At 67.3% G+C, this 56,622-nt stretch carries 56 protein-coding genes and 3 tRNA genes (2 of these 59 cut by a window edge); 42 read left to right on the forward strand and 17 right to left on the reverse strand.

Annotation, left to right across the window (positions count from 1 at the left end):
• The 3 genes from GO591_RS00565 to GO591_RS00575 form a co-directional block, all read right to left on the reverse strand.
• Positions 1-167: the start of a toxin-antitoxin system YwqK family antitoxin gene (locus GO591_RS00565; protein ID WP_157155029.1), read on the reverse strand. It extends 223 nt beyond the left edge of the window; 167 of the gene's 390 nt are visible here — the first part of the coding sequence; the start codon lies at positions 165-167; the stop codon falls past the left edge of the window.
• A 17-nt stretch (positions 168-184) separates the two neighbouring features.
• Complete coding sequence (locus GO591_RS00570; RefSeq protein WP_157157703.1) at positions 185-856, reverse strand: GTP pyrophosphokinase; 672 nt, start codon at positions 854-856, stop codon at positions 185-187.
• 96 nt (positions 857-952) lie between these two features.
• Complete coding sequence (locus GO591_RS00575) at positions 953-2,425, reverse strand: helix-turn-helix transcriptional regulator (RefSeq protein WP_157155030.1); 1,473 nt, start codon at positions 2,423-2,425, stop codon at positions 953-955.
• Between the two features lie 131 nt (positions 2,426-2,556).
• On the opposite strand from GO591_RS00575, the gene aceA reads away from it, so the two are divergent.
• Together aceA and aceB are read left to right on the forward strand one after the other, a co-directional pair.
• A complete protein-coding gene (gene aceA, locus GO591_RS00580; protein ID WP_157155031.1) occupies positions 2,557-3,852 on the forward strand; it encodes an isocitrate lyase in 1,296 nt (431 codons plus the stop codon).
• Between the two features lie 76 nt (positions 3,853-3,928).
• Complete coding sequence (gene aceB / locus GO591_RS00585) at positions 3,929-5,551, forward strand: malate synthase A (protein WP_157155032.1); 1,623 nt, start codon at positions 3,929-3,931, stop codon at positions 5,549-5,551.
• An 86-nt stretch (positions 5,552-5,637) separates the two neighbouring features.
• On the opposite strand, the gene GO591_RS00590 is transcribed toward aceB, so the two are convergent.
• The gene (locus GO591_RS00590) at positions 5,638-6,075 is read right to left on the reverse strand and encodes an Lrp/AsnC family transcriptional regulator (RefSeq protein ID WP_157155033.1); all 438 of its coding nucleotides are present in this window, start codon (positions 6,073-6,075) and stop codon (positions 5,638-5,640) included.
• A gap of 103 nt (positions 6,076-6,178) precedes the next feature.
• On the opposite strand from GO591_RS00590, the gene ddaH reads away from it, so the two are divergent.
• From ddaH to GO591_RS00625, 7 genes are all read left to right on the forward strand, one after another.
• Positions 6,179-7,015 (forward strand): dimethylargininase, encoded by an 837-nt coding sequence (ddaH, locus tag GO591_RS00595; protein ID WP_157155034.1) that lies wholly within the window; start codon positions 6,179-6,181, stop codon positions 7,013-7,015.
• On the forward strand, positions 7,012-8,289 hold the full coding sequence (gene rocD / locus GO591_RS00600) for an ornithine--oxo-acid transaminase (protein WP_157155035.1): 1,278 nt from the start codon (positions 7,012-7,014) through the stop codon (positions 8,287-8,289). The genes ddaH and rocD overlap by 4 nt, the downstream gene beginning before the upstream one ends.
• A gap of 87 nt (positions 8,290-8,376) precedes the next feature.
• Positions 8,377-9,420 carry an iron ABC transporter substrate-binding protein gene (locus tag GO591_RS00605; protein ID WP_157155036.1) on the forward strand — a complete coding sequence of 348 codons (1,044 nt, stop codon included), beginning with the start codon at positions 8,377-8,379 and terminating at the stop codon, positions 9,418-9,420.
• 8 nt (positions 9,421-9,428) lie between these two features.
• Complete coding sequence (locus GO591_RS00610; protein ID WP_198295509.1) at positions 9,429-10,988, forward strand: ABC transporter permease; 1,560 nt, start codon at positions 9,429-9,431, stop codon at positions 10,986-10,988.
• Positions 10,985-12,043 (forward strand): ABC transporter ATP-binding protein, encoded by a 1,059-nt coding sequence (locus tag GO591_RS00615; protein WP_157155037.1) that lies wholly within the window; start codon positions 10,985-10,987, stop codon positions 12,041-12,043. The genes GO591_RS00610 and GO591_RS00615 overlap by 4 nt, the downstream gene beginning before the upstream one ends.
• A gap of 36 nt (positions 12,044-12,079) precedes the next feature.
• Positions 12,080-13,195, forward strand: a complete 1,116-nt coding sequence (locus tag GO591_RS00620; RefSeq protein ID WP_157155038.1) for an acyl-CoA dehydrogenase family protein — start codon at positions 12,080-12,082, stop codon at positions 13,193-13,195.
• A gap of 91 nt (positions 13,196-13,286) precedes the next feature.
• Positions 13,287-13,961, forward strand: a complete 675-nt coding sequence (locus GO591_RS00625) for a methyltransferase domain-containing protein (protein WP_157155039.1) — start codon at positions 13,287-13,289, stop codon at positions 13,959-13,961.
• Between the two features lie 33 nt (positions 13,962-13,994).
• Here the strand turns inward: GO591_RS00625 and GO591_RS00630 are convergent, their stop codons facing one another.
• Both GO591_RS00630 and GO591_RS00635 read right to left on the reverse strand, forming a co-directional pair.
• Complete coding sequence (locus GO591_RS00630; RefSeq protein ID WP_198295510.1) at positions 13,995-15,314, reverse strand: MFS transporter; 1,320 nt, start codon at positions 15,312-15,314, stop codon at positions 13,995-13,997.
• On the reverse strand, positions 15,311-15,730 hold the full coding sequence (locus GO591_RS00635) for a MarR family winged helix-turn-helix transcriptional regulator (protein WP_157155041.1): 420 nt from the start codon (positions 15,728-15,730) through the stop codon (positions 15,311-15,313). The genes GO591_RS00630 and GO591_RS00635 overlap by 4 nt, the downstream gene beginning before the upstream one ends.
• 61 nt (positions 15,731-15,791) lie before the next feature.
• On the opposite strand from GO591_RS00635, the gene GO591_RS16005 reads away from it, so the two are divergent.
• From GO591_RS16005 to GO591_RS00660, 6 genes are read left to right on the forward strand one after another with little or no spacing between them, the layout of a single operon-like run.
• A complete protein-coding gene (locus tag GO591_RS16005; RefSeq protein ID WP_255446916.1) occupies positions 15,792-16,313 on the forward strand; it encodes an alpha/beta hydrolase in 522 nt (173 codons plus the stop codon).
• A gap of 49 nt (positions 16,314-16,362) precedes the next feature.
• Positions 16,363-16,713, forward strand: a complete 351-nt coding sequence (locus tag GO591_RS16010) for an alpha/beta hydrolase (protein WP_255446946.1) — start codon at positions 16,363-16,365, stop codon at positions 16,711-16,713.
• A gap of 9 nt (positions 16,714-16,722) precedes the next feature.
• Complete coding sequence (locus GO591_RS00645) at positions 16,723-17,772, forward strand: lipoate-protein ligase LplAB (RefSeq protein WP_157155042.1); 1,050 nt, start codon at positions 16,723-16,725, stop codon at positions 17,770-17,772.
• On the forward strand, positions 17,751-18,809 hold the full coding sequence (locus GO591_RS00650; protein WP_157155043.1) for a FecCD family ABC transporter permease: 1,059 nt from the start codon (positions 17,751-17,753) through the stop codon (positions 18,807-18,809). Before GO591_RS00645 ends, GO591_RS00650 begins: the two co-directional genes overlap by 22 nt.
• Complete coding sequence (locus GO591_RS00655) at positions 18,806-19,570, forward strand: heme ABC transporter ATP-binding protein (RefSeq protein ID WP_157155044.1); 765 nt, start codon at positions 18,806-18,808, stop codon at positions 19,568-19,570. The genes GO591_RS00650 and GO591_RS00655 overlap by 4 nt, the downstream gene beginning before the upstream one ends.
• A gap of 32 nt (positions 19,571-19,602) precedes the next feature.
• Positions 19,603-19,899 (forward strand): hypothetical protein, encoded by a 297-nt coding sequence (locus tag GO591_RS00660; protein ID WP_157155045.1) that lies wholly within the window; start codon positions 19,603-19,605, stop codon positions 19,897-19,899.
• Between the two features lie 385 nt (positions 19,900-20,284).
• Here GO591_RS00660 and GO591_RS00665 read toward each other — a convergent pair whose 3' ends face one another.
• Positions 20,285-22,285, reverse strand: a complete 2,001-nt coding sequence (locus tag GO591_RS00665; RefSeq protein WP_157157705.1) for an MFS transporter — start codon at positions 22,283-22,285, stop codon at positions 20,285-20,287.
• Positions 22,286-22,539: 254 nt separating this feature from the next.
• On the opposite strand from GO591_RS00665, the gene GO591_RS00670 reads away from it, so the two are divergent.
• Positions 22,540-23,436: an amidase domain-containing protein gene (locus GO591_RS00670; protein WP_232466221.1), complete on the forward strand. Its 897-nt coding sequence runs from the start codon at positions 22,540-22,542 to the stop codon at positions 23,434-23,436.
• 84 nt (positions 23,437-23,520) lie between these two features.
• On the opposite strand, the gene pgm is transcribed toward GO591_RS00670, so the two are convergent.
• On the reverse strand, positions 23,521-25,185 hold the full coding sequence (gene pgm, locus GO591_RS00675) for a phosphoglucomutase (alpha-D-glucose-1,6-bisphosphate-dependent) (RefSeq protein WP_157155046.1): 1,665 nt from the start codon (positions 25,183-25,185) through the stop codon (positions 23,521-23,523).
• Positions 25,186-25,231: 46 nt separating this feature from the next.
• Between pgm and pheA the strand changes: the two genes are divergently transcribed.
• Positions 25,232-26,170, forward strand: coding sequence for a prephenate dehydratase (pheA, locus tag GO591_RS00680; RefSeq protein WP_232466222.1), 939 nt, complete (start codon positions 25,232-25,234; stop codon positions 26,168-26,170).
• A 4-nt stretch (positions 26,171-26,174) separates the two neighbouring features.
• Here the strand turns inward: pheA and GO591_RS00685 are convergent, their stop codons facing one another.
• Positions 26,175-27,212, reverse strand: coding sequence for a diacylglycerol/lipid kinase family protein (locus GO591_RS00685; protein WP_157155048.1), 1,038 nt, complete (start codon positions 27,210-27,212; stop codon positions 26,175-26,177).
• A 36-nt stretch (positions 27,213-27,248) separates the two neighbouring features.
• Here GO591_RS00685 and serS point away from each other — a divergent pair, with 36 nt between their 5' ends.
• The 6 genes from serS (at position 27,249) to GO591_RS00715 (ending at position 32,245) form a co-directional block, all read left to right on the forward strand.
• Complete coding sequence (gene serS / locus GO591_RS00690) at positions 27,249-28,514, forward strand: serine--tRNA ligase (protein ID WP_157155049.1); 1,266 nt, start codon at positions 27,249-27,251, stop codon at positions 28,512-28,514.
• On the forward strand, positions 28,511-29,317 hold the full coding sequence (locus GO591_RS00695; RefSeq protein WP_157155050.1) for an HAD family hydrolase: 807 nt from the start codon (positions 28,511-28,513) through the stop codon (positions 29,315-29,317). The genes serS and GO591_RS00695 overlap by 4 nt, the downstream gene beginning before the upstream one ends.
• Complete coding sequence (locus tag GO591_RS00700) at positions 29,314-30,597, forward strand: LCP family protein (protein WP_157155051.1); 1,284 nt, start codon at positions 29,314-29,316, stop codon at positions 30,595-30,597. The genes GO591_RS00695 and GO591_RS00700 overlap by 4 nt, the downstream gene beginning before the upstream one ends.
• 68 nt (positions 30,598-30,665) lie before the next feature.
• A tRNA-Ser gene (locus tag GO591_RS00705) sits at positions 30,666-30,750 on the forward strand.
• A gap of 47 nt (positions 30,751-30,797) precedes the next feature.
• Positions 30,798-32,102 carry an LCP family protein gene (locus GO591_RS00710; RefSeq protein WP_157155052.1) on the forward strand — a complete coding sequence of 435 codons (1,305 nt, stop codon included), beginning with the start codon at positions 30,798-30,800 and terminating at the stop codon, positions 32,100-32,102.
• Positions 32,103-32,152: 50 nt separating this feature from the next.
• A tRNA-Ser gene (locus tag GO591_RS00715) sits at positions 32,153-32,245 on the forward strand.
• A gap of 159 nt (positions 32,246-32,404) precedes the next feature.
• On the opposite strand, the gene GO591_RS00720 is transcribed toward GO591_RS00715, so the two are convergent.
• Entirely contained in the window at positions 32,405-32,989 is a 585-nt protein-coding gene (locus tag GO591_RS00720; protein ID WP_157155053.1) for a helix-turn-helix domain-containing protein, read from the reverse strand.
• Between the two features lie 125 nt (positions 32,990-33,114).
• Here GO591_RS00720 and speB point away from each other — a divergent pair, with 125 nt between their 5' ends.
• The 4 genes from speB to GO591_RS00740 are packed head-to-tail and all read left to right on the forward strand — an operon-like array spanning position 33,115 to position 36,549.
• Positions 33,115-34,056, forward strand: a complete 942-nt coding sequence (gene speB / locus GO591_RS00725) for an agmatinase (RefSeq protein ID WP_157155054.1) — start codon at positions 33,115-33,117, stop codon at positions 34,054-34,056.
• Between the two features lie 26 nt (positions 34,057-34,082).
• Positions 34,083-34,478, forward strand: a complete 396-nt coding sequence (locus GO591_RS00730; protein ID WP_157155055.1) for a YybH family protein — start codon at positions 34,083-34,085, stop codon at positions 34,476-34,478.
• 26 nt (positions 34,479-34,504) lie between these two features.
• Positions 34,505-35,905: a purine-cytosine permease family protein gene (locus GO591_RS00735; RefSeq protein ID WP_157155056.1), complete on the forward strand. Its 1,401-nt coding sequence runs from the start codon at positions 34,505-34,507 to the stop codon at positions 35,903-35,905.
• On the forward strand, positions 35,902-36,549 hold the full coding sequence (locus tag GO591_RS00740; protein WP_232466223.1) for a cyclase family protein: 648 nt from the start codon (positions 35,902-35,904) through the stop codon (positions 36,547-36,549). The genes GO591_RS00735 and GO591_RS00740 overlap by 4 nt, the downstream gene beginning before the upstream one ends.
• 3 nt (positions 36,550-36,552) lie before the next feature.
• On the opposite strand, the gene GO591_RS00745 is transcribed toward GO591_RS00740, so the two are convergent.
• Both GO591_RS00745 and GO591_RS00750 read right to left on the reverse strand, forming a co-directional pair.
• The gene (locus tag GO591_RS00745; protein WP_198295511.1) at positions 36,553-37,383 is read right to left on the reverse strand and encodes an aminoglycoside phosphotransferase/kinase family protein; all 831 of its coding nucleotides are present in this window, start codon (positions 37,381-37,383) and stop codon (positions 36,553-36,555) included.
• A gap of 19 nt (positions 37,384-37,402) precedes the next feature.
• Positions 37,403-38,035, reverse strand: coding sequence for a hypothetical protein (locus GO591_RS00750; protein ID WP_157155057.1), 633 nt, complete (start codon positions 38,033-38,035; stop codon positions 37,403-37,405).
• A 288-nt stretch (positions 38,036-38,323) separates the two neighbouring features.
• Between GO591_RS00750 and GO591_RS00755 the strand changes: the two genes are divergently transcribed.
• From GO591_RS00755 to GO591_RS00770, 4 genes are all read left to right on the forward strand, one after another.
• A complete protein-coding gene (locus GO591_RS00755) occupies positions 38,324-38,824 on the forward strand; it encodes a CarD family transcriptional regulator (protein ID WP_157155058.1) in 501 nt (166 codons plus the stop codon).
• Positions 38,825-38,866: 42 nt separating this feature from the next.
• Positions 38,867-39,691, forward strand: a complete 825-nt coding sequence (gene nadE, locus GO591_RS00760; RefSeq protein ID WP_157155059.1) for an ammonia-dependent NAD(+) synthetase — start codon at positions 38,867-38,869, stop codon at positions 39,689-39,691.
• Between the two features lie 126 nt (positions 39,692-39,817).
• Positions 39,818-41,551 (forward strand): ABC transporter ATP-binding protein, encoded by a 1,734-nt coding sequence (locus GO591_RS00765; protein ID WP_157155060.1) that lies wholly within the window; start codon positions 39,818-39,820, stop codon positions 41,549-41,551.
• Positions 41,551-43,593, forward strand: a complete 2,043-nt coding sequence (locus GO591_RS00770) for an ABC transporter ATP-binding protein (RefSeq protein ID WP_157155061.1) — start codon at positions 41,551-41,553, stop codon at positions 43,591-43,593. Before GO591_RS00765 ends, GO591_RS00770 begins: the two co-directional genes overlap by 1 nt.
• Positions 43,594-43,661: 68 nt before the next feature.
• Here GO591_RS00770 and GO591_RS00775 read toward each other — a convergent pair whose 3' ends face one another.
• From GO591_RS00775 to GO591_RS00785, 3 genes are read right to left on the reverse strand one after another with little or no spacing between them, the layout of a single operon-like run.
• Positions 43,662-44,477, reverse strand: a complete 816-nt coding sequence (locus GO591_RS00775) for an EI24 domain-containing protein (protein WP_157155062.1) — start codon at positions 44,475-44,477, stop codon at positions 43,662-43,664.
• 4 nt (positions 44,478-44,481) lie between these two features.
• Positions 44,482-45,474, reverse strand: coding sequence for an alcohol dehydrogenase catalytic domain-containing protein (locus GO591_RS00780; RefSeq protein ID WP_157155063.1), 993 nt, complete (start codon positions 45,472-45,474; stop codon positions 44,482-44,484).
• Positions 45,471-46,856, reverse strand: coding sequence for an MFS transporter (locus GO591_RS00785; protein WP_157155064.1), 1,386 nt, complete (start codon positions 46,854-46,856; stop codon positions 45,471-45,473). The genes GO591_RS00780 and GO591_RS00785 overlap by 4 nt, the downstream gene beginning before the upstream one ends.
• 62 nt (positions 46,857-46,918) lie before the next feature.
• Between GO591_RS00785 and soxR the strand changes: the two genes are divergently transcribed.
• The 5 genes from soxR to GO591_RS00810 all read left to right on the forward strand — a co-directional run bounded on the left by soxR (position 46,919) and on the right by GO591_RS00810 (position 49,359).
• A complete protein-coding gene (gene soxR / locus GO591_RS00790; protein ID WP_157155065.1) occupies positions 46,919-47,374 on the forward strand; it encodes a redox-sensitive transcriptional activator SoxR in 456 nt (151 codons plus the stop codon).
• 73 nt (positions 47,375-47,447) lie between these two features.
• Complete coding sequence (locus tag GO591_RS00795) at positions 47,448-47,774, forward strand: hypothetical protein (RefSeq protein ID WP_157155066.1); 327 nt, start codon at positions 47,448-47,450, stop codon at positions 47,772-47,774.
• 100 nt (positions 47,775-47,874) lie between these two features.
• A tRNA-Arg gene (locus GO591_RS00800) sits at positions 47,875-47,950 on the forward strand.
• Positions 47,951-48,000: 50 nt separating this feature from the next.
• The gene (locus tag GO591_RS00805) at positions 48,001-48,441 is read left to right on the forward strand and encodes a nitroreductase family deazaflavin-dependent oxidoreductase (protein WP_157155067.1); all 441 of its coding nucleotides are present in this window, start codon (positions 48,001-48,003) and stop codon (positions 48,439-48,441) included.
• Between the two features lie 177 nt (positions 48,442-48,618).
• Positions 48,619-49,359, forward strand: coding sequence for an avidin-fold protein (locus GO591_RS00810; protein WP_198295512.1), 741 nt, complete (start codon positions 48,619-48,621; stop codon positions 49,357-49,359).
• A 12-nt stretch (positions 49,360-49,371) separates the two neighbouring features.
• Here GO591_RS00810 and GO591_RS00815 read toward each other — a convergent pair whose 3' ends face one another.
• Positions 49,372-49,959: an Lrp/AsnC family transcriptional regulator gene (locus GO591_RS00815; protein ID WP_157155068.1), complete on the reverse strand. Its 588-nt coding sequence runs from the start codon at positions 49,957-49,959 to the stop codon at positions 49,372-49,374.
• Positions 49,960-50,163: 204 nt separating this feature from the next.
• Between GO591_RS00815 and GO591_RS00820 the strand changes: the two genes are divergently transcribed.
• Genes GO591_RS00820 through GO591_RS00845 form a run of 6 tightly spaced genes read left to right on the forward strand, consistent with a single transcriptional unit; the run spans position 50,164 to position 55,823 of the window.
• On the forward strand, positions 50,164-51,741 hold the full coding sequence (locus GO591_RS00820; protein WP_157155069.1) for an ABC transporter substrate-binding protein: 1,578 nt from the start codon (positions 50,164-50,166) through the stop codon (positions 51,739-51,741).
• 14 nt (positions 51,742-51,755) lie between these two features.
• A complete protein-coding gene (locus GO591_RS00825; protein ID WP_157155070.1) occupies positions 51,756-52,817 on the forward strand; it encodes an ABC transporter permease in 1,062 nt (353 codons plus the stop codon).
• Positions 52,814-53,668 (forward strand): ABC transporter permease, encoded by an 855-nt coding sequence (locus tag GO591_RS00830; RefSeq protein WP_157155071.1) that lies wholly within the window; start codon positions 52,814-52,816, stop codon positions 53,666-53,668. Before GO591_RS00825 ends, GO591_RS00830 begins: the two co-directional genes overlap by 4 nt.
• A gap of 5 nt (positions 53,669-53,673) precedes the next feature.
• Positions 53,674-54,582: an ABC transporter ATP-binding protein gene (locus tag GO591_RS00835; RefSeq protein WP_198295513.1), complete on the forward strand. Its 909-nt coding sequence runs from the start codon at positions 53,674-53,676 to the stop codon at positions 54,580-54,582.
• Complete coding sequence (locus GO591_RS00840; RefSeq protein WP_157155073.1) at positions 54,579-55,421, forward strand: ABC transporter ATP-binding protein; 843 nt, start codon at positions 54,579-54,581, stop codon at positions 55,419-55,421. The genes GO591_RS00835 and GO591_RS00840 overlap by 4 nt, the downstream gene beginning before the upstream one ends.
• 33 nt (positions 55,422-55,454) lie before the next feature.
• Positions 55,455-55,823 carry a hypothetical protein gene (locus GO591_RS00845; protein ID WP_157155074.1) on the forward strand — a complete coding sequence of 123 codons (369 nt, stop codon included), beginning with the start codon at positions 55,455-55,457 and terminating at the stop codon, positions 55,821-55,823.
• Positions 55,824-55,841: 18 nt separating this feature from the next.
• On the opposite strand, the gene GO591_RS00850 is transcribed toward GO591_RS00845, so the two are convergent.
• A protein-coding gene (locus tag GO591_RS00850; protein ID WP_157155075.1) for a hypothetical protein crosses the window boundary here: on the reverse strand, positions 55,842-56,622 show its 3' portion. Its footprint extends 56 nt past the window's final position; only the last 781 of its 837 coding nucleotides appear in the window; its start codon lies off the right edge, out of view; it ends in the stop codon at positions 55,842-55,844.

Below are 56,622 nucleotides of genomic sequence, written 5' to 3' on the forward strand. Positions count from 1 at the left end.
TTGCCCTCGGCCCGCAACTGGCCGTTACGGAAGAAGTACCGCCAATATCCGGACTTCTCGCCATTCACGTAATAGCCCCGGCCGGCGAGAGCGCCGTCCTTGAAGTACTCCTCCCAGACGCCGATCTTGCGGCCCTTGGCATCCGTCTGGTTGATCGGCCCGGTCATCCCTCTACTCTGACAGGTCAGACGGCCATCGGGGGCTGCGGCGGCAGAGTGAGCAACAGGTTCTCGGGCAAGCGCACGTCGGAGCCCGGGAGTGCGATCGCGGGCGTCTCGTCGGTCAGTCCCTGCACCTCTTCGTGCAGGCGCTCCATGCTGCGGTCGAGTGTGCTGGCGACATCCGCTGCGAGCTTGAGGTCCGTCAGCAGCGCCGCGGGCACGGTGCGGTTGTACTTGTAGTAGATCTTGTGCTCGAGGCTGGCCCAGAAGTCCATGGCGATGGTGCGGATCTGCACCTCGACCTTGACGTTCTCGACCCCACTCGACAAGAACACGGGGATCTCGACGATCAGGTGCAGGCTCTTGTAGCCATTCGCCTTCGGCTTGGCGATGTAGTCCTTGACCTCGAGCACGGTGACATCCGGCTGCCCCGAGAGCAGTTCGAGCACCCGGTAGGTGTCGCTGATGAAGCTGCAGGTGACCCGGACACCGGCGATGTCAGCGATCTCACGGCGGATCGCCTCGAACGAGAGCTCCACCCCTTTGCGTTGCGCCTTCTCGATGATGCTCTCCGGTGTCTTCAGCCGGGAACTCACGTGTTCGATCGGGCTGGAGGCGGCGGTTTGGGTGAACTCCTCCTTGAGAATGTTGATCTTCGTCATCAGTTCGTCGATGCCGAATTTGTAGCCGAGCATGAAGCTGGTGAACTCGGCCCGGAGGTTCTGCAACTGGAGGAGTTCTTCGGGACTGTCGATGTGCACCGGGTAAGTCTGCCAACTCCAGCTTGACGTTTACCTCGGCGAGGTCGGTGCGTGCGCCTCAAGAAAGCGGTACACCTCGGTCTCGTCCACTCCGGTGAAGGTGCCTGCCGGCAGCGCCGCGAGCAGCGAGGACTGCATCCGGGCGTTCGGGAAGGAGCGATCCGCCCAGCGGTCGGCGAGGGCCGCCGGGGCCTGCCGGCAGCATGCCGGATCCGGGCAGGAGGACACCTGACGGTTGGTCGTGTCGCGGCCGCGGAACCATTTGGCGTGCGCAAATGGGGTGCCAAGGCTCACCGAGAAGGCGCCCTGCGCCGTTGACTGGATGCTCGAGGTGCACCAGTAGGTACCAGCAGGCTTGTCGGTGTACTGGTGGTACGGACTGAACCGGTCCTCGACCGCGAACACCTGTCTGGCGCTCCACTTGCGGCAGACGATCTGCCCCTCCACCGCGCCGAGGGCATCAGTCGGAAACGCGGCATTGTCGTTCTCGTACGCCTTTGAAATGGTGCCGGACTCATGCACCTTCAAGAAGTGCACCGGGATGCCGAGGTGCGAAGTGGCCAGGTTGGTGAACCGGTGCGCGGCGGTCTCGTACGGCACCGCGAACGCGTCGCGCAGGTCCTCGACCGAGAGCTGCTTGAGCTGTTTGGCGTCGCGCAGGAAGTCGACGGCGCTCTGCTCGGGAATGAGCAGCGCAGCGGACAGGTAGTTGGTTTCCACGCGCTGTCGCAGAAACTCGGCGTAGTCCCGGGGCTCCCGCAGGCCGAGCACGTGGCTGGCGAGCGCCTGCAGCAGGGTGCTGCGCGGGTCGCCGCCGCTGGCGCGCACCGGCAGGTAGATGCGACCGTTCTCCAGGTCGGTGACCGAACGGGTGGATGCGGGCAGGTCGGCGACGTAGTGCAGCGAGAAGCCGAGGTGCGCCGCGAGTTCGGCGGCAAGCCGTTGCGACAGGGGGCCGCCGGAGTGACCGACGGCGGCCAACAGGCTGCGCGCCTGGGCCTCCAGTTCGGGGAAGTAGTTGCCCCTCTGGCGCATCTGCTGGCGCAGTTCGGTGTTCGCCCGGCGCGCCTCCTCCGGAGTCGCCGCGCGTTCGCGGTGCAGCCGGTCGAGCTCGGCGTGCAGGGCGAGGATGGTCTCGATTGCCTCGTCGGACAGGCTCTTCCGCACCGGCAGCGGCGGCAGCCCGAGCGAGTTGAACAGCGGACCGCGCTGGGCGCGCTCCAGGGCGATCTCGAGCGCGGCGCGCTTCGACGGCGCCTCGGTGGTGAGCAGCTGGTCGAGGGTCACCTCGAGTGCCCGGGCGATCGCCTGCAGATCGGTCAGGCGCGGCTCGCGCTTGCCGTTCTCGAGCACGCTCACCTGCGACGCCGCGCGGCCGATGGCCTGCCCGACATCGTCCAGGGTCAGTCCGCGCTCGGTGCGCAGTTGACGGATGCGGCGGCCGATGGTCAGCGAGTCGAGCATGGGTTCATCGTGGTTGGCGTCGACGACTGTGTCGGTCATGGCACCAAGCTGCCAGACATCCTTCTTCTATGGAATAGAAGAATGCGTGAAATTCTGCCGGTTATTTCGGGAAGGTCGGGTCAAATCTCGCGGACAGTGGGTTTACGCACCGCTTCGAAGGAGAAAACGCGATGAACAGCACACCCCGTCCCGGCGACCAGACCCAGACCGCTGCCGAGCTTGAGACCCAGTGGAAGACCGATGCCCGCTGGAACGGCATCACCCGCAACTACTCGGCGGAAGATGTCATCGCCCTCCGCGGGACGGTCCGCGAGGACCGCACGCTCGCCCGCCGCGGCGCTGAGAACCTGTGGAAGTACATCCAGGAAGAGCCGTTCGTGAACGCCCTCGGCGCGCTCACCGGCAACCAGGCGGTGCAGCAGGTGCGCGCCGGGCTCAAGGCCATCTACCTCTCCGGCTGGCAGGTCGCCGCCGACGCCAACCTCTCCGGCCAGACCTACCCCGACCAGAGCCTGTACCCGGCGAACTCGGTGCCAGCGGTCGTCCGCCGCATCAACAACGCCCTGCTGCGTGCCGACCAGATCGAGGCTGCGGAGGGCGGCGAGGTCCGTGACTGGCTGCAGCCGATCGTCGCCGATGCCGAGGCCGGCTTCGGTGGCCCGCTGAACGCCTATGAGCTGATGAGCTCGATGATCGAGGCCGGAGCCGCCGGCGTGCACTGGGAAGACCAGCTCGCCAGCGAGAAGAAGTGCGGGCACATGGGCGGCAAGGTGCTGATCCCGACCAGCCAGCACATCCGCACCCTGAACGCCGCGCGTCTGGCGGCGGATGTCGCGGGAGTGCCGAGCATCATCATCGCCCGCACCGACTCGCTCGCCGCGAACCTGATCACCTCAGACGTCGATGACCGCGACAAGCCGTTCCTCACCGGGGAGCGCACCGCCGAAGGCTTCTACGAGACCAATCCGGGCATCGACACCGTGATGAGCCGCGGACTGGCGTACGCGCCGTACGCCGACCTGATCTGGGTCGAGAGCGCCGAGCCCGACATCGAGCTCGCCCGTACCTTCGCCGAGGCCATCCACAAGGAGTTCCCCGGCAAGAAGCTCGCCTACAACTGCTCGCCGTCGTTCAATTGGAAGCGTCACCTCGACGACGACCAGATCGCCCGCTTCCAGAAGGAGCTTGCGGCGATGGGCTATGCCTTCCAGTTCATCACCCTGGCCGGCTTCCACGCCCTGAACCACTCGATGTACACGCTGGCGCGTGACTACAAGGAGCGCCAGATGAGCGCGTACGTCGAGCTGCAGGAGGCCGAGTTCGCCTCCGAGGCCGACGGCTACACCGCCACCAAGCACCAGCGGGAGGTGGGCACCGGCTACTTCGACCGGATCGCCACCGCTCTCAACCCTGAGAGCAAGACCCTCGCCCTCGTCGGCTCCACCGAGTCCGAGCAATTCCACTAAGCCACACCCGTTGGCCCGGGAGCGCGCGACGCAGTCGCCCGCCCCCGGGCCACCGAAACTTTGAAAGGCCACGATCATGACCATCCGCATCGACGGACCCCTGCGGGACCGTTACGACGAAATCCTCACTCCCGAAGCGCTCGAGTTCATCGCCGAACTGCACCACCGCTTCGCCGGCCCGCGGCACGAACGCCTCGCCGAGCGCATGCAAGTGCGGTACGACCTCGGCAACGGCCGCAACCTGCGCTTCCTGCCCGAGACCGAGCACATCCGGGCGGATGCCACGTGGCAGGTCGCCGGCGCCGGCCCCGGCCTGCACGACCGCCGGGTTGAGATCACCGGACCCACCGACCGCAAGATGGCGATCAACGCGCTGAACAGCGGCGCGAACGTGTGGCTTGCCGACCAGGAGGATGCCACCAGCCCCACCTGGCAGAACGTCATCGAGGGCCAGCTGTCCCTCTTCGATGCGATCCGCGGCCAGCTCGAGTTCACCAGCCCGGAAGGCAAGCAGTACGCGGTCACCGCCGAGCGCACGCCCACGATCGTGATGCGCCCACGGGGCTGGCACCTGGTCGAGAAGCACCTCAGCTACACCGACCGCACCGGTGCCCGGATGGCCGCAAGCGGCAGCCTGGTCGACTTCGGGCTGTACTTCTTCCACAACGCGAAGCAGCTGATCGAGACCGGCTCCGGCCCGTACTTCTACCTGCCGAAACTCGAGAACCACCTCGAGGCACGCCTGTGGAACGACGTCTTCAGCTTCGCGGAGTCCTATGTCGGCATCCGGCACGGAACCATCCGCGCCACGGTGCTGATCGAGACCATCTCTGCGGCGTTCGAGATGGACGAGATCCTCTACGAGCTGCGCGACCACTGCGCCGGACTGAACGCCGGACGCTGGGATTACGTCTTCTCGATCATCAAGAACTACCGCGGCCGCGGCCAGTGGTTCGTGCTGCCCGACCGTGACCAGATCCTGATGACGCTGCCGTTCATGCGCGCCTACACCGAGCTGCTCGTGAAGACCTGCCACCAGCGCGGCGCTCACGCGATCGGCGGCATGAGCGCGTTCATCCCGAACCGCCGTGACCCGGAAGTCACCGAGCGCGCCCTCGAGAAGGTCAGCGCCGACAAGCGTCGCGAGGCCACCGACGGCTTCGACGGCACCTGGGTGGCCCACCCGGACCTGATTGCCACCGCCCGCGCCGAGTTCGACGCGGTACTCGGCGACAAGGCGAACCAGGTCGACCGCCGCCGTGACGACGTCGAAGTCACGCCGGCTGACCTGCTGGACATCCGCTCGGCCGGCGGCCGGGTGACCGAGGCGGGCGTGCGCGGCAACATCGCGATCACCATCCGCTACGTCGACTCGTGGCTGCGCGGCATCGGTGCCGCCGCGATCGACAACCTGATGGAGGATGCCGCGACCGCCGAGATCAGCCGGTCACAGATCTGGCAGTGGATCCACCAGGACACGGTGACCACGGATGGCACGACGATCAGCCGCGAGTACGTCGAACGGCTGCTCGCTGAGGTCGTCGACGGCCTGCCGCGCTCGGCCGGTGACCGCATCGACGACGCGGTCGAGGTGTTCCGCGAGGTCGCCCTGCGCGAGGAGTTCCCGACTTTCCTCACGCTCTGCGCCTACAGCCGCTTCCTGATCGAGCAGCCGGAGGTTGCGGAGGCCGCGGCGTAACCATCGCCCCATCCCTGAGTTAGCCGAAAATGCTAGTCCTGCCACCGCGGGACTAGCATTTTCGGCTAACTCACGCGGAATAAGAGTCAGTCGTGCACGCGCTGCACCAGCCGCGACAGCACGATCGCGCTGCGGGTGTGATCAACGTTCGGAGCATTGCGCACGCGCTCCAGGGCATCTTCGAGGCTCGGGATGTCGCGGCTCCTGATGTGCACGATGGCGTCGGCCGACCCGGTGACCGTGCCCGCGTCGACGACCTCCGGCACTCCGCTCAGGATCCGCTTCAACTCCTCCGGCGCCACGGTGCCGCGGCAGAACAGTTCGACGTAAGCCTCAACCTGTAATCCCTCGACCGCCGGGTCCACCTGAATCGTGAACGCACGGATCACCCCGTCAGCCACCAAGCGGTCCACCCGGCGTTTCACTGCAGAGGCCGACAGCCCGACGGCATCCCCGATATCGCCGTAGCCGGCACGGGAGTTCTGGCGGAGCAGAGCGATGATGCCGTGATCGAGGTTGTCCATCCGCACAGCATATGGAGATTTATTGCACTGAGGGAAGTGAATGCAGCGATTTCGTGCGCAAACTCGGCGAAAACTTGCGAGATCTGCGTGTGAGGATGTACGCATGACCATCACTCGCCCGGCTGCGTCTGTGCCCGAACGCGCCGCCACGAAGCGCACTGTGCTGATGTGCCGACCAACCTACTTCACGGTCGTCTACAGCATCAACCCGTGGATGTTCCCGCAGAACCCGACCAATACCGAGCGGGCCGTCGAGCAGTGGCAGTCGCTCTATGACACCTACATCGGCCTCGGCTACGACGTGCACCTGATCGACCCGATCAAGGGGCTGCCCGACATGGTCTACGCCGCCAACGGTGGCTTCGTGATCGACAACATCGCCTACGGCGCGAGCTTCACCTACCCGGAGCGCCAGCCCGAGGGTCCCGCCTACATGGACTGGTTCCGCGCCAACGACTTCGATGTGCGCGAGCCCGAGAACGTCAACGAGGGCGAGGGCGACTTCCTGCTGGTCGGTGACACGATCCTCGCCGGCACCGGCTTCCGCAGCGCCTCGAACAGCCACGAGGAGATCGCCGAGATCTTCGGCCGCGAGGTCCTCACCCTGAAGCTGATCAACCCGAGCTTCTACCACCTGGACACCGCCATCGCCGTGCTGGATGACACCAACATCGCCTACCTGGAGAGCGCGTTCGACGAGGCATCCCTCGCCATCCTGCGCGAGCGCTACCCGGAGGCCGTCCTCGTCAGCGAGGAAGACGCCACCGTGCTCGGCCTGAACAGCTTCAGCGACGGCTACAACGTCGTGATCGCCTCACGGGCCACCGGCTTTGAACGACAGCTGCGGGAGCGCGGCTACAACCCCATCGGCGTCGACCTGTCCGAGCTGCTGCTCGGCGGCGGCGGCGTCAAGTGCTGCACCCTGGAGCTGAGACGATGACGAACGCCAACTCCCCGTTGATCGACCAAGTGGCTGCGCACACCCCGCAGGTCGAGCCTGTCGAGACCATCACCACCGACGCGATCGCCCGCGAAGAGGCGCACACCGCGCACAACTACCACCCGCTGCCGGTGGTGGTTGCCAGCGGTGAGGGCGCCTGGGTGACGGATGTCGAGGGCAAGCGTTACCTCGACTGCCTCGCCGCGTACTCGGCGGTCAACTTCGGTCACGGGCATCCGGTGCTGGTGGATGCCGCCAAACGGCAGCTCGAGCGGATCACGCTGACCAGCCGGGCCTTCCACAACGACCAGCTCGGCCCGTTCGTGACCGCGCTTGCCGCGCTCGCCGGCAAGGACATGGTGCTGCCGATGAACACCGGCGCAGAGGCGGTCGAATCGGCCATCAAGGTGGCGCGCGCCTGGGGCTACCGGGTCAAGAGCGTCGAGCACGACAAGGCCTCGATCATCGTCGCCAACGGCAACTTCCACGGCCGCACCACGACGATCATCAGCTTCTCCGACGACGCCGACGCGCGGGGTGACTTCGGTCCGTACACGCCGGGCTTCATCAACGTCCCGTATGGGGATCTCGCCGCCATCGAGGCCGCGATCGACGAGAACACCGTCGCGGTGCTGCTCGAACCGATCCAGGGTGAGGCGGGCGTCCTGATTCCGCCGGCCGACTACCTGCCTGCGGTGCGTGAGCTGACCACCCGCAACAATGTGCTGTTCATCGCCGATGAGATCCAGTCCGGACTCGGTCGCACCGGCGCCACCTTCCAGTGCGACAACGTCGGTGTCGTGCCAGATCTGTACCTGCTCGGCAAGGCGCTGGGCGGCGGCATCGTCCCGGTCTCCGCGGTTGTCGGCAACAAGGACGTGCTCGGCGTGCTCCGCCCTGGCGAGCATGGCTCCACCTTCGGCGGCAACCCGCTGGCGGCCGCGGTCGGCCTCGCGGTCGTGAAGCTGCTGGAAACCGGCGAGTACCAGACGCGGGCCAAGACGCTCGAACGGCAGCTCGCCGAAGGGCTGCAGCGACTCGTCGGCCGCGGCGTGCTCGACGTGCGGGTGATCGGACTGTGGGCCGGAATCGACATCGACCCGAAGCTTGCCACCGGCCGGAAGGTCGCCGAATTGCTCATGCAGCGCGGGGTGCTCGCCAAGGACACGCACGGCTCCACCGTGCGGCTGGCGCCGCCGCTCGTAGTGACCGCGGACGACCTCGAGTTCGCGCTCGAGCAGCTGGAGGCGGTGCTCACGGAGCTGGGCGTCTGACTCCAGTTCAGAGAAAGTGTTGGTGCGGCGGGGAAAGTTAGCCTAACCTAACTTCGGTCCTGTTAGTCGAACCCCCCCCGGAGTCCCATGCGCACCATCGCTCGCCTTGCCGTCGTCGTCGCCGGCACCCTCGTCCTCGCCGGCTGCGCAAGCGGCCAGGCATCCGGGACCTCCGACGACACCGAGACGGCCACCAGCGACGGAGCGTTCACTCTGTACTCGGGTCGGGATGAGGCCCTGATCCAGCCGTTGATCGACAAGTTCGAGCAGCAGAGCGGGATCGAGGTCGAGGTCCGCTACGGCAACACCGCCGAGCTCGGTGCACTGCTGCTGGAAGAGGGCGACCGCACGCCTGCCCACGTCTTCCTTTCGCAGGATGCCGGCGCACTCGGTGCGCTCAGCGAGGCGGGCCTGTTCACCACCCTGCCGGCCGAGATCGCCGACGCGGTACCCGCCGGGTTCACGTCGACTGACGACAGCTGGGTCGGAGTCACCGGCCGTGCCCGAGTGATCGTCTACGACGGTCAGAAGCTCACGGCCGACGATGTTCCCTCGAGCGTGGACGCCTTCACCGACCCGGAATGGTCGGGCCGGTTCGGCATTGCCCCGAGCAACGCCAGCTTCCAGGCCTTCGTCACCGCCTATCGTGTGCTCAATGGCGAGGAGGCAGCCGACGCCTGGGTTGAGGGCGTCGCCGCGAACAACCCACAGATCTTCGACAACAACCGCGCCGTGCTCGCCGCCGTCGATGAGGGCGTCGTCGAAGCCGGCTTGCTCAACCACTACTACTGGTTCGCCCAGGCCGCCGAGACCGGCGCCGACAACATGCGCGCCCAGCTGTCCTACCCTGAGGCCGGAGACCCGGGCTCGATCGTGAATGTCACCGGTGCGGGGATCCTCAGCACTGGGGCTGTGGATGCTGACGCGCTGGAGTTCGTGCAGTACCTGGTGTCCGAGGAAGCCCAGCAGTACTTCGTGGACGAGACTTTCGAGTACCCGCTGGTCGAGGGCGTTGACGCACCCGATGGGCTGCCCGCCCTCGACTCCCTCGTGAACCCCGAGCTCGACCTGTCTGACCTCGAGTCGCTGTCAGTGACCCAGGAGCTGCTGGCCAAGCACGGCCTCATCTGAGGCCGGCCGTGACGGTCGCCCGAACCGGACACGCCCGCCCAAGGCGGGCGCGTCCGTTCGGCGCGCCCGGCTGGCTGCTCGCGCTCGCCGCGGTCAGTGCCGCCGCCGCCGCGATTCCGCTGGTCTACCTGGTGGTCCGAACCACGGATGCTGGAATCCCCGAGCTGCTCGCCACGCTGCTGCGCGGCCGCGTTCTGCAGCTGACCATCAACTCGGTGCTGCTCGCCCTCGCGGTGACTGCTGCCTGCCTGGTGCTCGGCACCATCGTGGCCTGGGTGCTCACCCGGGTGCGGATGCCGTCGCCGAAGTTCTGGCTGCTGGTCGCGGCGCTGCCGCTTGCGGTGCCCTCCTACCTGGCCGCGTACGGTTGGCTGGTTGCCATCCCGTCGATGAACGGATTCTTCGCCAGTTGGCTGGTGATGACCGCGGTGTGCACGCCGTACGTGATCCTTCCGGTCGCCGCAGCGCTCCGCGGGGCATCCGGCGATCTGGAGGCCGTCGCCCGAACCCTGGGTCGCTCACCACTGTCGGCGTTCTGGGCGGCAACCTGGCCGCAGGTGCGTCCCGCTGCGATCGCCGGCGCACTGCTGGTGTGCCTGTACACGCTGTCCGACTTCGGGGCGGTGTCCATGCTGCGCTTCCAGACGCTGACCTGGGGCATCAACGCCGCCTACAACGCGAGTTTCGACCGCAACCAGGCGGCGCAGCTGGCACTCGTGCTGGTGGTGCTTGCGCTCGTCGTGGTGACCGGCGAACGACGGGCACGCGGCCACGTTCCGCGCCCGGCGGCACACACCGTGCCTCCGCGCCGAGCCGCCCGGCGCTGGTTTGCGCCGCTTGCCGCCCTCGTGCTCGCGTCGCCCGTTGCCGGTGTGCTGGTGCCGGTCGCCGGGCTGCTCAGCAGGCTCGTCGAGGCGGAAACCATTCGCGACATCGATGTACCCCGGCTTCTCGCCGCCATCGGGGCGACCCTCGGGCTCGCGCTCGCCGGGGCGCTCGCCGCGGTCGTACTGGCCCTGCCGATCGCCGCTCTCGCCGCCCGCTACCGCGGCCGACTGGTGAACCTGATCGAGTCGGTCGGCTTCCTCGGCAACGCATTGCCCGGGATCGTCGTCGGGCTTTCACTGGTCTTCTTCGCACTCGCGGCGGTGCCCGTGCTCTACCAAACCGTGGTGGTGCTGGTGTTCGCCTACGCAGTGCTGTTCATGCCGAAGGCGATCGGATCGGCCAGGAGCGGCATTGCCTCGGTACCGGCCGGCCTGATCGATGTCTCGCGGTCGCTCGGGCTGTCCCCGTTGGCTACCTGGTGGAAGGTGACCGCGCGGCTGGCGTTGCCGAGCATCGGGGTCGGCGCCCTGCTGGTGGCCATCTCGGTCATGAAAGAATTGCCCGCGACGCTGCTGCTGCGGCCGACCGGGATTTCGACGCTCGCCACCGAACTCTGGAACCGCACCGCGGTCTTCGAGTACGGCGCTGCAGCACCCTATGCCGCCGCACTCGTGCTGCTGGCTGCGGTTCCCGCGGTGGTGCTGTCGGGCATCCGCGGTGTCGCGAAGGAGGAGCTGTGAGCTGGGTCACGATCGACGGCCTGCGCGTCGGCTACGGCAGCGCCCCGGTGCTCGTCGATGTCGGTCTGCAGATTCCGCGCGGCTCCCTCGTCGCGGTGCTCGGCCCGAGCGGCTGCGGCAAGACCACCATGCTGCGCGCGATCGCGGGCCTGCTGCCGACCACCGGCGGAAGCATCCGCGTCGGTGACAAACTGCTCTCCGGCCCCGGCAAGCAACTCGCCCCGGAGAAGCGCGGCATCGGCTGGGTGCCACAGGATGCCTCATTGTTCCCGCACCTGACCGTCGGCGAGAACATCGGCTTCGGGCTTGCCCGCGGGGGCGGACGCTCCGCCCGCATCACGGAACTCGCCGCGCTCGTCGGCCTCGGCGACTACCTCGACCGGGCTCCATCGCAGCTCTCCGGCGGACAGGCGCAGCGCGTCTCGCTCGCCCGGGCGCTCGCTCCGCGCCCGGATCTGGTGCTGCTCGACGAACCGTTCGCCGCGCTCGACCCGCTGTTGCGCACCTCGCTGCGCGCCGAGGTCGCCGAACTGTTGCGCCTTCAACAGTCGACCAGCCTGCTGGTGACCCATGACCAGGAAGAGGCGCTCTCCCTCGCCGACCATGTCGCCGTGATGATGGCCGGTCGGATCGTCCAGTGGGGGACACCGGTCGAGGTGTACGAGCGGCCGGCGACCACCTGGGTGGCGCGCTTCGTCGGCGACACCGTCGAACTGGACGGACGCTGGTCGGCCGGGTCCGTTGACACGGCACTCGGACTTCTCGAGGCCGACCCTGTTGGGGGCGTGGTGCCCGGCGAGGGAGACTCGGTGCGCGTGGTGCTCCGTCCGGAGTGGCTCGAGCTGGCGGCATCCGGAACCGATGCGGTCGTCTCGGCGATCGCCTATGCGGGCCATGACGCGCTCGTCAGCCTTGTCCTCGACTCCGGGGTGATGGTTCGGGCGCGGATCGCGGCGCCGAAGCTGCCCGAGCGCAGCGACCGGGTACGGGTCGCGGTTTCGCATCGGGCGCTGGTATACCCGCACGCGTCCGCCGTGGTGCCGACGGCCGTCTGATCGACCCGCGGATCGACGCCGCGATACGCTGAATCCGTGCCCCAGCTCCCAGATGACCTGCTCAATCGCCTGCGCGAGCGGGCCCCCGGCTACGACCGCGACAACCGATTCTTCGACGAGGACCTCGCCGAGCTGAAGGACGCCGGATACCTCGAGCCGCAGAGCCTGCTCGAGGGGGTTCGCAACCAGCGGCTGCTGGCCAGGTACGCCCCGGCAACCGCGCTGGCGATCAATATGCACCACGTCGTCGTCGGCGTCGCCCGGGTGCTGCACGACCGCGGCGACACGAGCCTGGACTGGGTGCTCGAGGATGCCAGGAACGGGGAACTGTTCGCTTTCGGCAACAGCGAGGCGGGCAACGACCAGGTCATGTTCGACTCGCGCACCGCGGCGGTTCCGCAGGCGGACGGCTCGTATGCGTTCACCGGCACCAAGATCTTCACGTCGCTCGCTCCCGCCTGGACCCGGCTGGGCATCTTCGGCCGGGACGACAGCGATCCCGAGAACCCGAAGCTCGTGCACGGCTATCTCACCCGCGAGACACCCGGGCACGGCACCCTCGGCGACTGGGACACCCTCGGCATGCGTGCCACGCAGAGCTTCACCACGAAGCTTGAGAACGCCGTGGTGCCCGCCGAGCGAATCTCGCGCACCCTGCCGGTCGGGCCGAGCGCCGACCCGTACATCTTCGGCATCTTCACGAACTTCCTGCTGCTGATCAGCGCGGTCTACGCCGGCATCGCCGACCGCGCACTCGAACTCGGCGTCGAGGCGGCCCAGCAGCGCACCTCACTGAAGAACGACGGCCGGGCGTACGCGCAGGATCCCGACATCCGCTGGCAGCTGGCGGATGCCGCCATCGCGCTGGATTCCCTGGCGCCACAGATCGAGTCCTTCGCCCGCGATGTCGACGAGCTCGTCGACCATGGCAGCGCGTGGTTCCGGCTGCTCGTCGGCTCGAAGACCCGCGCGGTGGATGTCGCCCGCGACGTCGTCGACAAGGCGATCCGGGTATCCGGCGGCGGCTCGTACGGCAACTCGGCCGAACTGTCCCGGCTGTACCGCGATGTGCTCGCGGGGCTGTTCCACCCGAGCGACCCGGAGTCGGCGCACTCGACGGTCGCGCAGCACCTGCTCGGCCCCCTCGAGTAACCCCCTTCGTGAGTTAGCCGAAAATGCTAGTGTTTCGCGGTCGCGACTAGCATTTTCGGCTAACACAGGACGTCGCAGGGATACTGAGGGCATGGACGACTGCTGCGGGCCTGAGGGCTCCGCCGAGTACGCCGAGGTGTTCGACGAGCGGTTCGCGCGCGGCGTCGCCCGCCGCTACCGCCGCCGCGGTCTCACCCGCACCGCACGCCTCATCGTCGACTATGCGGAGTCGGCGGACCCAGCCGGAGTCAGCGGCGCGTCCGTGCTCGAGGTCGGCGGGGGAGTCGGCGAGATCCAGCTGGAGTTGCTGTCTCGTGGCGCCGGCCACGCGGTGAACCTGGAGCTTTCGCCCGGCTACGAATCCGAGGCCGCCCGGCTCATTGCTGAAGCGGATGTCGCCGACCAAGTCACTCGCCGCATAGGGGTTGACATCGCCCGCGAGCCCGCGCGAGTCGAGCCCGCCGACATCGTCGTGCTGCACCGTGTCGTCTGCTGCTACCCGAATGTCGATCAGCTGCTGGCGGCGGCCGCGAACCACGCCAAGCGGCTGGTGGTGTTCAGTTATCCGGCGGCGACCTGGTTCGCGCGCATGTCGGTTGGGATGAGCAACTTCTTCATCCGGCGCTCGGGGCGGACTTATCAGGGCTACGTGCACTCGCCCGAGCACATGCTGCGCATCCTTCGCAGGCAGGGGTTCGAGCTGCGCAAGCGCCAGCGAGGGCTGGTCTGGTCCGTGGTCGCCGCCGCCCGCACGGCGACCAGCTGACCAGCGGCGCGCGGCTGACCAGCGGCGCGCGGCTCAGGCCTTGCGCGCGACCGACTCGTCCAGGGCGAGATCCTCTTCCGCCTGCTTGCGGCCGTCGCCGTGGTAACTGAGGTACAACCGCTGCCGCAGCGACGAGTCGTAACGGATGCGCAGATTCTTCGACACCACCATCCACACGATGCCCACGCCCATCGCGATGAACCCGGACGCCGAGCCGACGCCGAGCGCCCAGCGTGGGCCGAATTCGTCAGCCACCCATCCCACGATCGGCGCGCCAAGCGGTGTGCCGCCGACGAAGATCGCCAGGTAGAGCGCCATCACGCGGCCGCGCATGCTCGGCGCGGTCGTGGTCTGGATGGTTCCGTTCGCCGTGGTCATCAGGGTGATCGAGGTGAATCCGACGAGCACCAGGGATGCCGCGTACGTCCAGTAAGTCGGCATCAGTGCGGCCAGCAGCAGGCTCGCACCGAACGCCCCAGCCGCGGCAAAGACGATTCGCAGTCGCGGTCGCTCCCGACGGGCGGCGAGCAGGGCACCTGCGACTGAGCCGATGGCGAGGATCGACGAGAGGATGCCGTACTCGCCAGCCCCGAGGCCGAACTCAATGCTCGCCATGGTCGATGAGTAGATCGGGAAGTTCAGGCCGAATGTTCCCAGCAGGAACACGATGACCATGATCACCATGATGTCTGGGCGCCGTCGCACGTATCGGAAGCCTTGCAGCAGCTGGCCGGGCGAGCGGGGGGCGCGTTTCTGAGGCCGAAGCGCTTCGCGGTTGAGCAGCAGCAAGGCGGCGATGGTCGCCGCGTAGGTGCCGCCGTTGATCATCATCACCCAGCCTGCGCCGATCAGTACCGTCAGGCCGCCGGCGACGGCGGGACCGATCAGCCGAGCGGTGTTGAACGATGCCGAGTTCAGCGAGACCGCGTTCGGCAAGTCCTTTTCGCTGACCAGGTCGGAGACGAATGCCTGGCGGGCGGGAGCATCGATCGCGGCGACGATTCCGAGCAGGAACGAGAACCCGTAAACATGCCACAATTCCGCGACGCCGGTGACTACGACCAGGCCGAGCGCGAAGCCCAGCACGGCCATGGTGATCTGGGTGATCATGAGCAGCTTGCGGCGGTCGAACCGGTCGGCGAACAGGCCTGCCCAGGGCACGAGCAGCAGTTGCGGCGCGAACTGCAGACCCATGTTGATGCCGAGCGCGGTGGCGTCGTTATCGGTCAGTTCGGTGAGAACAATCCAGTCCTGGGCGGTGCGCTGCATCCACATGCCGATGTTCGAGATCAGCGCACCGGCGAACCACAGGCGGAAGTTCGCAATGCTCAAGGATCGGAACATGGCGCTCAACTTTCGGCAAGCTCCTTAATGACTGGTGCGGCAGCCTCTAGGGCAGCGCGCTGGGCGGGATCGAGGGCACGAAGTCGTTCGACGAACCAGGCGTCCCGCTGCAGCGCGGTCTGCTGGACCAGATCGCGACCGGCCGCGGTCAACGAGACGACGACTTTACGGCCGTCGTCGGGGGCGGAGGCGCGCGCGACGTAGCCGGCCGCTTCCAGCGCGTTGACGGTGCGATTCATCGACGGCGGCGTCACCTTCTCGCTCTCGCTGAGGCTGCCGATCGTGCAGTCGCCGTGCCACTGCAAGCTGGCCAGCACCGAGAACTGGCTGTCAGAGATCGAGTCATCGGCCTTCTGTGCACGCAGACGGCGTGCCAGGCGACCGATGGAGAGGCGCAGGTCGTGGGGCAGGGTGTCGTCAGTCATGGATTATTTAGTTTAGCAAATTAGCGGCGCTAAATAAACCGCAGAGGCCTACCATGTGGACGTGCCCACCTTCACGGCGATCCGCGATGATCGAAGCTTCGACGACGCGCACGGCGTCACGGTGCATTACTACGTCTGGGCGCCCAAGGTGCCGAAGGCGGTGCTGCACCTGGTTCACGGGCTCGGCGAGTATGCGACCCGGTACGAAACCCTCGCCCAGGAGCTGGTGAACGCCGGCTTCGCGGTGTACGCCTCCGACCTGCGTGGGCACGGTCGCACCGGCCTCGGCCAGTGGGACCGCGACACCAGCAAGCTCGGCCGACTCGGCCCGGGCGGGCTCCGCGCCACCATCGAGGACGTGCGCCAACTGACCGGCATCATCCGCGCCGAGCACGCCGACCTGCCGATCGTGCTGCTCGGGCACAGCCTCGGCTCGCTGATCGCCCAGAAGATCCTGAACACCGATGCCCGTCTGTACGCGGCGGCCGTGCTCACCGGCACGGCATACCGGATGCCGGGATCGATGAACGGCGGCGACCTGAACGCCAAGCACAAATCCCTCGGCGATACCGGCCGGATATGAGTGGCTAAGCCGCGACGCGGCGATCTCCAAGGCCTTCCTCGATGACGAGCTGACCTTCACCGCCAACGTGCTGAGGCTGTTCGGCCTGCGCGACGGGCTGCGCCTCTACGGCCGTCCCGCGAAACGCTTGCAGGACATCCCGGTGCTCATCATGATCGGCGGCGACGACACCCTCGGCGGCGAGAAGAGCGTGCACCGGCTGGCGGATGCCTACACCCGCCGGTCGGGAATCAGCGACATCGAGGTGGTGGTCTACACCGACGCGCGGCACGAGGTGTTCAACGAGCTGAATCAGGACGATGTCCGTGCCGACCTGCTCACCTGGCTGCGCGCACGAATCCCCGAGCTGACCGCCCGCGCGCGCGCCACCAAAAACAAGGACGACGTTCCCTCGGATTAGGCTGGATGCATGCACGGTGAGTACAAGGTTCCGGGCGGAAAACTCGTCGTGGTCGACCTCGATGTGGTTGATGGCCGGTTCGCGAACTTCCGCCTCGCGGGTGACTTCTTCCTCGAGCCCGATGACGCCCTGGAGGCGATCAACGCGGCGGTGAACGGCCTGCCGGCCGAGACCGAGTCGAAGTCGATCGCCGATGCCATCCAGCACGCGCTGCCCGACGGCGCCCAGCTGCTCGGCTTCTCGCCGGATGCCGTGGCCACCACCATCCGCCGGGCGCTGAAGCGCGCGACGACGTGGAAGGACTACGACTGGCAGCTGCTGCACCCCGGCCCGCTCGCGCCGCGCACCCACCTCGCGCTTGACCAGGTGCTCACCGAGGAAGTCGGCGAGGGCCGCCGCAAGCCCACCCTGCGCATCTGGGAGTGGGAGCAGCCGGCCGTCGTGATCGGAAGCTTCCAGTCGGTGAAGAACGAGGTCGACCTCGAGAACGCCGCCAAGCACGGCTTCGAGGTGGTGCGCCGCATCTCCGGCGGCGGAGCGATGTTCATGGATGCCGGATCGATCATCACCTACTCGCTGTACGTGCCGAGCGACCTGGTGCAGGGCATGACCTTCGCCGACTCCTACGCGTTCCTCGACGAGTGGGTGATCGTCGCGCTCAAGTCGCTCGGCATCGACGCGACCTACCAGCCGCTCAATGACATCGCCAGCCCGACCGGCAAGATCGGCGGGGCCGCCCAGAAGCGCCTGGGCAGTGGTGCTGTGCTGCACCACGCCACCCTCAGTTACGACATGGACGGCGACAAGATGGTGCAGGTCCTGCGCATCGGCCGCGAGAAGATGAGCGACAAGGGCACCAAGAGCGCCGCGAAACGCGTCGACCCGCTGCGCAGCCAGACCGGGCTCAGCCGCACCGAGATCATCGAGCGGATGCTGCAGACCTTCCGCGACCTGCACGGGCTCAGCCTGAGCACCCTGGAACCGGCCGAACTCGCCCGGGCCGAGCAGCTCGTGACCGAAAAGTTCGCGACGGACGAGTGGCTGCACCGCGTTCCGTGAGGCACCGCGGCCGCAGCCTCACCCTCGTCGCGATACTCGCGCTGGCCCTTCTCGTCGGCGTCGTGGCGTCGGCGATGGTCGGCCAGCTGCCGATCAGCCCGAGTGAGGTGCTCGGTTCGGTGCTCCGCGCGCTGGGAATCGACACCGCCCTCGCGCCGGGTGACCCGATCGTCGAGTCCACGCTCTGGGTGGTGCGCTTCCCGCGGATCGCGCTCGGGCTCGGCGTAGGCGCCGCGCTCGCCGTGGCCGGTGCCGTGATGCAGGCGATCTTCGGCAACCCTCTCGCGGAGCCGGGCGTGGTCGGGGTGTCCTCGGGCGCCGCGCTCGGGGCCGCGATCGCCATCGCCGCCGGAGTCACCGTGCTCGGCAACTGGAGCATCGCGGTGTTCGCCTTCGCCGGAAGCCTCCTGGCCACCCTGCTGGTCTACTTCGTGTCCCGCTCCAACGGCCGGACCGAGGTGGTCACGCTGCTGCTCACCGGCATTGCGGTGAATGCCTTCGCCGGTGCCGGGCTCGCCCTCGTGCAGTTCCTCGCCGACACCTCCAGCCGTGAGCAGATCGTGTTCTGGCAGCTCGGCTCGCTCGCCGGGGCGCGGTGGCCGGAGGTAGCGATCGTCGCGGTGGTCTGCGTCGCCGGACTGGTCGCCGCGGCATCCCTCGGCCACCGCTACGACCTGCTCTCGCTCGGTGAGCGCAACGCCCGGCACCTCGGGGTCAACGTCGAGGCGCTGCGGATGGGCTCAATCGTGCTGGTCGCGCTGCTCACCGGGGTCGCGGTGGCCTTCTGCGGGATCATCGCCTTCGTCGGGCTCGTCGTGCCCCACATCATCCGCATGGCGATCGGCCCCCGGCACCGCGGCCTGATCATCGCCAGCGCGTTCGGCGGCGGCACCCTGCTGATCTACGCCGACCTGCTCGCCCGCACCATCATCCCCGGCGCCGACCTGCCGATCGGCATCCTCACCTCGCTCGTCGGCGGACCGTTCTTCTTCTTCCTGCTCGCTCGCCAGCGCCGCCGGAGCGGAGGCTGGGCATGACCGCGATCACGGCAACGGATGTCTCGGTGCTCATCGACGAGAAGGCGATCCTCGATCAGGTGAGCCTCGACATCCGACCCGGAGAGCTGCTCGCCCTGGTCGGTCCGAACGGTGCCGGCAAGTCGACCACGCTGGCCGTGCTGAGCGGCGACCGGGTGCCGACGAGCGGCAGTGTCACGCTGGATGGCCGCCCGGTGTCGACCTACCGGCCGCTCGAACTCGCCCGGCGCCGGGCGGTGCTCACGCAAGAGAACCAGGTCAGCTTTCCGTTCCGGGTGCTCGAAGTGATCCAGATGGGCCGGGCGCCGTGGGCGAAGGCACGCGAGTACGACCAGGACACTGCCGCGGTGTCCGAGGCGATCGCCGCGACCGATGTCGGGCACCTGCTCGGCCGCCGGTACACGTCGCTGTCCGGCGGCGAGAAGGCCCGCGTCTCGCTGGCCCGGGTGCTCGCGCAGCGCACCCCGGTGGTGTTCCTCGACGAGCCGACCGCGGCGCTCGACCTGCGCCACCAGGAAGACACCATGCGTACCGCCAGGGCGCTCACCGAACGCGGCTGCGCGGTCGTCGTCGTGCTGCACGACCTGTCGCTCGCCGGGGCGTACGCCGACCGGGTCGCCCTCATCGCCGGGGGCAGGCTCGAGGCATCCGGGACCCCGCTCGAGGTGCTGACCGCTGAACGGGTGAGCGCCATCTACGGTCTGAAGGTGCAGGTGCTGGAGCAGGACGGGCGACCGGTCGTGCTGCCGATTCGCCACTGATCCATCACCGGCGCTCCCGTACACTGGCACCCGTGGATTGGTGGGTAGTTCCGAGCATCGTCGTCGCGATCACCGCGATCGGCATCATTGCGCACCACTTCGGCTGGATCGATCTGACCGGTAAGCACCGCACCGGAGGCGTGGGATCCGCCGCGTTCGGCGGCGTGGACGAGGTGTTCTTCCCCACCCGGCACGAGGCCCAGGTCGAGAAAGACCGGCAGAGCTCGCTGCCCGCGCCCGCTCCGGTGGCCGGCGATGGCGACAAGGGAATCTACGACGGCCGGGTGAAGATCGACCTCCCGGCCGACGACCCGACCCCCGAGCGCTGAGCGGCGAGGTCGATGCTGACGCTGGCATAGCACCCGCCCCCGCCGCACCTCATCCGCTCGCGAGACCGCACGACCGCGCTCCACCCGCCTCTGCACAAATGCTCGCGAGCCTGCACAATTGGGGGTTATCCGGGGTGATAAGCCCCATTTGCGTAGGCTCGGCGAGCCGCCGAGTCGATGCTCCACCGCTGTCGGCATCGACTCGCCAATAGATGCCCATGTTCTTACTCCGGATGGGCCATATTTGGCGAGTCGATCGAGGCAGCGGCGCAATGAGAATCTGAGCATCACGCGACTCGCCAAAAAGTGCCCATGTCGCCGCTGAGCATGGGCATCTTTTGGCGAGTCAATGTGTAACTGCGCTGCGCTGCGCTGGAGAGCCGGCTCAGGATGCCGCGGCGTGCGCCTCCTGGATGCCCGACTTCTCGCGCAGCGGCGTCGCCTTGAGGAAGAAGCTCAGCACGAACGCGGCCAGCACGACCGCGAAGCTGACCAGGAACACCGTTGTAGAGGCGTTCGCGAAACCCTCGAGGAACGGCGCAGCGAGCCGCGGGTCGGCGCCGATCAGGAACGAGGAGTCGCCGTTCAGCGAGTCGCCGACAGCGGCCGGGTTCTGCAGCAGCTGAAGAATCGCCTGGTTCGCCGGGTCGGCGAGCACCCTCGGGTCGGCCGCCGCCGCGGCGATACCGGCCTGGGTGGCCGGGTCGCCGAACGCGCTCCGCAGCGCGCTCGGCAGCACCCCGAACAGCACCGAGAACACCACAGCGGTGCCGAGCGTGCCACCCATCTGCCGGAAGAACGTCGCAGAACTGGTGGCAACGCCCATGTCGGCGTGGCCGACCGAGTTCTGGCTGGCGATGGTGAGGGTCTGCATGAGCTGGCCGAGGCCGAGGCCGGCGAAGGCCATGCCGACGAGGATGTACCAGAGCGGCTTGTCGGCGCTCGCGAACGCCAGCCAGAGGAAGGATGCCGCGAGCATCCCCGAGCCGATGACCGGGAAGATCTTGTACCGGCCGTTCTTGGCGATCAGGTTGCCGCTGACGATCGACGACACCATCAGTCCACCGATCATCGGCAGCATCAGGAAGCCGCTCTCGGTCGGCGTCGCCCCCGACACCATCTGCAGGTAGAGCGGAATGGTCATCATCGCGCCGAACATGCCGAAACCGATCAGCACACCGAGCACCGTGGCGACCGAGAAGGTGCTCGACGAGAACAGCTTCAGTGGGATCAGTGCGTCATCACCCATCCGCCGCTCAACCAGGATGAACGCCACCGTCGCCAGCACGGTGGTCGCATACATCGCGATCGCGATCGGTGATCCCCAGCCCCAGTGCCTTCCTTGCTCGGCGACCAGGATGGCCGGCACCACGGAAGCGACGACCAGCACCGCGCCCCACCAGTCAATGCGAGCGCCGCGGGCGGTGTGGGGTACGTGCAGGAACGCCATCACCATCACCAGGGCGACAATGCCGATCGGGATGTTGAGCAGGAACACCCACCGCCAGCCCGCGATCCCCATGATCTGCTCGGCACCGGCGAACAGTCCACCGATCAGCACACCGAGCACCGTGGCGACCGAGAAGGTGCTCGACGAGAACAGCTTCAGTGGGATCAGTGCGTCATCACCCATCCGCCGCTCAACCAGGATGAACGCCACCGTCGCCAGCACGGTGGTCGCATACATCGCGATCGCGATCGGTGATCCCCAGCCCCAGTGCCTTCCTTGCTCGGCGACCAGGATGGCCGGCACCACGGAAGCGACGACCAGCACCGCGCCCCACCAGTCAATGCGAGCGCCGCGGGCGGTGTGGGGTACGTGCAGGAACGCCATCACCATCACCAGGGCGACAATGCCGATCGGGATGTTGAGCAGGAACACCCACCGCCAGCCCGCGATCCCCATGATCTGCTCGGCACCGGCGAACAGTCCACCGATCAGCGGGCCGATCACGCTGGAGACACCGAACACGGCCAGGAAGTAGCCCTGGTACTTGGCGCGCTCGCGCGGAGCGAGGATGTCGCCCATCACTGTCAGTGGCAACGCCATCAGCCCGCCCGCGCCGAGGCCCTGCACCGCGCGGTAGATCGACAGCTCGTACATGTTGTTCGCCAGAGCGGACAGCAGCGAGCCGATCAGGAAGATGACGATCGCGGCAAGGAACAGCGGCCGGCGTCCGAAGATGTCGCTGAGCTTGCCGTAGATCGGCGTCGACACCGTGGAGACGATCAGGAACGCGGTCGTCACCCAGGCCTGCAGGCTCAGGCCGTCCAGGTCGTCGGCGATGGTTTTCATCGCGGTTCCGACGACGGTCTGGTTCAGCGACGACAGGAACATCGCGGCCATCAGGCCGACGATCACCAGCAGGATCTGCTTATGGGTCATCACCCCGCCGGCATCGGCAATGGCCTGCGCGCGCGCCTGGCCGCGTGAGAGCGGACGACTGGGCGAAGAAGTACGTGACATTGGTGCCTTCTGGAGTGGACAGTGTCACCACCGCATCAGCGTTGGTGACGGCGGTGGCGGAGGTGCACTGGCGGCGTGGTCGCCGAGACGACAAACTTGCGCAGACTGCAAATTTACACGCGGGGCAGTGTTTTCGCCAACTCTTTCCGCAACCGCGCCGTTAGCCTTGATTCGTGCCCGCTTCCCTGACCCGCCGTCTCGTGCCCGCTGCCGCCGCCGTCTCGGCGGTGCTGATGCTGGTGACCGGATGCACCGGGTCAACGACGCCGGAGAAGGATGCTCCGACTCCCGCCGCGGCGACCGGTGAAGTGGCGCCGGCCGTCGCCGCCATCGCGCCGGCCTCCGGGTCCTTGCAGGGCGGGGACACCATCACGATCACCGGCGAGGGTCTCGACTCGGTCAGCCGGATCACCGTCGCCGGCGCGGACGCCACCGCCGTCACGGTCGTCAGCGACAGTGAAGTGACCGCCACGGTGCCGCGGGCCGCTAACTTCCAGCCGGCCGCGGCATCCGTTGAAATTTTCGCCGGCAAGACGCCGGTGCCGGCCGCTGCGCCGCTGAGCTTCGAGTACGCGGTGACCACCCCGGTCGATGCGCAGCTGCAGTACGCCTACACGCACTGGCAGGACTACAACCTCGCCGAGTACGGCAACTTCAACCCGTCCGGCGGGGACTGCGTGAACTTCGTCAGCCAGACCCTGATGGCGCGCGGCTGGGAGATGACCGGCGACTGGTACAACAAGGACGCCGGAGCGGACTGGACCTACAGCTGGATCCACGTGCCGACCTTCGACAAGTGGTTGCGCGCGAATCAGGACCGGCTCGGGATCACCGAGCTGAGCATCGAGCAGCGCGACCAGGTCAAGCCCGGCGACATCGTGATCTTCGACTGGAACCTCAACAACTCGCACGATCACACCCAGATCGTCTCGGCGGTCGAGGTCGTCGACGGTGTCACCAAGATCAAGATGGTCGGCCACAACAAGGACACCGACTGGCGCGACTTCGACGAGACCATCACGATCGATCACCCCGACGCCTACGCCCACTTCTGGAGCCTGCCGCTTTAGGGGCCACCCACCCCTCCGGTGGTTTCGAGACGCGTCCTCGCTGCGCTCGGGCGCTCCTCAACCACCGGTACTGACCCCGTCGAGCTAGCCCGCCAGGGCCGCGTCGACGATCGCCTTCGCCTCGGCCTGCACCTGCTTCAGGTGGTCGGCACCGCGGAAGGACTCCGCGTAGATCTTGTAGACGTCCTCGGTGCCGCTCGGGCGGGCCGCGAACCAGGCGTGTTCGGTGACCACCTTGACGCCACCGACCGCCGCGCCATTGCCGGGCGCCTCGGACAGCTTCGCCGTGATCGGGTCCCCGGCAAGCTCGGTCGCCTCGATCGACTCCCCGGACAGCTTGCCCAGGCGGGCCTTCTGCTCCTTGGTCGCCGGCGCGTCCACGCGCTCGTAAACGGGGTCACCGAAACGCTCGGTCAGCTCGCGATACAGCTCGGACGGCGTCTTGCCGGTCACCGCACGGATCTCGCTGGCCAGCAGCGCGAGCAGGATGCCGTCCTTGTCGGTCGTCCACGAGCTGCCGTCGAAGCGCACGAAGCTCGCGCCGGCGCTCTCCTCGCCGCCGAACGCCACGGTCTTGTCGCTGAGTCCGGGCACGAACCACTTGAAGCCGACCGGCACCTCGATCAGCTTGCGACCCAGGGAGGCGGCGACGTGATCGATCATCGAGCTCGACACGAGCGTCTTGCCGATCGCGGCATCCGCCGGCCAGTCCGGGCGGTGTGTGTACAGGTACTGGATCGCGACGGCCAGGAAGTGGTTGGGGTTCATCAGCCCGCCATCCGGGGTGACGATGCCGTGCCGGTCGGCGTCGGCGTCGTTGCCGGTGAGGATGTCGAAGCGGTCCTTGTTCGCCAGCACCGACGCCATCGCGGACGGGCTCGACGGGTCCATCCGGATCTTCCCGTCCCAGTCCAGCGTCATGAACGCCCAGGTCGGGTCGACCCGTGGGTTGACGACCTCGAGGCTCAGCCCGTACTGGTCGGCGATCGCCTTCCAGTAGTTGACGCTCGCGCCGCCGAGAGGGTCGGCGCCGATCCGGATGCCCGAGCCGCGGATCGCGTCGAAGTCGATGATGTTCGCCAGGTCGTCGACGTAGGTGCCGCGGAAGTCGAAGGCCTCGACGCCAGTCGGCTCCTGCTGCTTGACCTCGCGGTTGCCGTTCTCGATGATCTTGTTCGCGCGGTCGGCGATCCAGCTGGTGGCGTCGCTGTCGGCAGGCCCACCGTGCGGCGGGTTGTACTTGAAGCCACCGTCGCGCGGCGGGTTGTGGCTCGGGGTGATGATGATGCCGTCGGCGAGGCCGTCCCCGTCATCCTCGCTGGTCGCACTTCCGCTGGTCGAGCCTGTCGAGACCACCCCGCGGTTGTGCGCGATGATCGCGCGGCTCAGCGCCGGGGTCGGCACGAAGTCGTCATGCTCGTCGACCAGCGCGCGCACCCCGTTGGCCTCGAGCACCGCCAGCGCTGTGGTCTCCGCGGGGCGGCTCAGGCCGTGGGTGTCACGGCCGACGAACAGCGGCCCGGTGATGCCCTGCGCCGCGCGATACTCACAGATCGCCTGCGTGATGGCCGCGATGTGCATCTCGTTGAACGCGCCATCGAGCGAGGAGCCGCGGTGCCCGCTGGTGCCGAACACCACGCGCTGGGCCGGGTCCGAGACATCCGGAACCTTCTCGAAATACGCCTCCACAAGCTCGTGGACGTTGATCAGATCCGAATTCTGGGCCGGCTGGCCAGCGCGCTGGTTCATTCGTCCAGTCTTGCACTGCCCATAAACTCGAGCCATGCCTCACCCCATGCCTTCCGAGTCCTACAGCTACCTCGGACCCGTCGGCACGTTCACCTGGGCAGCCCTGTCCCAGGTACCCGAAGCGGCCGGCAAGCCGTGGCGTTCCGTGAACAGCGTCAGCGAGGCCCTTGACGATGTGATTGAAGGGCGCAGCATCGCGGCGATGATCGCCATGGAGAACTCGATCGAGGGCGGAGTGAGCGCCACCCAGGACGCCCTCGCGAACATTCCCGGGCTTCGAATCATCGGCGAATATGTCGTTCCGGTGAACTTTGTCCTCGTCGCCAGGCCGGGCGTTTCCCTGAACGAGGTTCGCGTCGTGAACGCCCACCCGGTCGCCTACGCGCAGACCCATCAGTGGCTGCACAAGAACCTCCCGGGCCATGGGCACCTGCCCGCGACCTCGAACGTGGCCGCCGCGCAGAGCCTGCTGACCGAGGGGCACGCGGATGCCGCCGTCGCACCGCCTGGGATCACCGACCAGCTGGAGCTGGTGCAGCTCGCCGAGAACATCGGCGACAACCCCACTGCTGCGACCCGGTTCGTGCTGGTCAGCCGGGCCGGCGAGATTCCGGCGCGCACCGGAAGTGACAAGACCAGCATCATCGCGGAGCTGCCGACGGATGCCCCGGGTGCACTGCTCGAGATGCTCGAGCAGTTCGCCACCCGCGGCGTGAACATGAGCCTGATCGAGTCGCGGCCGGTCGGCGATGAGCTTGGCCGGTACCGGTTCGTGATCGACCTCGACGGGCACGTGACGGACGAGCGGGTCGCCGACGCACTGCTCGGCCTCAAGCGGTTCAGCCCGAAGGTGATCTTCCTCGGCTCATACCCGCGGGCAGACAAGGTGCAGATCGAGGTGACTCCGCGCTACGGCGACGAGGTCTTCGTCGAGGCGCGTGACTGGCTGCGCGGCCTGATCTCGGGCGAGCCCGAAGCCGACTGACCCCTCAACCAGCGGATTCATGCTCGACGGGCGGGTTCGGCTCCTCGGTGGGCTCCGCCGCCTCGAGGGGCACGCGCACGGTGAGCGCGAGGTGCTCCACCCACGCCTTCAGTGCCACGGCCTTGCCGAACGGGTCGCCGTCGAGCTCGTACTCCTCGGGATGGTCCAGCTTCATGACCAGCTTCTTGCCCTTGAGGTAGCGCAGCGTGCGCACTTCCTTGGTGAGACTCATCAGCTTGCGGCCGACCGTGCTGCGGCGCAGCACCCCGTTCTCCCAAACGATCTTGATCCAGATCTGCACCCAGCCGAAGAATCCCTCCGGGCGTAGCGCGACGATGTCGAAGATGCCGTCGTCGACCGCTGCCTCGGGCAGCAGCAGGATATTCGCCGGCAGCGACCCGCAGTTGCCGATCAGCACGGTGTGGGCGCGGATCGCGCGCGCGGGCTGATCGTCGAGGCTGTAGCGCAGGCGCACCCGGTTGTTGCCGCGCAGCGACCGGGCGATGGCGTCCACGTAGGCGAGCCAGCCGACCTTGCGCTTCAGCTCCGGCTTGGTGTTGGCGATCATCTGCGCGTCGAGCCCGACCCCGGCCATCACCAGGAAGATGTCGCGTGATCGGGTTCCATCGGACCGCTGCGCCTCGACGATGCCGAGGTCAATCGACCGGTCGGCGCCTTCGAACGCCGTCTCAATGGATCCCTCAAGGTGGTCGAGCGTGAGGTCGAGGTTGCGGGCGAGGAGGTTCCCCGTCCCGGATGGCAGCAGCGCCAGCGAGGCGCCCGATTCATACAGCGCCTCGGCGACCGCACGCACGGTGCCATCGCCACCCGCGGCCATCACCATCGTGGCGCCCTGCTCGATCGCCTGCCGGGTCTGTCCGCCGCCCGGATCCTCCTCGGTGGTCTCGAACCACAAGGTCGGCGCCCAGCCGGCCTTCTGCTCTGCAGGGGCGACGGCCGCGCGCAGGGTTTCCTCCGAAACCTTGATCGGGTTGTACACGACAGCGGCCACGCGCTGCGAGATAGCGGTTGCGTGGGTCATGGCTCAACGGTACTTGCTTCATGCGAAACTAGTCCGGTGATCGATCCCCAGCTTCTGCGCGAAAATCCCGATGTCATCAGGAAATCTCAGGAACTGCGTGGTGCCTCCGTTGAACTAGTCGACGAGGCGGTTGCTGCCGACGCCGCCCGTCGCGCGGCGATTACCGCCTTCGAGTCACTGCGCGCCGAGCAGAACGCCTTCTCGAAGATCGTCGCGAAGGCGCCGAAGGAAGAGAAGAAGGAACTGGTCGCCCAGGCGCAGGATCTCGCCGCCCGGGTCAAGGCGGCGCAGCAGCAGGTGACGGATGCCGAGAGCGAGTTCACCCGCATCGCCGGCTCACTGCAGAACATCGTGCTCGACGGCGTGCCCGGCGGCGGCGAAGACGACTTCATCACGATCAAGACGGTCGGCGAGAAGCCCACCTTCGACTTCGAACCGCGCGACCACCTCGAGATCGGCGAACTGCTCGACGCGATCGACATGGCCCGCGGTGCCAAGGTCAGCGGCGCGCGATTCCACTTCCTGAAGGGCATCGGCGCCCGGCTGGAACTCGCCATCATGAACATGGGCCTCGACCGCGCCCTCGACGGCGGCTTCACTCCGCTGATCACGCCCACGCTGGTGAAGCCCGAGATCATGTCCGGTACCGGATTCCTCGGCGAGCACTCCGACGAGATCTACCACCTGCCGGCCGACGACCTGTACCTCACCGGCACCAGCGAGGTGGCGCTCGCCGGATACCACGCAGACGAGATCCTGGACATGTCGAACGGGCCGCTGCGCTACGCCGGCTGGTCCACCTGCTACCGCCGCGAGGCCGGTTCCGGCGGCAAGGACACCCGCGGCATCATCCGGGTGCACCAGTTCAACAAGTTGGAGATGTTCAGTTACATCGACCCTGCCGATGCCGCCGCTGAGCACGACCGGCTGCTCGCCTTCCAGGAGGGGATGTTGCAGTCCCTCGAGCTCAGCTACCGCGTGATCGACACCGCGGCCGGGGACCTCGGCTCGAGCGCCGCCCGCAAGTACGACGTGGAGGCCTGGGTGCCCACCCAGAACGCCTACCGCGAGCTCACCTCGACGAGCAACTGCACCACCTACCAGGCGCGGCGCCTCGACATCCGTCACCGCACCGAAACCGGCAAGACCACGCCGGTGGCGACGCTGAACGGAACCCTGGCCACCACGCGCTGGCTGGTCGCGCTGCTGGAAACCCACCAACAGGCCGACGGATCGGTGCGTGTGCCTGCGGCGCTGCGGCCGTACCTCGGTGGCCTGGAACTGCTTGAGCCAGTGCGATGACTGACCGACTCCTCGTCGCTCTCGACATCGATGGCACCGTCCTGCACGAGGACGGCACGATCACCGACGCCGTCTCCGCCGAAGTCGCCCGTGTGCGGGACGCCGGGCACGAGGTCATGCTCGCCACCGGCCGGGCGCCCGCGATGACGCTCCCGGTGCTGGAGCGCCTGGAACTGCGCTGTGAATACCTGGTCTGCTCGAATGGCGCGATCACGCTGCGGCGCGACCCGGACGCGATCGCCGGCTACAAGCGCGTGCGGGTCGAGACCTTCGACCCCACCGAGGTGCTGCTCATGGTCAAGGAAAGCCTCGAGTCAGCGAATTACGCCGTCGAGGACGAGACCGGCCTCTACCGCTACAACGGCTGGTTCCCGGACGGCAGCCTCAGTGTGACCAGCGAGAAGGTGGAATTCGACGAGCTGCTCGGCCGGCGCGCGACCCGCGTGGTCGTGATCTCGCCCGAGCACCAGACCGAAGAGTTCCTGAAGATCGTCGAGCAAATGGGGCTGCACAAGGTCAGCTACAACGTCGGCTGGACCAACTGGCTCGACATCGCGCCCGACGGCGTGAACAAGGCCACCGCGCTCGAGCAGGTGCGCACGGACCTCGGCATCCCGCGCGGCAACGTGATCGCGATCGGCGACGGCCGCAATGACATCGACATGCTCACCTGGGCGGGCGAGCACGGTCATGGGGTGGCGATGGGTGACGCGCCGGACGAGGTTCGGGATGTCGCGACCTTCCTGGCCCCGAGCGGACTCGACGACGGCGTGGCCACCGCCCTGCGGGACTTGGTGCCATGAGCGACCGGCGGCCGCGGGGAGCAGGGCGACGACAAGTCGCTCTGGCTCATCACGGCCGCCTGCGCCGGTCGCACGGCTGGACGACGGTGCTGAAGGGCCTCGCCCTCGGGCTTGCCGTGGTGATGGTGAGCGCGGTCGCCGTGGTGGCGATCACCGCGTGGAGGATCACGACGGGGATCAACACCGTCAACATCGGCGAGGGTCCGGTGGCGGCTCCGCCCACGATCGGCGCCTACCCGGGCGGATTCAACGTCCTGATTGTCGCCAACGACACCCGCACAGGTCAGGACGCACGCTACGGCAAGACTGAATCCGACCTGAACGACGTCAACATGTTGTTGCACGTTTCTGCCGATCACTCCCGCGCCATCGCGGTGAGCATCCCGCGCGACACCCGGGTCACCATCCCCGACTGCGTCGACGAGAACGGCAATGAGGTCGACGGATCCCGCGGGGTGATGATCAACCAGGCTCTCAGCCGCGGCGGCCTCGGGTGCGTTGTGAGCACCGTGGAAGAGCTCACCGACCTCGACATCCAGTTCGCCGGCATGATCACTTTCAAGGGCGTCGTTGAACTGAGCAACGCCGTCGGCGGCGTTCCGGTCTGTATCGACGGACCGCTGGTCGACCGGCACTCCGGAATCAACCTGCCCGAGGCCGGCACCCATGTGCTCGCGGGGGAGGAGGCGGTGGCGTTCCTGCGCACCCGGTACAGCGTCGGCGACGGCAGCGACCTGGCGCGCAATGCTTCCCAGCGCGTGTACCTGTCCTCGTTGGTGCGCGAGCTGAAGAGCGCGGACACCTTGGGGGATCCGCTGAAGGTGTACCAGATCGCCGAGGTGGCCATCGCGAACATGAAGGTGTCGGAAAGTCTCGGCAACGTCAACACGATGATCTCGCTGGCGGCGGCGTTGAAGGACATCCCGCTCCACCAGGTGCAGTTCGTGCAATTCCCCACCGAGTACTCCGGCGGCTTCTCGAGGCTGGTGCCGAACTCGGTGCTCGCCGGCGAGCTGTTCGACGCAATCCGTTCGGACGCGCCGTTCCAGCTGGCGGCGGGGGAGACCGGGAAGGGCGCGGTGGCCGACCCGAAGGCGCTGGCGGCCGAGACATCCGCCCCGCAGACGCCGCAGCCCGAGACATCCGCGCCGGAACCGGGCGGTGACGCCTCCCCGACACCGACCCCGGATGCCACGACCCCACCGGCCGGAGCACCCACTGTCATCGACGGACTCGAGGGGCAGACCGCAGCCGATCACACCTGTTCGGCCACCCGCTGAGGCCGGTTTTCAACTCTTTCAGGGTCACGATGCGGCTTTCGGTTATGCTCAGTGCTTGGTAATCCCGGGGAGGGCTGTCCGAGCGGCCGATGGAGCCAGTCTTGAAAACTGGTGGGCAGAAATGTCTCGTGGGTTCGAATCCCACGCCCTCCGCTTCAATCCACGTCTCACCTGACCCGCGTCTGACCGAAAGGACCCTTGTGAGCGAGCTGCGCCCCCGATCCAATCGGTCCCGACGCATCGACAACATCGCCCGGCACGGCCAGCTTCCGCAGTCCCGTCCCTGGCTGACCGCGCTCAAGGCTCTCGCCTTCAGTCTCGCCGTGGTGCTCGTCAGCGGCGTGTCCGTCGCCGCGATCGCGCTGAACAACATCAACCAGAGCATCGACCGGGTCGAGCTGGCGAGCGAGGACAGCAGCAAGCCGCTGCCGAAGATCGGTGACTTCGAGGGTGGCTTCAACGTCCTCGTGGTCGGCAGTGACACCCGTGAGGGGCAGGGCGCGCAGTTCGGCAAGACCGACAGCGAACTGAACGACGTCACGATGCTGCTGCACGTGTCACAGGACCAGACCAGTGCCGTTGCGGTCAGCTTCCCGCGCGACCTCGTCGTGCCGATCCCGTCCTGCCCGCACGAGGACGGCGACGGCAACTACAAGGCGATGTCTGCGCAGCCCATCAACGTCACGCTGTCGTACGGCGGGCTCGCCTGCACCGTGCTCACCGTTGAGAAGCTGACCGGGCTGGAGATCCCGTACGCCGGCCTGATCACATTCGACGGCGTCGCTCACATGTCGACCGCGGTCGGCGGCGTTCCGGTCTGCGTTGACGGTCCGATCAACGACCGTTACACCGGACTCAACCTGCCTGAGGCGGGCACCTACAACCTGGTCGGCTATGAGGCGCTCGCGTTCCTGCGCAGCCGCCACGGCGTCGGCGACGGCAGCGACCTCGGCCGGATCAGTTCGCAGCAGGTTTACCTGTCCTCACTCGTGCGCACCCTGCAGTCCGGCGGAACGCTGAGCGACCCGTCGAAGCTGTACAACATCGCGGTTGCCGCGACGGAGAACATGCAGCTGTCGAACAGCCTCGCCAACCTCGACACCATGGTGTCGATGGCGAACGTGCTGCGAAAGCTCGACCTTTCGAAGGTGACCTTCGTGCAGTACCCGGGCAGCACCGGACAGGGTGGCGTCTACGAGGGCAAGGTTGCGCCGATCAAGGCGCAGGCCACCAAACTGTTCGACAAGATCCGTGCCGACGAGCCGTTCCTGCTCGCAGAGGGCAACACCGGCGTAGGGTCTACGGTCGACCCCAACGCTCCGGTTGAGGCGGCTCCGGCGCCGCCGCCCGCGCCCGCTCCTTCCGAGACCGCTGCGCCGACCGACGGAGCCGAACCGACCGACGGCGCGTCGCCGACCCCGACGGAGACTGCCGCGGCCCCCGAGGTGCTCGGCAACGTCAAGGGCCAGACCGCCGCCGACTACACCTGCGCGGCCGCCAACTAGCCTGGTCGCGATTGCCAGCCGGATGCCGTTATGATGGTCACTGCTGTCTTGGAGACGTCGCATAGTTCGGCCTAGTGCACCACCCTGCTAAGGTGGAGTCCCCTTTTTGGGGACCGAGGGTTCAAATCCCTCCGTCTCCGCCACTTGCCAATTGCCAATATTGGACCACGTCACTCCCGATTTCGGGGGTTCAGCCGTTCATTGTTTCGCGCCGTCCATAGTTTGCGATCGCCCGCTGGTCGTCGCGACCGACGGCTGACACCCGAGAAGGACGGACGGTTGACACCGCTCGAGGGGGTTGCCTACGCCGAGCCGCTCCACGGCGCGGGAACCAGCACCCACACCACGGCGGCCGGTCGGCCGCCGTCGACCTGCCAGGTGTGGGGCTCGCGGCCAGGAAAGGTGAGGGCGTCGCCAGCGTTGACAGTGACGCTGCGGTCGGCGAAGCGCACGCTGACGGCGCCAGAGATGACGTGGAGCACCTCGACCTCGCAATTGATCGTGTAGAGCTCCGAGCCGCCGTGGGCATCCGGCTCGAGCTCCGACCGCAACAGCTGCACGCGCTGCTCCCCGCGCGGCGACATCAGCCGCTCGTCGGCGTGGACACCGCCCAGGTTGATCCGCGGCGCATCCGCGAACGCGACGTGCTGCACATCAGGTGCCGTGAAGAGTGCTCCGACGGGCAGCGAGAGCACCTGGCAGAGCTGCACAAGCGTCGCCACGCTCGGTGACGTTTCGTCTCGTTCGACCCGACTGAGAAAACCCTTGCTGAGGCCAGTCGTCTCGGCGACTTGGGCGAGTGACATGCCCTGAGCGGTTCGCGCGGAGCGCAGCTTCGCGCCGATCGGCGTCGCCGTGTCGTCGGCCGCGGGATGAATCGCGCGCACAGATCCTCCTCAGGATTGGTCGCAATTTCGCGCCTGCTTGACGTTCATCAGGCGACGGCGTAGCTTGATGGCAATCGTTGTCTATACAGTATCGAAAGTTGCCAAATATGCAACCTGCCGATGAAATGCCGACGAACCCCAGAGGGCCGGTGGACGCGAGCGTGGTGCCACGATTTGCCGGCATCGCCACCTTCGCGCGCCTGCCGCGCCTCGACGAGGTCGGGCGCGCGAACATCGCGATCGTGGGCGTCCCTTTCGACAGCGGTGTCAGCTACCGGCCCGGGGCTCGATTCGGTCCCGCGCATGTGCGCGAGGCATCGCGCCTGCTCCGGCCGTACAACCCGGCGCAGGATGTGTTTCCCTTCGGCGCCCAGCAAGTGGCGGATGCCGGCGACATCGCGGCGAACCCCTTCGACATCGCCACTGCCGTGGCCGAGATCGAGGAGGGTGCGCGCTTGCTCGGTGAACAGGCTGATCGGCTCATCGTCATCGGCGGGGACCACACGATCGCCCTGCCCCTCTTGCGCGCGGCACACGCGACTCACGGACCCGTCGCCGTTCTTCACTTCGACGCGCATCTCGACACGTGGGACACCTACTTCGGGGCGCCGATAACCCACGGAACCCCGTTTCGTCGTGCCTCAGAGGAAGGGCTCATCGACCTCACGGCCAGCATGCACGTCGGGATTCGGGGTCCGCTGTATTCGAAGCACGACCTCGAAGACGACTCGCGGCTCGGCTTCGCGATCGTCACGAGCGAGTTCGTCGAGGAGCACGGCGTCGAAGCTGCCGTCAGCCGCATCCGCGCGCGGATCGGGGACGCCCCGCTGTACATCTCGATCGACATCGACGTGTTGGACCCCGCGCACGCGCCGGGCACCGGCACGCCTGAGGCCGGTGGGCTGACGAGCAGAGAACTGCTCCGGATGCTGCGTGGCTTGGCCGATCTGAGGATCGTCGGCGCCGACGTGGTCGAGGTGGCTCCTGCGTACGACCACGCCCAGCTCACCGCCGTCGCGGCAAGCCACGTCGTCTACGAACTCCTGAGCGCCATGGCGCCCCGCTGACTCGACCGACCCGATGGAGGGAACCGATGACCCAGACAACACCGAGCGAGAAGGACGTGCTCGCTGCGGCAGCCGCAATCGTCGATGCTTTCTCCGCGACCGATGGCGAGCGCTACTTCTCGCTGTTCGCGCCCGAAGCCACGTTCGTTTTCCACACCGAGCCCGCACGGCTTGATGACCGTGCTGCCTACGAGCGGATGTGGCAGGAATGGGTGGCGAGCGGCTGGCGTGTGACGTCCTGCGCCTCCAGCGCACAACGAGTGCAGCTCCTCCCCGGTGGCGCCGTCTTCACCCACTCCGTCAGCACATCGGTCGAAACCCCGGACGGGCCCGACTCGTATCAGGAGCGGGAGACGATCGTCTTCCGTTCAGAGCCGAACGGGCTCATCGCGATCCACGAACACCTTTCACCACAGCCCTGACCTGACACTCCCCGAGGAGCCCAACGATGTCGCTCTACACCCGCCTCGAACGCCGCCTGGAAGACCAGTCGGATGACGCCGGTCCGGTTCGCGGATCGTATTCACTCGCCCGGATTCTCATGATCTGGCTGGCCGCGAACCTGGTGGTGACCACCTTGCTCACCGGCACGCTCTTCGTGCCGGATGTGCGGTACGGTCTCGTCCTCGGTTTGATCGTGGGCGGCACGATCGTCGGCGCTGCCGTGCTCGTCAGCATCGGCGCGATCGGCACCCGCACCGGACTGCCCACGATGGCCCTCACCCGCGGCCCGTTCGGGACACGGGGAAGCCTGCTTCCCGTTGCCGCGAACGTCGTGATCCTCATGGGCTGGAGCTGGGTGCAGGCGATGCTCGCGGGCATCGCGCTCGACTATATCGTCGCCACGCTCACCGGATTCTCGAGCCCCGTCATCTTTGCGGTGCTCTGCCAGACGATCGTCGTGATTCTCGCGATCTTCGGTCATGCGGGCGTTGCTCGGGTCGAGCCGTGGTTCGCTGCCGTCATCCTCGCGATCGCCGCGTACATATTCTTCGTTGCGTTCACGACCTACGCGCCGGCAGACTTCGCCGCCATCGGGCCGCCGGCCGAGCCGTTCTATTCGCCCGGGCTGGCGTTCGATGTCGTGGTCGCGACCGCCATCTCGTGGACGGTGCTCTCTGCGGACTTCAATCGCTTCGCAGTGTCCACCGGCGCGGGCGTGATCGGCTCGGGCGTCGGCTACACCCTGTCTACCGTGATCTCGATGTCGCTCGGCGCGACCGCGATCGGCTACGTCGTGCTCCAGGGTGGCGAGGCGATCCCGTTCGACCCGGTGACTATCGTCGAGCCGTTCGGCGCGCTGTTCGCAGTGGCGATCTTCCTGTCTGTCATGGCGACCAACACGATGGTGGTCTACGGCATGGTCACGACCGTCGTGAACTCGCTCCCCGGCCGTCGAATGAAATTCCTGCCGACCGCGATCGTCCTCGGGATCATCTCGATCATCGGATCGACGTTCTTCGGTCTGCTTGCGCAGTTCACGACCTTCCTCATCACGATCGGCGCGCTGTTCGCGCCCATCTTCGCAATCATGATCGTCGACTACTACCTCGTCGCGCGTGGCAGCTACGACACCGACATCCTCAAGCCCCGCGGCGGACGATACTGGTTCACCGCCGGGATCAACTGGCTTGCCGTCGTCGCCTGGGCGATCGGCGCCGCTTCCGCCTACGTGTGGGCCTACGTCTGGCCACTCCCGTTCGGCGCGACCATCCCCGCGTTCATCCTCACCTTCGTCGCATACCTCGCAGTGTCCTGGTCTCGGCGCGCCAAGACGCCGTTCACGCCGAGCCGGCATCTCGCCGATAGGGGGACGCCGCACGCTGACACCTCCACCTCACCGCGGTGATCCTCCTGAAGCTCCATGACCTCAGCCACCTGATCACCGACGGCATGCAGGTCTATCCCGGCGACCCAACCGTTCACGTCCACCCCGCTCTCGAGCTCGAACGGGATGGTGTGGCCGTGACGGGCCTGCGGCTTGGATCGCATACCGGTACGCACATCGACGCGCCCTCGCACACCGTGGTGGGCGGTCGAACGATGGCCGACGTGACGCTCGAAGAGCTGGTCGGCGATGCGCTGGTCATCCGAGTGCCGCAGCTCCACGAGCGTGAGATCTACGGGTGGGACCGGCTGAACGCCGGTGCGTCGATTCCTTCGCAGCTGCCCCCAATCGTCGTGATCGACACGGGTTGGGCCAGATGGTTCGGCGACGCCCGGGCGATGCGTCATCCTGCGCTGGACGCGCAGGCGGCACGTGAACTCGTCGCCCGTGGGATGCGCATCCTCGCGGTTGACACGCTGAGCCCCGATCTCACTGATGAGTCGGCTACCGACTTTCCTGTGCACCAGGTGGTTCTCGGCGGTCGCGGACTGATCGTCGAGAACCTTCGTGGATTGGAAGCTCTTCCCGAAAACGTACAAATCGGTTTCTTCCCCCTGCGCCTTGGAGGTGACGGGGCACCTGTGCACGCAGTCGCCTTCATGTAGCCATCAACCTGCGAGCGCACCCTGGATTCGTGTCTCGTTCGAAAGCAACCATTCCCGGCGCCGCAGGATGACATCGCCGACGCCTTCCTCCCACATCCGCGCCCAGCCGCCGCCGTACTGCTCGGCGTGGTGCTTCATCGCGGCCCAGGAGCGCTCGGCTCGTTCGGCCGCAAAGCGGGGCAGCCGCATCCGTTCGTCCCGGGTCCAGCCGTAGGCATCCGCGAACACTCGCACCCGGTGCAGCGGATCGGTGCCGGACCAGTCGGCACCGATGTCGACCGGGTAGCGCAGCGGAGCCCAGTGCATCGCGGTGTTGTACGAGTCCAGGAGCCGCGTGGTGCGGCCGGCCAGGTCGAAGTCGACCAGGCCGATCGCGCGCTCGCCGCGGGTGACCACGTTCTGCGGCGTCACGTCGAGATGGCTGATCAGCTCAGGATTTGCGACCGGGGTGAACTTCGGCGGGAACGGTTCGCCGGCGTCGTCGTAGCAGGCGGATGCCTCGTGCAGGCGCCGCACGAGTACGGCGACCGACGCGAGCAGCTCCTCGCTCAGCACCCACGGCTCCAGTTCGGCGCCCGCGACGCGACCGTCGATGAAGGTCAGCACGTCGCGCCCGCGATCGTCGCGGCCGAGAAACCGCGGGCTGGCGTCGAAACCGACCGCTTCCAGATGGTCGAGGTAGGCGCCGACGGCGAACGACTGCGGCTGGTGTGGCCGGCGAACGGTGTCGCCGACCCGGACGACACCTTCGGTCACGTCACCGGAGGGCAACTCGATCTCGACATCCGCGCCATGCTCGATGTACCGGCGGTCTCGCACACGGGCCCTGGTCACCGGCCCATTCTCGCCGGACTCACACCTTGCGCACCACCGCCGAATAGAAACTCACCGATTCCAGGTTTCTGGGCTCAACCCTGACGAGCGCCCGAGACTCGTCGGGGTGCAGCACGCCCAATAGGTGCTGCTTTCTGAAGCCACTCACCGGAAAGTCGGCCCAGAAGCCGGCGGAACTGCCCACATGGAACGCAGCCCCAGGACCACTGACGGTGCCGCGTACGGCCACGTCGACGATGTACTCGGCTCCGGGTTGCAGAGAGTCCAGCCAGATCTCGATATACCCGCCGGTGTGATCGACGTCGAGCCAACTGAGCCAGTCTGCACGCGGAACCGAGCTGAAGACATGCCAGGTCCTGATCAGGTTCACATAGCCGCGGCCCTGCACCCATGGGTTCCGCATGTCGAGCCAGACGTGGTAATTCGCCAGCAGTGCCCAGTCGACCAGGATCCCCAGCAGCGAGATGCCGTGGTGCATGTCCTTCAGCGCGACCGCGGGCGGCGGCCAGCCGTCATGGTCGCGGATTGGCAATTCTCCCGGTTCAACCGGATTCGGAAGCGAGACGACCGCTTCCGACGGAGTGACTGTACCGAGGTCCACGCCGATCAAGCCTTCGGCCGGCTTTGGACCCTGCGATTCTTCAGGCGCCATGATGCGCTCCTAACTTCGCTGCGGCCAAGCCTAAATCCGGCTCTCCGGCCGGTCAACGAATCAGTTTCACCGGTCACTGCTTCCATAGGCGTGAGACAATAGAGGCTGCCAAGCTCGCGGCCACGAGCCCTTCCGCCGATGCGGATCGGAGTGTGATCGCGCGCCCGCTCAGAGTTCGTCAGCCCGCTGATGAACCCGGCGGGACGACCGTCTAGGTGTGAGTACCCCGGGTATCTCCGGCCTCTGATGTCGAGTGGGGCACTCACGCATACGCACGGGAGTACCGCCATGAACTTCTCTGAAGGTCAGACCATCGTCCACCCCCATCACGGGCCCGCAACGGTTCGGGCAATCACCCGCCGCCGGGTGAAGTCGACTGATGCTGACTACCTTGTCCTCGACATCCGCGACACCAACCTCACCGTGAGTGTGCCGGTCGCCAGTGCCGATGTCGTCGGTCTGCGCGACGTGCTGTCGGTGGACGAGGTAGAGCGATTGCTGGGCGTGCTGCGTGCCCCGACCGTCGACGAAGAGACGCAGTGGAGCCGACGCATCAAGGCCAACGCCGAGAAGCTGAAGACCGGCGACATCTATATGGCGGCCTCCATCGTGCGCGACCTCTCGCGTCGGCTGGCCACCAAGGGCCTGTCGCTAGCCGAGAAGGACATGCTGAAGGAGGCCAAGCGCCCGCTGGTCACCGAGGTGTCGTTGGCGCTCGAATTGAGTGAGCAGGATGCCGACGCTGTGCTCGAGTCGGCCGGCCGTGAGGCCATGCCTGCGGTGGCCTGAGCGAAACCCAGACGAAACGCGGGCTCCGGTAGGTTTGCTGTCATGCGCCCACTGCAGGAAGAAATCATTGCCGCACTGGGAGTGCGGGCCGACATCGAACCCGCCGCCGAGGTCGAACGCAGGGTGCAGTTCCTCGCTGACTATCTCACTGCGACAGGTGCGCACGGGCTGGTCCTGGGGATCAGCGGGGGTCAGGATTCGAGCCTCGCCGGCAAGCTCTGCCAGCTCGCCGTGGAACGCGTGCGCGGACTCGGCGGCGCCGCCACCTTCGTCGCGGTGCGGTTGCCGCACGGCGTGCAGCACGACGAGAGCGACGCCCAACTGGCGCTCGACTTCATCGGTGCCGACCGGGAGCTCACCTACAACATCAAGGCCCCCGTGGTCGCGTTCGAGCAGGAGTTCGCCGAGGCCGTCGGCGACCCGCTGTCCGACTTCGACAAGGGCAACATCAAGGCGCGCGCGCGGATGATCGCCCAGTACGCGATCGCGGGCGCCGAACGACTGCTGGTCGTCGGCACCGACCATGCCGCCGAGGCGGTGACCGGCTTCTTCACCAAGTGGGGAGACGGAGGCGCCGACATCCTGCCCCTCAGCGGTCTGACCAAGCGGCAGGGGCGGCTTCTGCTCGAGCATCTCGGCGCCGCCGAGCGTCTCTACTCGAAGGCACCCACCGCCGACCTGCTCGACAACCAGCCCGGTCAGACCGACGAGGAGAACCTCGGCCTCGCCTACCACGACATCGACGACTACCTCGAGGGCCGCGAGATCCCGCTGGAAACCGCGGCGGCGATCGAAACGCGTTACCTCGGCAGTCGGCACAAGCGGGAGCACCCGGTCGGCCCCGACGACGACTGGTGGCTCAGCTAGCGGCAAAAATCCAACTTTTGGGGGAGTCGGAACGTCGGATGCCGCAGGTAGGGTTGACTCCGCTCACGAAGCCCGAGCGCGCGCTCGGCTGCGAAACGAGAATCCCTACCACCATCGAGGACTTCTTTGGCTCTTCTGAATCTGACGCTGCGCTATGCCCGGCCATACCTCGGCTGGATCATCGCGGTCGTCGTGCTGCAACTGATCTCGACGATCGCCGCCCTCTATCTGCCGAGTCTGAACGCTCAGATCATCGACGAGGGCGTCTCCACCGGCGACACTGACTTCATCTGGCGCACCGGGGTCACCATGCTCCTGGTCTGCTTCGTGCAGGTTGCGACCGCGATCGGCGGCGTCTACTTCGGCGCGCGCACGGCGATGGCGATCGGCCGGGACCTGCGCCGCTCGGTGTACCGCAAGGTCGACGAACTCAGCGCCCTCGAGATCGGCACGTTCGGCTCGGCCACCCTGATCACGCGTGGCACCAACGACGTGCAGCAGGTGCAGATGCTCGTGCTGATGACGCTGAACTTCATGGTCTCGGCGCCGATCATGTGCGTCGGCGGCATCTTCATGGCGCTGCAGGAAGACGTCGGCCTGTCCTGGCTGGTCTGGGTGTCGGTGCCGGTGCTGTTCGTGGTCGTCGGCTTCCTCGTCGTGCTGCTGATGCCGCTGTTCCGCCAGATGCAGGACCGCATCGATGGCATCAACGGCGTGCTGCGCGAGCAGATCGTCGGCATCCGCGTCGTGCGCGCCTTCGTGCGTGAGCCTTACGAGGCTGACCGGTACGCCCGCGCGAACGAGGCCATCACCCAGGTTTCGGTCAAGGTCGGCAACCTCTTCGTTCTGATGTTCCCGCTGATCATGATGATCCTGCACCTGGCAACCGCCGCGGTGCTCTGGTTCGGTGGCCAGCGCGTGGACGCCGGTGAAATGCAGGTCGGATCGCTCACCGCGTTCCTGCAGTACCTGCTGCAGATCCTGATGGCCGTGATGATGGGCACCTTCATGGTGATGATGATCCCGCGCGCGGTCGTCTGTGCCGAACGCATCCTCGAGGTGCTGGGCACCACGTCGAGCCAGACGGTGTCGCGCGATGCGATCGTCGGCACCCCGACCACCGGCCGGGTCGAGTTCAAGAACGTCACTTTCGGCTACCCCGGCGCCGAGCGCCCGGTGCTCGACGACGTCAGCTTCACCGCTGAGCCCGGGCAGACCACCGCCATTATCGGCTCAACCGGTGCAGGCAAGACCACCCTGGTCGGCCTCATCCCGCGCCTGTTCGACGCGCAGCAGGGCGAAGTCTCAATCGACGGCGTCGCCGTGACCAAGCTCACCCGCGAGCAGCTCGCTCACCTGATCGGCCTGGTGCCGCAGAAGCCGTACCTGTTCTCCGGCACCATTGCCTCGAACCTGCGGTTCGGACGAGCGGATGCCTCGGACGACACCCTCTGGGAAGCGCTCCGCGTGGCGCAGGGTGAGGACTTCGTCCGCGAGATGACGGATGGGCTCGACTCCCGCATTGCGCAGGGCGGCTCCAACGTCTCCGGCGGTCAGCGCCAGCGGCTGTCGATCGCCCGCGCCCTGCTCGCCGAACCGCGCGTCTACCTGTTCGACGACTCGTTCTCTGCGCTCGACGTGGCCACCGACGCGCGACTGCGCGCCGCCCTGCCCGACGCGACCGGCGATGCGACGGTGATCATCGTCGCGCAGCGCGTCTCGACCATCACCGACGCCGACCAGATCATCGTGCTCGAGAACGGCTCGGTGGTCGGCCGAGGCACCCACGAGGAGCTCCTCGCCGAGAACCCGACGTATCAAGAGATCGTCGAATCCCAGCTGAGCGTGGAGGCAGTGTAATGGCCAAGCGAACCAAGCAGACCGCGCCAGCGGATGACGCGATCATCGACGACCTCGAGGTCGAATACACCCCCACCGAGGCCGACGGTGACATGTTCGGCGGCACCCCGGCGAAGAAAGCCGAGCACTTCTGGCCGTCAGCGAAGCGACTGTTCGGGCTGCTGAAGCCCGAACGGGCACGCATGCTGATCGTGGTCGCGCTCGTCGTGGTCTCGGTCGTGCTGACCGTGCTCGCCCCGAAGATCCTCGGCCAGGCCATGGACACGATCTTCAACGGGGTCATCGGCTCGCAGCTTCCCGCGGGAGTCCCGCTCGCGCAGGTCATCGAGCAGGCCCGCGCGAGCGGCAACGGCCAGTTCGCCGACTTCCTCGAGGGCACCGCGGTGGTCCCCGGCGAGGGCATCGACTTCGTCGTTCTCGGCCGGCTGATCCTGGTCGTCCTGGCGATGTACACCGTGGCATCTGTGCTGATGTGGGCCCAGGGGTACATCCTGAACGGCCTGGTGATGCGCGTGGTCTACAAGCTCCGCCAGGACATCGAAACCAAGCTGAACCGCCTGCCGCTGAGCTACTTCGACACCCGCCAGCGCGGTGACCTGATGTCGCGCGTGACCAACGATGTCGACAACATCCAGCAGGCGCTGCAACAGGCGTTCTCGCAGCTGATCCAGTCGTTCCTCACCGTGATCGGTATCGCCGCGATGATGTTCATCGTCTCGTGGCAGCTGGCGCTGATCGCACTGATCGCCCTGCCGCTGTCCGGCATCATCGCCGGTGTCATCGGCGTGCGCTCGCAGAAGCTGTTCTCCGCCCAGTGGAAGAACACCGGCGCGCTCAACGGCCACATCGAGGAATCGTTCTCCGGCCAGGAGATCGTCCGCGTCTTCGGCCGCGACCGCGAGATGCTCGAGCAGTTCGACGAGCGCAACGAGGCCCTGTACAAGGCGTCGTTCGGCGCCCAGTTCGTCTCGGGCATGATCATGCCGGCGATGACCTTCGTCTCTTACCTGTCCTACGTGCTCATCGCAGTGGTCGGCGGCCTGCGAGTCGCGTCCGGGCAGATGACCCTCGGTGACGCGACCGCGTTCATCCAGTACTCGCGCGAGTTCTCGCAGCCGATCGGCCAGATGGCCGGCATGGCGAACATGCTGCAGTCGGGTGTCGCCTCGGCCGAGCGCACCTTCGAGCTGCTCGACGCCGACGAGCAGGACCCCGAGACCGCCGAGGCGCACCTGCCGGAGCGCACCGATGGTCACGTCGAGTTCGAGAACGTGTCGTTCTCGTACAGCCCGGAGAAGCCGCTCATCGAGAACCTGTCGTTCCAGGCCAAGCCCGGGCACACGGTCGCCATCGTCGGCCCGACCGGCGCTGGCAAGACCACGCTGGTGAACCTCGTGATGCGGTTCTACGAGCTGACCGGCGGCCGGATCCTGCTCGACGGCGTCGACGTGACCAAGCTGTCGCGCAGCGAACTGCGTTCGCAGGTCGGCATGGTGCTGCAGGACGCCTGGCTGTTCGGCGGAACCATTCGCGAGAACATCCGTTACGGGCGACTGGATGCCACGGACGACGAGGTCGTCGCGGCGGCCGAGGCGACCATGGTCGACCGGTTCGTGCGTCAGCTGCCCGACGGCTACGACACCGTGCTCGACGCCGACGGTGGCAGTGTCTCGGCCGGTGAACGCCAGCTGATCACCATCGCCCGCGCGTTCCTCGCGAACCCGTCGCTGCTGATCCTCGACGAGGCCACCTCGTCGGTGGACACCCGCACCGAGCTGCTCGTGCAGCACGCGATGGCGGCGCTGCGCACCGACCGCACCTCGTTCGTGATCGCGCACCGGTTGTCGACGATCCGGGATGCCGACACCATCCTCGTGATGGAAGCCGGCCGCATCGTCGAGCAGGGCAACCACGAGGATCTGCTCGCCCGGCAGGGTGCCTACTACGCGCTGTACATGTCGCAATTCATGGGCGGCGAGCAGGACGAACCGGAGTCGGCGCCCGAGTCCGAACCGGAGTCGGCGACGGTCGGCGCCGAATAGGCCACCCACTCGACGTGAGCCTGCGCGAATGGGGGTTATGAAGCGTCATAACCCCGATTTGCGCAGGCTCAGCGGCTTGGCTTGATGGCGCCTTGGCTTTCCTCGAGCGTGCGCCGGCTGAGCAGGGTGGCGCCGACCACGGCCGCCGGCATCACGAACACGGCGGCGAACGGCACCAGGAACAGCAGGTAGGTGGCGACGCCGAAGCCGAGCGTGGTCGAGCGACGGGCGCCGAGAATCCGTCGCCGCTCGCGCAGCGACATCCGGCGCGCATCGAACGCGAACCCGGTGAGTTCGACGGCGAGGAACCAACCGCCGACAAAGGCGCCGAGCACCGGCACCACCGTCTGGCCGACGAGCGGAATGAACCCCAGGGCGAACAAGCCGAGTCCGATCAGCACGGTGGTGGCGAGCAGTCGCAGGCCGTTGCCGACTCCGCGGCGAAGTGAGGTCCAGAATGGTTCGTCGCCGGCCGGTGGGTTGCCGAGACGCTGCTCGACGCGTTGCCAGATCCGCTCGTAGAACGGGTCGCCGACCGTGAGCGTGATCGCGACGAAGGTGTAGACGAACAGCAGCACCGCGAGGGCGAGAACTCCGCCCGCTGCCGCGAACCGGGTGATCGTGCGCCAGGGCTCGTCCCACTCGTTGGCGAACGGAGTCAGCCACGCGGACAGGCCGTTCAGGTTGATGATCAGGGTGATCACCAGTGCGGTGTATACCGCGGCGACGATCAGGGCCGGGATGGCGCCGATCATCATCAGCCGCGGCGACGTCATCCACATGCCGAGTCCGCGGCCGAGCAGGCTCACGCCGACGAAGAAGCCGCGGACCGGACCGACTGCGACAGCCTGTACCGCTGAGCGCAATCGTCCGGTCTCATCCATTCCTTCAGCGTAAAGGCAGCAGCACCACCTTGCCGCGAGACCGACGCTGTTCGATGGCCTCATGCGCCGCGGCCGCAGCAGCTAGGGGGTACTCGTCGATCAGCGGGCGCACCTGTCCATCCGCGACCGCGGTGAGAGCTCGCCGCTCGAGAGCACGCAGTTCGCCGACCGGCTGGCCGAGCACGCTGCCCACGGTGAGCGAGCCATTCACCAAGTCGTCGGTCGTGACCGCGAGCGGTGTTCCGCTCGCCGAGCCGATGATCACCGCCCGGCCGCCCGGTGCCAGCGTTTCCAGCGCGGACCGTCCGATCTCGCCGCCGACCCCGTCGATGAGCACGGTTGCTGGGGCATCCCGAGCCTGCAGCGCGCCGCGCATCCGCTGAACCCAGTCGCTTTCGGTCACATCGATCGTCAGCAGGCGGCCGTCGGGGTTCGGGATGTCGGCCACGGCGGCCTGCTTCGCGGCTCCTCCGTAGAGCGCGACGACGGTGCAGCCGAGCGCCAGCGCCAGTTGGGTCAGGTGGTTGCCCAGCCCGCCGGATGCGCCCGGCACGAGCACGACGTCATCAGCAGTGAGCCGGGCCTTCTCGAGCACCAGCTGGGCCGTGCGTCCGGTGCCGATCGCGGCCACGGCGGCGCTGAACGGCACCGTCTGCGGCAGCAGGTGCAGCGCCGAGGCCGGGGCGAGCGCATACTCCGCGTAGCCGCCGCTGAGGAAGCCCACGTGCGCGACCACCCGCTCGCCGATCAGCCGTTCGTCGACTGAGGGTCCGACCGCGTCCACCACGCCGGCGATCTCGCGGCCCGGAATCATCGGCAGTTCGGGGCGCGGCATGGACGGCGGGCCATCGCCGCGACGGATGCCGGTATCGACCGCGTGCACGCCGGCTGCTTCGACCCGCACCCGCACCTGTCCTTCTGCAGGCATCGGGAGCGGCGCCTCGGCGGTGACCAGCACGCTCGCTGGCCCGAACTCCTGCTGCACGATCGCTCTCATACCAGCGCCTCCGCGGCTTCGCGGCTGGATTTTCGGGAGTCGACCACCCGCGGCGCGAGCAGGGCCGCACCCGCCGCGATCAATCCGGCGAAGACGAACACTGCGGCGAACGGGCCGCCGGACGCGGTGAACCCGGTGAACACGATTCCGGTGGCGGCGAGGGCCAGGGCCGCGCCGGTTGAATCGGCGATAGAGAGCGCCGAACTGTTGAAGCCCTGATTCTTCGGCGTGGACAAGGCGAGGGTCAGCACGCTGAGCCGGGGGTACATGAGCCCCATCCCCGCCCCGGACACCGCCCAACTGACGATCGCGATCACGGGCGACAACTCGAGCAGGGTGCCGACCACGACGACAGCGATCGCCGCGAGCACCAGGAGCGTGCCGATTCGGATGGACGCGGCATCTGACAAGCGGGCGCCCATCCGGCCCTGGACGGCGGATGCTCCCGCCCAGGCGAGCGCGGCGAGGGTGAGCGCCAGCCCAGCGAGCGTCGGCGAGAACGCATACCGGTCGGTGAGCAGGTACGGCAGGTAGACCTCTGCGCCGAAGAAAGCGGCGGCAACGAGTCCACGGACGACGATGACACTTGGCAGGCCCCTCGCCGCGCGCAGTGTCCGGCGCGGCAGGAGGGGACGGATTGCGAGGAGCGCGACGGCCGCGGCGGCGAGAGCCAGCGGAATCCCGAGGCCGGGCAGGTTGCCGAGCAGGTTCAGTGCGAGCACAGCGATCGCGGCGAGGGTCGCCCAGAGCAGCGGTGCGATTCGCCAGCGGGCGGCGGGTTGCCCTGATTCCCGGTTGGCGCCACGAAGACCCGGCACCACCATCAGCATGGCGATCGCGACGAGCACGATGACCCCGAGGAACACCCACCGCCAGTGCAGGTGTTCGGCGACCGCTCCGGCGGCGAACGGTCCCACCAGCGAAGGGATGACCCAGGCGGCGGCGAATCCGGCGAAGATCTTGGCATGTAGTGCCGATGGGTACACCCGGGCGACGACGACGTAGAGCGCGACGGTCATCGCGCCCGCGCCGAGTCCTTGCGCAAACCGGCCGACCACGAACACCGGCATCGTGGTGGCGGCTCCCGCGATCATCAGACCCACGGCGAACAGAACGACCGACGTCCAGAGCGGGATCACCGGGCCGCGTCGATCCGACCAGTCGCCGGCTGCCACCATCCCGATCACGGCGGTCGCGAACGGGCCGGCGAACGCCAGCGCGTACAGGCTTGCTCCGTCCAGATCGGCGCTGACCACGGGCATCACGGTCGTCACCGCGAGCGACTCGAAGGCGCCCAGGAACACGAGCGCGCACATGCCGATCGTTGTCCAGAGGTGACTGGAATCGAAGATGCCGGGCGCGCGCGACGAGCGGACTGTCATGGATGCCACGCTATGACCTCAACTATGGTTGAGGTCAACGGTTCGCCAGAAGGAGTTTCAGGATGCCCCAGCTCACCGGCGACCGCCATCACGTGCTGTCCATCGGTGAGCTGTCGAAGCGCAGTGGTGTCGCGCCGTCCGCCCTGCACTTCTATGAGCGCAATGGGCTGATCTCGTCGGAGCGCTCCGCCGGGAATCAGCGGCGGTACCGCCGGGACACGTTGCGTCGGGTCGCCTTCATTCGGGTGTCCCAGAAGGTGGGCATCCCGCTTCGCGATATCCGTGCCGCCCTCGATTCGCTGCCCCAGGCGCGCACGCCCACCAAGCAGGATTGGGCGCGGCTGTCGCGGGTCTGGCGCGAGGAACTCGACTCGCGGATCGCGCAGCTCGAGCACCCGCGCCGAGACCTCGACTGCTGCATCGGCTGCGGATGCCTGAGCTTGCGTTCGTGCGCGCTGCAGAACCCCGGCGACGTGCTCGGAGCGTCCGGGTCGGGGGCCAGGCGCTGGGAATCCTAGGGTCAATTGTCGGCTCCGAAACCTAGAATCAAAGTCGCAGCGGCCGGGCTGCTCCAGCACCACAAGGAGCACGATGGCACTCACGCACGACCGTCAGGATGGGGTGGATGCTGCGGCTCGCGCCCGCAGCACGCACACGCCAGACTGGCATCCGATCCTCGCCGCCGTCGAGGTCGAACCGGGGCACTGGGTCATGACCGCTGAGCTACGGAACCCGTACGCGGTGATCCGACTGCTGCGAATCGGCGGCGAGGTCGGCTACCGCGCGGTGACCTGGGCGGAGCGGTCTGAAGACCGCCGGCTGATCGGCTACTACCGCTCCCTGCGCGCCGCATGCTTCGCCGCGCACCGGGTGTTCATCGCATCGCACGGGGCGCCGGGCTTCGCGCCGAAACCGTGATCACGCTGACGGGGGCAGCAGCCGGCGCGGTGAGGCAGGCTCGATTACGGAGGCGCCGGATCGCCTGTTATAGTCTTCAGGTTGGCTTCACCGCTGACATGCGCCCGTAGCTCAACGGATAGAGCATCTGACTACGGATCAGAAGGTTGGGGGTTCGAATCCCTCCGGGCGCACCAATGAGCGGCTCACCAAGGTGGGTCGCTTTTTTCATCAGGGAGGATGACGGATGCCGCTGACCGGCGATTACGCACCAAGCACCTCGGGCTGGGCCCGCGAGCAGGCCGAACTGTTCGAGGCATCCGGCGGCACCAAAGGCACGACCCTGCAGGGCAAGCCCGTGATCGTGCTCACCTCGGTGGGGGCGAAGAGCGGAAAGCTACGTAAGACGGTGCTCATGCGGGTCGAGCATGACGGCAAGTACGCCGTCATCGGCTCGCGCGGCGGGGCCGCGAGGCATCCGGCCTGGGTATTCAACCTCCGCACTCACCCGCACGTCGAATTGCAGGACGGTCCGGTGAAGCGCGACTACACCGCCGTAGAGGTCACCGGCGCGGAGCGCGAAGAGTGGTGGCAGCGCGCGGTCAACGCGTTCTCGCCCTATGCGGCATATCAGAAGCGCACGAAACGGCTCATTCCGGTCTTCGTGCTGACGCCGATCGAGGGCTGAGCCAGATCCGAGCGCCCTGAATCAAGGGTGCGGGGTGCGGCCGACCGCATTGGACGAATTGTTGCGATTCCTTGATATTCATGATCGATAATCGCGCTCAGCGTGACGAAACGACGACAAACTGGACTCAAAGTTGAGGATTACGGCACGATGCCGGTTTCGTCCATACTCGTGACCGTGAACGCTGAAACGACTCTGGACCCCATCCCCGCCTCGATCGACAATATCGAGTTCGTCATGATCTCCTCATCGGGCAGTGCCGTATCCGCCGAGTCGCCGACGCGCTTCCGGTACCAGCAGAAGGGCCAGATGATCTGGGGCGCCTACATCGGCGACACGGTGACCATCGGCCGCTTCGTCGGCCGCCGAGACGGCGACACCGTCACAATCCACTTCGCCCACAAGTCCGTCGGCGGCGGCGAGGTGACCCTTGGCACCGCGCAGAGCACCTTGCGCCGTGGCGACGACGGCCGGCTCTACCTCGACGAGACATTCGAGAAGGACGGCGTCGCCCACGTCAGCGCGTGCGTCGACGTGCCGCCGCTCGAGCAGTGGCCCAGCTTGGATGCCGCGCTCGTCAGTGAGCCCCGCATCGACGGCACCTCCTTCGTGCTCGAGAGTTCCACCGCCAGCACCGTCAGCACGACCGCACCGACCCGGTTCGACTTCCACGAGAACTCCGGCGTGATCTGGGGCAGCTACTACGGTGACACCGTGACGGGCGGCTACTGCGTCGGCCGCTATCGCGACGGTGTGATCGACGAGTACTTCGTGCACCATGTCGTGGCCACGGATACGACTCTGCTCGGTGACAGCTCAACGGTCATGAAGCAGCGCGATGACGGTCGACTCGAGCTCATCGAGGAATTCGTGCTCGACGGCGTTCCGGGCAAGAGTGTGTGCGTGCAACTGCCGTAATTGCGGCCGCAGTCAGCTGCTCAGGCCCGCCCGTCCCTCGCTCACGCGAGTGAACCGGGTCAGGCCAAGCTGCGTCGACTGCTGCTCGCGCGGCGGCAGGTCGCCTGGCAGCAGGTAGGGGCGCTGGAAGACCTCGTCGAGCACGAGCACGGTCTCGACCGACTTGACCTCGGGCAGGGCGGCGAGCACGCCGATGACGAAGTCATGGATGGCGCCCACCTCGTCGCCGCGGATGAGCAGCATGGCATCGTGCTCGCCTGTGGTGATGCGGCACGACTCGATGGCGCTCATCTCGGCGATGCGCTCGCGAAAGCTGCTCCAGGTCTGCGGATGCACCGAGATGAACACGAGGGCGCAGATGCCGAGGCCCGCCTTGGTCGGGTCGATGCGGGCGCTGAATCCGGTGATCACCCCGTCGGCCACGAGCTGCTCGACCCGGGTGTAGACATTGGCGCGCGAGACGTTCACGCGCTCCGCCAGGGCGGACATTGATATCCGTCCGTCATCTCGGAGTTCCGCCAAGATTTTCAGATTGATCTCATCGAGTGCATGCGGTGATCGTCCAGATGCGGCTCGGGTGCCGATGGCTTTGCTAGACATTCTGTAGGTGAATCCCCTCACTGCGAACGCAGAATCGAACTCTCGCGGCCTTTGATTGGACAGAGTAGCGGCTTTTATGCAAATCTCAGGCAAAGCCGTCCAGCGCAAAACTGTCCGGCAGCGTTGAGTTCGCATCCCGCAATCGCTTCTCGCGGTAGCCGGGCTCGAGCGCAGTCCCGAAGTTCACAAGAAGGAGTTCCCCCCGTGCGGACCAAAATTCGCTACGTCGCAACAGCCCTTGGGCTGAGCGCGTCCTTGGCCCTCGTGGGTTGCGCCGCAACCGCCTCCGACGGCAGTGGCAGCGACGCCCCGACCAGCATCGTCATCGACACCGCGTTCACGCTCGAGACCGGCGACCCCGGTCGCAACTACGTTCCGACCGGCTACCTGGTGTCGAAGGCTCTCTATGAGACCCTGCTCGACTTCGACGGCTCCGACGAGAGCACCCCGGTCCCCGGACTCGCCAGCTACACGCAGAACGACGACGCGACGGTCTTCACCTTCACGCTCGAAGAGGGCCGCGTGTTCTCCGACGGCGCCCCGATCACCGCTGACGACGTCGTCTTCTCGCTCAACCGCGTCAAGGGCATGACCGAGAGCAAGGCGAACTTCCTCATGGCGGGCATCGAGGTCGTGAAGGTCGACGACAGCACCGTCGAGCTCCGCACCGAGACCCCCTCGCTCAAGCTTCCCGCGCTGATGACCAACCCCTCGCTGGCGATCCTGAACTCGGAGCTCGTCATCGCGAACGGCGGCACCACCGACAACAGCGATGCCGCCGAGGAGTTCCTCAACTCCACGTCGGCCGGTTCCGGACCCTACGTGCTCGACTCACTCGACTTCGAGTCGCAGGTCGTGCTCACTGAGAACGAAGAGTACAACGGGCCTGAGGACATCGACTTCACCCGCGTCGTCATCCGCAGCGTCTCGGAGAGTGCGACCCAGAAGATGAACCTCGAGGGTGGGGACTCGCAGGTGGCCGTCGACTTGAGCGGCGACCAGGTTGCAGGCCTCGGCGACGGCGTGAATGTGTTCTCGACGCCGTCCGCGCAGACCATCTTCCTGCTGGTGAACCAGAATGCCGATGTTGCCGGCGTCACCGCCAACCCCGAGTTTGCCTCGGCCGTGCGCTACGCCCTCGACTACCCGGCGCTGCTCGAACTGGCCGGTGCCGGTTCCGAACAGGCCACGGGCGTCATCCCTCCGTCGTTCCTCGGCGCGCTGACCGACGGTGTCGAGCAGGATCTCGACGCCGCGAAGGCCGCCCTGGAGGCATCCGGCTACGCCGGTGAGACCATCACCCTCGAGTACCCGAACGACTACCCCGTCGGCGGCGTGAGCTTCACCCCGCTCGCCGAGCGTGTGCAGTCGCAGCTGGCTGCCGCCGGCATCTCGGTCGAGCTCGCCCCGGCGCCGTTCACGACGCAGATCGACGAGTACGTCAACGGCCGCGAAGCGTTCAGCATCTGGTTCTGGGGCCCCGACTACGCCGACTCGGCCAACTTCCTGCCGTTCAGCGCCGGCGCGAAGGTCGGCCTGCGTGCCGGCTGGACCGCCGAGCAGGCGCCGTCGATCCTCGAGCTCGCCGCCGCGGCAGAGAACGCCACCAGCATGGACGAGCGTGAGGGCGCGTTCAGCGCCTTCGCAAAGGCCCTGCAGGAGCAGGGACCGTTCGTTCCGCTGATCGTTCCCGGCTCGAACATCGCAACCGCTGACTACATCTCTGGCGTCGCCTACAACTCGACGTGGACGATGGACATCGCCGAGCTGCAAGCCAAGTAGAAGGACCCTTCAGCGTGGGAAAGAACACCCGCGCGAGGAGTGGGCACCCGGCCAGATCACCTCTGGCCGGGTACCTGCTTCGTCGCCTGGGAGTGTCAGTGCTGTTGCTCTTCGGCGTCACAATCGTGACGTTCAGCCTCGCGAACCTCGTTCCGGGCAACCCGATAGTCGCGGCCCTCGGTGAGGGAGCAGCCAGCAACCCGGCCACCGTGGCGGCCTACATCGAGAAGCACGGCCTCGACCAGCCGCTTCCCGTCCAGTACGTCAACTACCTCGCGAACCTGTTCCAGGGTGACATGGGCGTGTCGCTGCGCACCGGCCAGCCGGTCGCATCCGATCTCGCCAAGGCCGTTCCGGCGACCATCGAGGTCGCCATCGGCGCGATCATCGTCAGCCTCGCCGTCGGCGTCGCCCTCGGCGCGCTCGCGGCCTACCGCCGCGGCAAGCTCAGTGACCAGCTTGTGCGGGTGATCTCGCTCATCGGGCTCAGCATCCCCACCTTCTGGATGGCGCTGGTCAGCTTCAACATCTTCTTCCTGCAGCTGCGGATCGCACCCGGCTCCGGCAGGCTGTCGCCGGTGCTCAGCCCGCCGCCGACGGTGACCGGGCTGTACACGGTCGACGCGCTGCTCGCCGGGCAATGGGTGACATTCATGGACGCGATGGCGCACCTGATGCTGCCCGTGTTCGTGCTCTCCCTGTTCACGATCGGCCTGCTGACCCGCTTCGTGCGCACCTCGGTGCTCGAGGTGCTCGACGCCGACTACGTGCGGGCCGGCCGAGCCAAGGGACTCTCCGGGCCGCGGATGCTGTTCGGCTACGTGCTGCGCGGCGCATCCCTGCCGATCCTGACCATCGTCGGCCTGGCCTTCGGCTCCCTGCTGTCCGGCACCGTGCTGGTCGAGGCCGTCTTCGCCTGGCCGGGCCTCGGCAGCTACGCCTACAACTCGGCCACCAGCCTCGACCTGCCGGGCGTGATGGGGGTCGGCCTTGTGGTCGGCCTGATCTACCTGGTCATCAACTTCGCCGTCGACCTGCTCTACGGCGTGCTCGATCCGAGGGTGAGGCTCGCATGAGACGCCGCCTGCTGAAAGTTCCGGCCGGCTGGGTGACCCCGCTCGGCGTGATCGGCGCCGTCGTGGCCGCCTTCTGGATCGTCGTGGCCTTCACCGCCCAGTTCTGGGTGCCGTTCGACCCGCTGGCCCAGGCCCTCCCACGCCTGCAGGCTCCAGGCATCGACACCCTGATGGGCACCGACGCCCTGGGCCGCGACATCTTCTCCCGCCTGATGACCGGCGCGAGCGTCACGATTCCGCTCGCGCTGCTGCTGGTGTTCATGTCGATGCTCGTCGGCACGCTCATCGGGGCGGTCGCCGGCTACTTCGGCAAGTGGGTCGACGAGCTCCTGATGCGCATCACCGACCTGGTGATGGCGTTCCCCACCGTCATCCTGGCCATGGTCGTCGCTGCCTCGCTCGGCCCGTCGCTGTTCAACGCCGTCATCGCCGCGTTCGTGGTGTCGTGGCCGCAGTACGCCAGGATGACGCGCAGCATCGTGCTCGGCCTGCGCACGCAGAACTACGTGATGGCTGGCCGCCTGCTCGGCTTCTCGCCGTTCAAGTCGCTGCGCGTCGACGTGGCCCCGAACGTCGTCGGCCCGATCCTGGTGCTCGCCAGCCTCGACGTCGGCACAGCCATCCTGCTGCTCTCCGGCCTGTCCTTCCTCGGGCTCGGCGCGCAGCCGCCTACAGCGGAGTGGGGTTCCATGATCTCTTCCGCCATGGGCAACTTCGACAGCTGGTGGATCGGTGTCTTCCCGGGCCTGGCGATCCTCACCGTGGTGATGGCGTTCAACTTCGTCGGTGACTCGCTGCGCGACATCTTCGATCCCACCTCCCAGATGAGCAAAGCGGGGGCAAAGGCGTGAACACCGTGACAACGACTGGAACGGATGCCGCAGCGCAGGGCGTCACGCCCGTGCTCAGCATCCGCGATCTCACCATCGGCATCGGGAGACGAAAGGCGTTGAAGCCGATCGTCACCGGTATCAGCCTCGAATTGACGCCCGGTCGCATCCAGGGGCTGGCCGGCGAGTCAGGTTCGGGCAAGACCGTCTCTTCGCTCGCGGTCCTCGGGCTGCTTCCCGCGAATGCCGTCGTCGGCGGCTCGATCAAGCTGGCCGGCAGCGACTCGGGTGCCCGAGGCGCCACCGAGCTCATCGGCATGGGCAGGCGCCAGCTGAACGCGATCAGGGGCAACCGCATCGCGATGATCTTCCAGGACCCGTCGTCGAGCCTGCACCCGCAGCTCACGATCGGTTCTCAGCTGACCGACCACGTTCGCAAGCACCTGAAGTTCAGCAAGGCCGAGGCACGCGTGCACGCGCTTGGGCTGCTGGAGCGCGTGCGGGTGCCGAACCCCGAAGACGCCCTCGGGCGCTACCCGCACCAGTTCTCCGGTGGCCAGCGGCAGCGCATTGCCATCGCGATCGCCTTGGCCTGCGACCCTGTCGTGCTGTTGGCCGACGAGCCGACGACGGCGCTGGATGTCACGGTGCAGGCCGGCATCCTGCACCTGCTGCGCGACCTCGCTGACGAGCGTCAGCTCGCCGTGCTCCTGGTGACGCACGACCTCGGCGTGATGAGCGCGATCGCCGACGACGTGGCGGTCATGCGCCACGGGGCCATCGTCGAGTCGGGCACCAGGCAGCAGATCTTCGGCGATCCGCAACACGAGTACACCCGTGAGCTGCTGGCCTCGTTGCCGAGCGCACCGACGCCCGGACCGACTGAGCCGGTGATCGCGCCCCCGCGCGAGCTTTCGATAGAGGACATGGTATGAGCGCACTGCTGAGTGTCAGCGACCTGGTCATCGAGTATCACGGCACTTCGGTGGTGCGTGCCGTCGACGGCGTCTCACTGTCGATCGCCCCCGGCGAGGTGCTGGCGCTCGTCGGCGAGAGCGGATGCGGCAAGTCGAGCCTCGCCCGTGCCGTCGTCGGCATGGAGAAGCCCCGTTCCGGCGCGGTGCGCTACCGCGACAGCACCGTTCCGCTGCTCGGGGTGCGTCGGCGTGAGAAGCGCTTCACCTCGATCCAGATGGTTTTCCAGGACCCGAACTCCTCGCTCAACCCGCGCATCCGGGTCGGCACGCAGATCTCGGAGGGCATCAAGGCGGCGCTCGCGCGCGGCGAGTCCGGTTCCTCGCCCGAGGAGTGGCTGGAGCGGGTCGGCCTGCCGACGGCGATGGTCACGCGTTATCCGCACGAGCTCTCCGGCGGCCAGCGGCAGCGGGTGGCCATCGCCAGGGCGCTTGCCGCCAGGCCCGACCTGCTGGTGGCCGACGAGCCGATCTCAGCGCTGGACGCGTCGAGCCAGGCATCCGTCGCCGACATGATGCGCCGGCTCGCTCTGGACGCCGGCGCCGGGCTGCTGTTCATCTCGCACGACCTCGCGATCGTTCGACTGATTGCCGACCGCACCGTGGTGATGTACCGCGGCAAGGTTGTCGAATCCGGCGTCACCGAGCGCGTCTGGAACGACCCGGTGCATCCGTACACCCGGGCGCTGCTCGGGGCGATACCCGAGCCCGACGGGCTGGGCGTCCTGCCCGCTGCGCCGGCCGCCGAGGCTCCCGCCGAGTGGCGCAGCGAGCTGCCGGCCGCGCTTGACCGCGTCTGATTGGCGGCTCACCTGACCAGACAGAATGGTGAGGTGGGCAAGAAGCGGGATCAGGAGTACGCGGAGTTCGAGAAGACCATTCGGTTCCTCGGCCGGATGCAGGGGACTGGTGTGGCGCTGGTGCTGATCGGGTTCGTCCCAGCCATGTTCGGGATCCCGCAGCAGTGGCCAGAGTCGACCCAGAACGTGCTCTTTCTTACTCTCGTCGGCGGCGTGATCGTGATCCTCGCCGCGGGATTCGGCAAGTGGTCCCAGGGCGTGAAGTACCCCGCGTTCAAGAATCGTTTTCGCCGAGCGCGGCAGACCGCGTCCAGGTCGGCCAGTGACGGCAGCAGTGACGGCTCCGGCTGGTGGCACAGCGGGGGAGACAGCGGTGGCGACGGCGGCGGTGGCGGCGACTGAGGGTCTGGCGCTCAGCGGTCAGGATGCCGGCCAGCCACAGTGCGCGGCCACGAAGTCGTACAGCTGACCCCTCACGTCGTCGGAGACCGGCACGTACATCAGGCCCTGGCCGTCGCCCAGGTTGAGCTCGACCGGGAACAGCGTGCCGCGCTTGTCCTCCGCGACCGCGTGCGGGTCGCAGCGCGTGGGCACGATGTCCAGCGTGATCGTGCGGGCGTCGGTCAGCTCGGTGTCGAACGGCCACGTCGAGGCGCCGCTCGACGGGTAGAGCAGGTTCGTTCCGCGCACGGCGAGCAGGGTGACGGGCTGGGTCGGTTCGAAGTCCAGGTCGAGCAGGGCCACCAGTTCCCCATCCCGGGTCTCGGTGCGGATCGCTGCTGCCGGTGTGATCGTGACGCGCTCGGCCACCCTGAGGTCGAAGCAGTCCTGGCGGAGCACCGAGGCGAGCACATCCAGCTCGTCGGCCGGGGTGACGTGCATGATCATGGCCTCGGGCGACTCGAGCGTCAGCGCGACCGTGACCGCGGCGCCCGAGTCGTCGCAATCCGGCGCGGGAAGGATTACCGGCAGGTCCCGTGCCCCGCCCGCGGGCACTCTCGAGCTGCCGCCCGACCACCGAGCAGGCTCGGACAGGCCGTCTGACTCGAGGGAAGCGGCACCGATCGTGATCTCGCTGTCCCCGTCGTTCACCACCCGCAGCTGCAGGCGCCGGTCGGTGACGTCTGAGCGGAACTGGGCGAGCTGCACGCTCACGCCATCGGCGGGGTTGTCGACGACGGCGGTGGTGCAGCCCGTCAAT

This window comes from Diaminobutyricimonas sp. LJ205 (assembly GCF_009755725.1).
GTDB lineage: Bacteria > Actinomycetota > Actinomycetes > Actinomycetales > Microbacteriaceae > Ruicaihuangia.

What these genes read in the sequence shown, in the direction of transcription:
- GO591_RS00755 (WP_157155058.1), top strand. Translation starts at nt 38,324, where the DNA reads ATGAACTTCTCTGAAGGTCAGACCATCGTCCACCCCCATCACGGGCCC.
- GO591_RS00605 (WP_157155036.1), top strand. Translation starts at nt 8,377, where the DNA reads ATGCGCACCATCGCTCGCCTTGCCGTCGTCGTCGCCGGCACCCTCGTC.
- GO591_RS00830 (WP_157155071.1), top strand. Translation starts at nt 52,814, where the DNA reads ATGAGACGCCGCCTGCTGAAAGTTCCGGCCGGCTGGGTGACCCCGCTC.
- GO591_RS00665 (WP_157157705.1), bottom strand. Translation starts at nt 22,285, where the DNA reads ATGACCCATAAGCAGATCCTGCTGGTGATCGTCGGCCTGATGGCCGCG.
- GO591_RS00775 (WP_157155062.1), bottom strand. Translation starts at nt 44,477, where the DNA reads ATGGATGAGACCGGACGATTGCGCTCAGCGGTACAGGCTGTCGCAGTC.
- GO591_RS00625 (WP_157155039.1), top strand. Translation starts at nt 13,287, where the DNA reads ATGGACGACTGCTGCGGGCCTGAGGGCTCCGCCGAGTACGCCGAGGTG.
- pgm (WP_157155046.1), bottom strand. Translation starts at nt 25,185, where the DNA reads ATGAACCAGCGCGCTGGCCAGCCGGCCCAGAATTCGGATCTGATCAAC.
- GO591_RS00685 (WP_157155048.1), bottom strand. Translation starts at nt 27,212, where the DNA reads ATGACCCACGCAACCGCTATCTCGCAGCGCGTGGCCGCTGTCGTGTAC.
- nadE (WP_157155059.1), top strand. Translation starts at nt 38,867, where the DNA reads ATGCGCCCACTGCAGGAAGAAATCATTGCCGCACTGGGAGTGCGGGCC.
- GO591_RS00840 (WP_157155073.1), top strand. Translation starts at nt 54,579, where the DNA reads ATGAGCGCACTGCTGAGTGTCAGCGACCTGGTCATCGAGTATCACGGC.
- GO591_RS00785 (WP_157155064.1), bottom strand. Translation starts at nt 46,856, where the DNA reads ATGACAGTCCGCTCGTCGCGCGCGCCCGGCATCTTCGATTCCAGTCAC.
- GO591_RS00655 (WP_157155044.1), top strand. Translation starts at nt 18,806, where the DNA reads ATGACCGCGATCACGGCAACGGATGTCTCGGTGCTCATCGACGAGAAG.
- aceB (WP_157155032.1), top strand. Translation starts at nt 3,929, where the DNA reads ATGACCATCCGCATCGACGGACCCCTGCGGGACCGTTACGACGAAATC.
- GO591_RS00805 (WP_157155067.1), top strand. Translation starts at nt 48,001, where the DNA reads ATGCCGCTGACCGGCGATTACGCACCAAGCACCTCGGGCTGGGCCCGC.
- GO591_RS00635 (WP_157155041.1), bottom strand. Translation starts at nt 15,730, where the DNA reads ATGACTGACGACACCCTGCCCCACGACCTGCGCCTCTCCATCGGTCGC.
- speB (WP_157155054.1), top strand. Translation starts at nt 33,115, where the DNA reads ATGCCGACGAACCCCAGAGGGCCGGTGGACGCGAGCGTGGTGCCACGA.
- GO591_RS00735 (WP_157155056.1), top strand. Translation starts at nt 34,505, where the DNA reads ATGTCGCTCTACACCCGCCTCGAACGCCGCCTGGAAGACCAGTCGGAT.
- GO591_RS00795 (WP_157155066.1), top strand. Translation starts at nt 47,448, where the DNA reads ATGGCACTCACGCACGACCGTCAGGATGGGGTGGATGCTGCGGCTCGC.
- GO591_RS00695 (WP_157155050.1), top strand. Translation starts at nt 28,511, where the DNA reads ATGACTGACCGACTCCTCGTCGCTCTCGACATCGATGGCACCGTCCTG.
- aceA (WP_157155031.1), top strand. Translation starts at nt 2,557, where the DNA reads ATGAACAGCACACCCCGTCCCGGCGACCAGACCCAGACCGCTGCCGAG.
- GO591_RS00570 (WP_157157703.1), bottom strand. Translation starts at nt 856, where the DNA reads ATGCTCGGCTACAAATTCGGCATCGACGAACTGATGACGAAGATCAAC.
- GO591_RS00645 (WP_157155042.1), top strand. Translation starts at nt 16,723, where the DNA reads ATGCACGGTGAGTACAAGGTTCCGGGCGGAAAACTCGTCGTGGTCGAC.
- ddaH (WP_157155034.1), top strand. Translation starts at nt 6,179, where the DNA reads ATGACCATCACTCGCCCGGCTGCGTCTGTGCCCGAACGCGCCGCCACG.
- GO591_RS00770 (WP_157155061.1), top strand. Translation starts at nt 41,551, where the DNA reads ATGGCCAAGCGAACCAAGCAGACCGCGCCAGCGGATGACGCGATCATC.
- GO591_RS00590 (WP_157155033.1), bottom strand. Translation starts at nt 6,075, where the DNA reads ATGGACAACCTCGATCACGGCATCATCGCTCTGCTCCGCCAGAACTCC.
- GO591_RS00730 (WP_157155055.1), top strand. Translation starts at nt 34,083, where the DNA reads ATGACCCAGACAACACCGAGCGAGAAGGACGTGCTCGCTGCGGCAGCC.
- soxR (WP_157155065.1), top strand. Translation starts at nt 46,919, where the DNA reads ATGCCCCAGCTCACCGGCGACCGCCATCACGTGCTGTCCATCGGTGAG.
- GO591_RS00700 (WP_157155051.1), top strand. Translation starts at nt 29,314, where the DNA reads ATGAGCGACCGGCGGCCGCGGGGAGCAGGGCGACGACAAGTCGCTCTG.
- GO591_RS00750 (WP_157155057.1), bottom strand. Translation starts at nt 38,035, where the DNA reads ATGGCGCCTGAAGAATCGCAGGGTCCAAAGCCGGCCGAAGGCTTGATC.
- GO591_RS00815 (WP_157155068.1), bottom strand. Translation starts at nt 49,959, where the DNA reads ATGTCTAGCAAAGCCATCGGCACCCGAGCCGCATCTGGACGATCACCG.
- GO591_RS00575 (WP_157155030.1), bottom strand. Translation starts at nt 2,425, where the DNA reads ATGACCGACACAGTCGTCGACGCCAACCACGATGAACCCATGCTCGAC.
- GO591_RS00780 (WP_157155063.1), bottom strand. Translation starts at nt 45,474, where the DNA reads ATGAGAGCGATCGTGCAGCAGGAGTTCGGGCCAGCGAGCGTGCTGGTC.
- rocD (WP_157155035.1), top strand. Translation starts at nt 7,012, where the DNA reads ATGACGAACGCCAACTCCCCGTTGATCGACCAAGTGGCTGCGCACACC.
- pheA (WP_232466222.1), top strand. Translation starts at nt 25,232, where the DNA reads ATGCCTTCCGAGTCCTACAGCTACCTCGGACCCGTCGGCACGTTCACC.